The sequence below is a fragment of the Duganella sp. GW821-FHT07F09 genome, from assembly GCF_059418705.1.
In genome coordinates this window covers 1-57,671 of sequence record NZ_JBWKQJ010000017.1, presented here as the reverse complement: position 1 = coordinate 57,671, position 57,671 = coordinate 1, and the positions used below count along the sequence as shown (strand labels likewise).

The 57,671-nt window shown below is 59.9% G+C and carries 52 protein-coding genes and 2 pseudogenes (1 of these 54 running past the window's edge); 18 read left to right on the top strand and 36 right to left on the bottom strand.

What is annotated here, in order from left to right; translation table 11 throughout:
* From AC07P1_RS30795 to AC07P1_RS30710, 18 genes are all read right to left on the bottom strand, one after another.
* Window positions 1–1,604 carry the 5' portion of a hypothetical protein gene (locus AC07P1_RS30795; protein WP_494699404.1) on the bottom strand. 607 nt of this gene lie to the left of the window's left edge, so only the first 1,604 of its 2,211 coding nucleotides appear in the window; it begins with the start codon at window positions 1,602–1,604; its stop codon lies off the left edge, out of view.
* A 32-nt stretch (window positions 1,605–1,636) separates the two neighbouring features.
* Window positions 1,637–2,557 (bottom strand): DsbC family protein, encoded by a 921-nt coding sequence (locus AC07P1_RS30790; RefSeq protein ID WP_494699403.1) that lies wholly within the window; start codon window positions 2,555–2,557, stop codon window positions 1,637–1,639.
* Between the two features lie 3 nt (window positions 2,558–2,560).
* Window positions 2,561–3,679: a secretion/conjugation apparatus DotM-related subunit gene (locus AC07P1_RS30785; protein WP_494699402.1), complete on the bottom strand. Its 1,119-nt coding sequence runs from the start codon at window positions 3,677–3,679 to the stop codon at window positions 2,561–2,563.
* Window positions 3,680–3,693: 14 nt separating this feature from the next.
* Window positions 3,694–4,092, bottom strand: coding sequence for a lytic transglycosylase domain-containing protein (locus tag AC07P1_RS30780; RefSeq protein ID WP_494699401.1), 399 nt, complete (start codon window positions 4,090–4,092; stop codon window positions 3,694–3,696).
* Window positions 4,093–4,265: 173 nt separating this feature from the next.
* Entirely contained in the window at window positions 4,266–12,254 is a 7,989-nt protein-coding gene (locus AC07P1_RS30775; RefSeq protein ID WP_494699400.1) for a strawberry notch-like NTP hydrolase domain-containing protein, read from the bottom strand.
* Window positions 12,255–12,377: 123 nt separating this feature from the next.
* Window positions 12,378–12,656: a hypothetical protein gene (locus tag AC07P1_RS30770; RefSeq protein WP_494699399.1), complete on the bottom strand. Its 279-nt coding sequence runs from the start codon at window positions 12,654–12,656 to the stop codon at window positions 12,378–12,380.
* Between the two features lie 442 nt (window positions 12,657–13,098).
* Window positions 13,099–13,629 (bottom strand): hypothetical protein, encoded by a 531-nt coding sequence (locus AC07P1_RS30765; RefSeq protein WP_494699398.1) that lies wholly within the window; start codon window positions 13,627–13,629, stop codon window positions 13,099–13,101.
* 12 nt (window positions 13,630–13,641) lie between these two features.
* Entirely contained in the window at window positions 13,642–15,816 is a 2,175-nt protein-coding gene (locus AC07P1_RS30760; protein ID WP_494699397.1) for a DotA/TraY family protein, read from the bottom strand.
* Window positions 15,813–16,358 (bottom strand): hypothetical protein, encoded by a 546-nt coding sequence (locus AC07P1_RS30755; RefSeq protein WP_494699396.1) that lies wholly within the window; start codon window positions 16,356–16,358, stop codon window positions 15,813–15,815. The genes AC07P1_RS30760 and AC07P1_RS30755 overlap by 4 nt, the downstream gene beginning before the upstream one ends.
* 3 nt (window positions 16,359–16,361) lie before the next feature.
* Window positions 16,362–17,579, bottom strand: a complete 1,218-nt coding sequence (traW, locus tag AC07P1_RS30750) for a conjugal transfer protein TraW (RefSeq protein WP_494699395.1) — start codon at window positions 17,577–17,579, stop codon at window positions 16,362–16,364.
* Window positions 17,576–20,638: a putative type IV secretion/conjugal transfer ATPase gene (locus AC07P1_RS30745; RefSeq protein ID WP_494699394.1), complete on the bottom strand. Its 3,063-nt coding sequence runs from the start codon at window positions 20,636–20,638 to the stop codon at window positions 17,576–17,578. The genes traW and AC07P1_RS30745 overlap by 4 nt, the downstream gene beginning before the upstream one ends.
* Window positions 20,639–20,648: 10 nt before the next feature.
* Window positions 20,649–21,392 (bottom strand): HNH endonuclease, encoded by a 744-nt coding sequence (locus tag AC07P1_RS30740; protein ID WP_494699393.1) that lies wholly within the window; start codon window positions 21,390–21,392, stop codon window positions 20,649–20,651.
* Between the two features lie 48 nt (window positions 21,393–21,440).
* Complete coding sequence (locus AC07P1_RS30735) at window positions 21,441–21,908, bottom strand: DUF6750 family protein (RefSeq protein WP_494699392.1); 468 nt, start codon at window positions 21,906–21,908, stop codon at window positions 21,441–21,443.
* Window positions 21,909–21,925: 17 nt separating this feature from the next.
* Window positions 21,926–22,459: a conjugal transfer protein TraQ gene (gene traQ / locus AC07P1_RS30730; RefSeq protein WP_494699391.1), complete on the bottom strand. Its 534-nt coding sequence runs from the start codon at window positions 22,457–22,459 to the stop codon at window positions 21,926–21,928.
* A gap of 9 nt (window positions 22,460–22,468) precedes the next feature.
* Window positions 22,469–23,155, bottom strand: coding sequence for a hypothetical protein (locus AC07P1_RS30725; protein WP_494699390.1), 687 nt, complete (start codon window positions 23,153–23,155; stop codon window positions 22,469–22,471).
* A gap of 29 nt (window positions 23,156–23,184) precedes the next feature.
* Window positions 23,185–24,360, bottom strand: coding sequence for a conjugal transfer protein TraO (traO, locus tag AC07P1_RS30720; protein ID WP_494699389.1), 1,176 nt, complete (start codon window positions 24,358–24,360; stop codon window positions 23,185–23,187).
* A gap of 9 nt (window positions 24,361–24,369) precedes the next feature.
* Window positions 24,370–25,461, bottom strand: coding sequence for a DotH/IcmK family type IV secretion protein (locus AC07P1_RS30715; RefSeq protein ID WP_494699388.1), 1,092 nt, complete (start codon window positions 25,459–25,461; stop codon window positions 24,370–24,372).
* Between the two features lie 11 nt (window positions 25,462–25,472).
* Entirely contained in the window at window positions 25,473–26,207 is a 735-nt protein-coding gene (locus AC07P1_RS30710; RefSeq protein ID WP_494699387.1) for a DotI/IcmL/TraM family protein, read from the bottom strand.
* Between the two features lie 315 nt (window positions 26,208–26,522).
* Here AC07P1_RS30710 and AC07P1_RS30705 point away from each other — a divergent pair, with 315 nt between their 5' ends.
* Window positions 26,523–26,891, top strand: coding sequence for a hypothetical protein (locus tag AC07P1_RS30705; RefSeq protein ID WP_494699386.1), 369 nt, complete (start codon window positions 26,523–26,525; stop codon window positions 26,889–26,891).
* 132 nt (window positions 26,892–27,023) lie between these two features.
* Here the strand turns inward: AC07P1_RS30705 and AC07P1_RS30700 are convergent, their stop codons facing one another.
* From AC07P1_RS30700 to AC07P1_RS30670, 7 genes and pseudogenes are all read right to left on the bottom strand, one after another.
* Window positions 27,024–27,860, bottom strand: a complete 837-nt coding sequence (locus AC07P1_RS30700) for a DNA-binding protein (RefSeq protein WP_494699385.1) — start codon at window positions 27,858–27,860, stop codon at window positions 27,024–27,026.
* Window positions 27,861–28,522: 662 nt separating this feature from the next.
* A pseudogene (locus AC07P1_RS30695) lies at window positions 28,523–29,100 on the bottom strand (ATP-binding protein); the annotation flags it as partial.
* Between the two features lie 9 nt (window positions 29,101–29,109).
* Window positions 29,110–29,520 carry an IS3 family transposase gene (locus AC07P1_RS30690; protein ID WP_494699384.1) on the bottom strand — a complete coding sequence of 137 codons (411 nt, stop codon included), beginning with the start codon at window positions 29,518–29,520 and terminating at the stop codon, window positions 29,110–29,112.
* A 51-nt stretch (window positions 29,521–29,571) separates the two neighbouring features.
* Entirely contained in the window at window positions 29,572–29,703 is a 132-nt protein-coding gene (locus AC07P1_RS30685; protein WP_494699383.1) for a hypothetical protein, read from the bottom strand.
* Window positions 29,694–30,296, bottom strand: a complete 603-nt coding sequence (locus tag AC07P1_RS30680) for a 3-keto-disaccharide hydrolase (RefSeq protein WP_494699382.1) — start codon at window positions 30,294–30,296, stop codon at window positions 29,694–29,696. Before AC07P1_RS30680 ends, AC07P1_RS30685 begins: the two co-directional genes overlap by 10 nt.
* Window positions 30,297–30,432: 136 nt before the next feature.
* Window positions 30,433–30,801, bottom strand: coding sequence for a hypothetical protein (locus AC07P1_RS30675; RefSeq protein WP_494699381.1), 369 nt, complete (start codon window positions 30,799–30,801; stop codon window positions 30,433–30,435).
* On the bottom strand, window positions 30,801–31,103 hold the full coding sequence (locus AC07P1_RS30670; RefSeq protein ID WP_494699380.1) for a hypothetical protein: 303 nt from the start codon (window positions 31,101–31,103) through the stop codon (window positions 30,801–30,803). The genes AC07P1_RS30675 and AC07P1_RS30670 overlap by 1 nt, the downstream gene beginning before the upstream one ends.
* A gap of 99 nt (window positions 31,104–31,202) precedes the next feature.
* Here AC07P1_RS30670 and AC07P1_RS30665 point away from each other — a divergent pair, with 99 nt between their 5' ends.
* The 4 genes from AC07P1_RS30665 (at window position 31,203) to AC07P1_RS30650 (ending at window position 34,470) form a co-directional block, all read left to right on the top strand.
* Entirely contained in the window at window positions 31,203–31,466 is a 264-nt protein-coding gene (locus tag AC07P1_RS30665; protein ID WP_494699379.1) for a helix-turn-helix domain-containing protein, read from the top strand.
* Window positions 31,467–31,619: 153 nt separating this feature from the next.
* Window positions 31,620–33,005, top strand: a complete 1,386-nt coding sequence (locus AC07P1_RS30660) for an MFS transporter (RefSeq protein ID WP_494699378.1) — start codon at window positions 31,620–31,622, stop codon at window positions 33,003–33,005.
* 10 nt (window positions 33,006–33,015) lie between these two features.
* A complete protein-coding gene (locus AC07P1_RS30655) occupies window positions 33,016–33,867 on the top strand; it encodes an aldo/keto reductase (protein WP_494699377.1) in 852 nt (283 codons plus the stop codon).
* A 42-nt stretch (window positions 33,868–33,909) separates the two neighbouring features.
* Entirely contained in the window at window positions 33,910–34,470 is a 561-nt protein-coding gene (locus AC07P1_RS30650) for a flavodoxin (protein ID WP_494699376.1), read from the top strand.
* A gap of 50 nt (window positions 34,471–34,520) precedes the next feature.
* Here AC07P1_RS30650 and AC07P1_RS30645 read toward each other — a convergent pair whose 3' ends face one another.
* The 6 genes from AC07P1_RS30645 to AC07P1_RS30620 form a co-directional block, all read right to left on the bottom strand.
* A complete protein-coding gene (locus AC07P1_RS30645; protein ID WP_494699375.1) occupies window positions 34,521–35,417 on the bottom strand; it encodes a LysR family transcriptional regulator in 897 nt (298 codons plus the stop codon).
* Window positions 35,418–35,500: 83 nt separating this feature from the next.
* Window positions 35,501–36,892, bottom strand: a complete 1,392-nt coding sequence (locus tag AC07P1_RS30640; protein WP_494699443.1) for an efflux transporter outer membrane subunit — start codon at window positions 36,890–36,892, stop codon at window positions 35,501–35,503.
* A gap of 41 nt (window positions 36,893–36,933) precedes the next feature.
* On the bottom strand, window positions 36,934–38,079 hold the full coding sequence (locus AC07P1_RS30635; RefSeq protein ID WP_494699374.1) for an efflux RND transporter periplasmic adaptor subunit: 1,146 nt from the start codon (window positions 38,077–38,079) through the stop codon (window positions 36,934–36,936).
* Window positions 38,069–41,293 (bottom strand): efflux RND transporter permease subunit, encoded by a 3,225-nt coding sequence (locus tag AC07P1_RS30630; RefSeq protein WP_494699373.1) that lies wholly within the window; start codon window positions 41,291–41,293, stop codon window positions 38,069–38,071. The genes AC07P1_RS30635 and AC07P1_RS30630 overlap by 11 nt, the downstream gene beginning before the upstream one ends.
* Window positions 41,294–41,305: 12 nt before the next feature.
* Window positions 41,306–42,223, bottom strand: coding sequence for a LysR family transcriptional regulator (locus AC07P1_RS30625; protein ID WP_494699372.1), 918 nt, complete (start codon window positions 42,221–42,223; stop codon window positions 41,306–41,308).
* Between the two features lie 4 nt (window positions 42,224–42,227).
* Window positions 42,228–43,031 (bottom strand): SDR family oxidoreductase, encoded by an 804-nt coding sequence (locus tag AC07P1_RS30620; RefSeq protein ID WP_494699371.1) that lies wholly within the window; start codon window positions 43,029–43,031, stop codon window positions 42,228–42,230.
* A 633-nt stretch (window positions 43,032–43,664) separates the two neighbouring features.
* Here AC07P1_RS30620 and AC07P1_RS30615 point away from each other — a divergent pair.
* From AC07P1_RS30615 to AC07P1_RS30560, 12 genes and pseudogenes are all read left to right on the top strand, one after another.
* Window positions 43,665–44,156 (top strand): (R)-mandelonitrile lyase, encoded by a 492-nt coding sequence (locus AC07P1_RS30615; RefSeq protein ID WP_494699370.1) that lies wholly within the window; start codon window positions 43,665–43,667, stop codon window positions 44,154–44,156.
* Entirely contained in the window at window positions 44,134–44,922 is a 789-nt protein-coding gene (locus AC07P1_RS30610) for a carboxymuconolactone decarboxylase family protein (RefSeq protein WP_494699369.1), read from the top strand. The genes AC07P1_RS30615 and AC07P1_RS30610 overlap by 23 nt, the downstream gene beginning before the upstream one ends.
* 12 nt (window positions 44,923–44,934) lie before the next feature.
* Window positions 44,935–45,579, top strand: a complete 645-nt coding sequence (paoA, locus tag AC07P1_RS30605; protein WP_494699368.1) for an aldehyde dehydrogenase iron-sulfur subunit PaoA — start codon at window positions 44,935–44,937, stop codon at window positions 45,577–45,579.
* Complete coding sequence (locus tag AC07P1_RS30600; protein ID WP_494699367.1) at window positions 45,576–46,535, top strand: FAD binding domain-containing protein; 960 nt, start codon at window positions 45,576–45,578, stop codon at window positions 46,533–46,535. Before paoA ends, AC07P1_RS30600 begins: the two co-directional genes overlap by 4 nt.
* The gene (locus tag AC07P1_RS30595; protein ID WP_494699366.1) at window positions 46,532–46,975 is read left to right on the top strand and encodes a hypothetical protein; all 444 of its coding nucleotides are present in this window, start codon (window positions 46,532–46,534) and stop codon (window positions 46,973–46,975) included. The genes AC07P1_RS30600 and AC07P1_RS30595 overlap by 4 nt, the downstream gene beginning before the upstream one ends.
* Window positions 46,857–49,058: an aldehyde oxidoreductase molybdenum-binding subunit PaoC gene (gene paoC / locus AC07P1_RS30590; protein ID WP_494699365.1), complete on the top strand. Its 2,202-nt coding sequence runs from the start codon at window positions 46,857–46,859 to the stop codon at window positions 49,056–49,058. Before AC07P1_RS30595 ends, paoC begins: the two co-directional genes overlap by 119 nt.
* A gap of 352 nt (window positions 49,059–49,410) precedes the next feature.
* Entirely contained in the window at window positions 49,411–49,536 is a 126-nt protein-coding gene (locus AC07P1_RS30585; RefSeq protein ID WP_494699364.1) for a hypothetical protein, read from the top strand.
* An 11-nt stretch (window positions 49,537–49,547) separates the two neighbouring features.
* A complete protein-coding gene (locus tag AC07P1_RS30580; protein WP_494699363.1) occupies window positions 49,548–50,375 on the top strand; it encodes an SDR family oxidoreductase in 828 nt (275 codons plus the stop codon).
* 16 nt (window positions 50,376–50,391) lie between these two features.
* A pseudogene (locus AC07P1_RS30575) lies at window positions 50,392–51,117 on the top strand (alcohol dehydrogenase catalytic domain-containing protein).
* 30 nt (window positions 51,118–51,147) lie between these two features.
* Window positions 51,148–51,570, top strand: coding sequence for a (R)-mandelonitrile lyase (locus AC07P1_RS30570; protein WP_494699362.1), 423 nt, complete (start codon window positions 51,148–51,150; stop codon window positions 51,568–51,570).
* Window positions 51,571–51,611: 41 nt separating this feature from the next.
* Window positions 51,612–52,589, top strand: coding sequence for an aldo/keto reductase (locus AC07P1_RS30565; protein ID WP_494699361.1), 978 nt, complete (start codon window positions 51,612–51,614; stop codon window positions 52,587–52,589).
* An 82-nt stretch (window positions 52,590–52,671) separates the two neighbouring features.
* A complete protein-coding gene (locus AC07P1_RS30560; protein WP_494699442.1) occupies window positions 52,672–53,067 on the top strand; it encodes a nuclear transport factor 2 family protein in 396 nt (131 codons plus the stop codon).
* A 303-nt stretch (window positions 53,068–53,370) separates the two neighbouring features.
* Here AC07P1_RS30560 and tnpB read toward each other — a convergent pair whose 3' ends face one another.
* The 5 genes from tnpB to AC07P1_RS30535 all read right to left on the bottom strand — a co-directional run bounded on the left by tnpB (window position 53,371) and on the right by AC07P1_RS30535 (window position 56,462).
* Entirely contained in the window at window positions 53,371–53,550 is a 180-nt protein-coding gene (gene tnpB / locus AC07P1_RS30555; protein ID WP_494699360.1) for an IS66 family insertion sequence element accessory protein TnpB, read from the bottom strand.
* Window positions 53,551–53,742: 192 nt separating this feature from the next.
* A complete protein-coding gene (locus AC07P1_RS30550) occupies window positions 53,743–54,081 on the bottom strand; it encodes a hypothetical protein (RefSeq protein WP_494699359.1) in 339 nt (112 codons plus the stop codon).
* Window positions 54,081–54,245, bottom strand: coding sequence for a hypothetical protein (locus AC07P1_RS30545; protein WP_494699358.1), 165 nt, complete (start codon window positions 54,243–54,245; stop codon window positions 54,081–54,083). Before AC07P1_RS30545 ends, AC07P1_RS30550 begins: the two co-directional genes overlap by 1 nt.
* A gap of 56 nt (window positions 54,246–54,301) precedes the next feature.
* On the bottom strand, window positions 54,302–54,976 hold the full coding sequence (locus AC07P1_RS30540) for a hypothetical protein (RefSeq protein WP_494699357.1): 675 nt from the start codon (window positions 54,974–54,976) through the stop codon (window positions 54,302–54,304).
* A gap of 103 nt (window positions 54,977–55,079) precedes the next feature.
* Window positions 55,080–56,462: an aminotransferase gene (locus tag AC07P1_RS30535; protein ID WP_494699356.1), complete on the bottom strand. Its 1,383-nt coding sequence runs from the start codon at window positions 56,460–56,462 to the stop codon at window positions 55,080–55,082.
* 147 nt (window positions 56,463–56,609) lie between these two features.
* Here AC07P1_RS30535 and AC07P1_RS30530 point away from each other — a divergent pair, with 147 nt between their 5' ends.
* A complete protein-coding gene (locus AC07P1_RS30530; protein ID WP_494699441.1) occupies window positions 56,610–57,326 on the top strand; it encodes an SDR family oxidoreductase in 717 nt (238 codons plus the stop codon).
* Window positions 57,327–57,671 lie beyond the last annotated feature (345 nt).

Genomic DNA, 57,671 nt, shown 5'->3' with positions numbered 1-57,671 from the left:
TCACCACCCGCCTTGCGGAACAGATCGAAGGTATCCTCGGGGTCTTCGAGGGCAAGCGTCCATTTGATCTTTGTGTTCGCGATCAGTGAAGCAGCCTCCTGGCCGGCCTCGCTGCGTTTGAGCCCTTGCACGTCCTGAACCGACGAGATCATCATAAAATTGAGTTCGCGTGCTTGTGCGTACATGGTGGCGATGCCCTCCGCAAAGTATACCTGGATCTCGTCGTTGATGATCGGCGTCGGGCACGGAGCATTGGTCGCGTTCGCGTCGAGCACTTGTGCCCGCGTGCCCTCCAGCCAATGGCCCAGATTCTGGGCCATTGTCAGCCTCACCGAAGACAGGTAGAACTTGCCCAGCGACGATGCTTCGGATGGCGATTTCTCCATTGAGGGAATCATCACGATCAAGAACCGGTTGTTGAGAAGAACATCGGTGGCGTCCACATCCGGATATTTGTCCCGGAAGATAAAGCCGTAGGTATCGACCATCATCGACAGGACGCGCGAGAACTCGCCAGTGAGGTAGCCATGCTGGTTGAACACCTCCGGATCCCATTGCGCCGGGTCGTGGGCCTGGCTCGGATTGAAGCCGGGGAGGCCTGTCTCGAAGTATGCCTTTATCGGCAGGAATGCCAGTTCCGGTATCTTGCCCTCGCGGCCTTCAATATAGAACTGGACCAGATTTTGTAGAGCCAAGTAGTGGCGGATGGTGTCGATCGAGATGTCCAACTCACCCTTGGCCCGTTTGTAGCAGAGCGTGCGCAGCAGAGCATCGATCATGTTCAAGGAGCGCTGTTGCCACTTTTGTCCCTCGCCGACAGCCTTGTGAATGATCGAGGCCATTAGCTGCAGCAGGAAGTCGGCGGCCCCCTCGGCAAAACTATTGGTCGAATTCGACTGTGGCAGCACGGCCTGGCCGCGTATATGTCCGTTCTCCTGTTGAACCATCGCCTGAAAAGGGTCCTGGCCGCCAGTTAGATAGTTCAAGAGGAGAAAATCGTCCTCCCGGCCGCGGCGGCGCAGCAGGGACCACAGGCAGAACGGCACGTTGGCGCTCGCCTTGCCATCGGCATATACGCATCCCGAGCCCCAGCACGCGGCGTTGTAGGCGATACCCATCAACGTTTCGGATTTGCCGCCGCCTGTTGTCGCGGCCAGGAAGAGGTGCGTGCGCGCGTCCGAATTCGTCAGCCACAGTTCGCGGCCCTGCTCAGCGGGATACTGCGATCGCAGATAGCCGAGATAAAGTATCCCGCCTGCGGCCATCAACGTGCGTACCGAACGGGATTTCGTGATCAGCCCAAAGAGCCAGCTTTCTTCCCGCATCTCCTCCTGGTAGTCTGTCGGGTCCAGCCCACCGATATCCTTTGGCATACGCAAAGGTAGTGCATAACGCTGATCCTCAAACCCCATCGTCAGCATCATCATCGCAATTGTCCACGCTGGCCATAGAAAGGGCTGGTAGAGTTGCAGAATGATGAAGCAGACTAGAAATGCCTTGAAAATGGCGGGACGATAAAGGGCAGAAAAAAATTTGGCCGTCCCGCTGCGCGTGTCGCGCGTGAGCTTGGACTGATCCAGTTGGTGCTGTGGATTGATCGCCATCGCTAGCCTCCGCCATGGTATTTGCAGGAGCGCTACTTGTGGGCGTTCATCCAGCCCTGAATGGCCGCTGTGGTGTTGGGCGATGCATCTGGAAACTTGTCTCCCCTTGAATTGATGATCGTCGGTGTTCCTTCGAAGCGCATGGCGCGGAATATCTGGTCGTTGGCGGCCACCGCCGTTGCCCCCTCACTGCAATCCTCGCCGCCGGAACTCGCGCCCACGATTATCTTTTTCCACATTGCCGCGCGGGCGTCGCTGCTCGCGCACATCAATTTTTCGAGCCGGCGCGCCGACGTGCCGCCGCCGATGACGGATACAGGGAAGATGTGAATCGTGTAGTCCTTCCCGAGTTTGACCAGCTCGTTCTCAAGGCTGCGGCATGACGGGCACGACGGATCGGAGAACACATACAGCGTTCCCTTGGCGCCGCGCGAATAGGCGACGGAGAATTTTCCCGCTCTGACACCGTCGGCCAAGGCCTGGGCCAGTTCAGGTGCGTCAGGTGTTGGTGGCCGGGTGGAGGACGCGCGCGCCATCTGAGGCTGCGCGGCGATGGCGTCGGATATCAACGGCAGCGGCTGCTGGAGGCCGTTGCCCATCACGCGCGTAAGCGCGAGATTCAACACCAACAGGAACAAGATGCCGATCGCCGGCAACGCGCCCCACGCCAGCATGCCCTTGCAAGCCATGGTAAGCCGGCGGTGCCGCGAATGGCGTTGGACCATACGCTGCAGGTGCTGGTAGGCTGCGTTGGCGAGTGACTCGGAGGCAAAGCGCTCGATCAGAAACGACGAGGCGGCATTGTGGTAGCGGGCACTGATGGTGTTTGCTTCCTTCGTGAAGGTGACACCCTGATCGAGCCGCAGCGCGCTGACGCTTTGAAGTTCACCGGTGGCACCGTATTGAATGTAGAGCGACTGCTCGAATAGTCGAATCGTGTCGTTGGACTTCATGATCTATTTCTCCTTTGAGTGTTGAGTGGTCGTCAATCCGATCTTGATGAGGTATGCTTCGATGCCGTCGATCGCATCGTCGAGCTGTGGCGCGTCCAGGCGGTAGCCATTGTCCGCGGCGAAGTCCTCCCACAACGCCTGTGTGAACACCGCAGCTGATTCAATGAACGGCCCCTTGCGCCCAGTGGTGTTGAGCGCGTACCAGAGCTGGCGATCCAATCCCTTGAGCCAGCGAAAATGGGCAGAGGGAAGTTTTCCCGTCGCCAGCGCGGCCTTGTGCATCGAGTGGAGCAACGTACGCGGATACGGATGGCGCGTCAGCCATTCACGCGCCTCCGCATGCTGCGCATAGCGGGAGAACGCAGCGTCCGTCAACGACAGATTCGGGTAGCCGCGCTTCCCCTGCCAAGTGCCCTGATGGCAGGACCGGTTCAAGGCGTCAAGGAGTTGCTGCGCCTTTTCGATGTCCCGGCCGTCGGACAGCAGCCTGGCGCCGAATACGGCAAACATGCTTTTTTCTTGGGGCGTCATTTCACTAAGCGACGCGATCTTGGTGCCGAGGTCCTGCCGCAGCAGTACTCGGCAACGATCACGATCGAGAACACCATTGATCAGCAGGCTATGCTCGGCCACCCATTCCTCCGGATTCCTTGAACTGCGATGCTCTGGGGGATCCGTGTTGAGCAGGTCGCCGTAGTACAGACTTGGAATGACGGCAGGCGAATGCGTAGACATGATCCAAGGTAGTGTGTCGACCGTTATATGGCGGCGTGTCCGGTTGGCCGGGTGCCGGTGCGCGATCCGAAGCGCCCGCGCCGCGAGAAGAAGCGGGATGCAGACGAATACGTAGGCCGATAGATTCAGGAGGGACAGCAGTTGCTGCGCCGAGACAACTGCAGGCATCGCAGCCAGGGTGGCGGCGAGTTTCCTGCGGTCGTGGACCGCGTTAGGCATGAACGACCAGTCCACCAGACCTAACTGCAACCATGCCCATTTCAGGCCATAGTATGCGATGTCGGCATGATACTCGGACCAGAACAGCCAGAGGCCCCCCATCGTCAGGGCGGTCATGCCGAGATATACCAGGCCCATGTCGTCGTGCTTGATGTCCGATCTGTTCATTGCTGTGCCCGCTCTTAGAATTTCAATGAATTCCGGTAGACCGCAGCGATGTATGCTTGCTTGAATTCCGGTGTATGGGAATGGTAGTGACCGATGCCCTCCCAAAAGTCGCCATTGGCCCGGTTGATCTCGTAGCGCAGAATGTAGGCTCCGGCGCGCGCGGACCAGCACAAGTCGTTCGTCAGCATGGCAGGCGTGATTCCGAAGTCGCGCGCCAAGCGATGGGCCCAGACCGTATTGATCTGGAACGGCCCATGGTCCACGCTCCCATTCTTGTTCTTGCTTAGCGCGCCGGGTCGGCCTCCTTCAGTCAGCTGCACCGAAAGCAGAGCGCGCAGCGGTAGAGAATAGTCTTTGGCTGCGGCGACAATGCATGCCGGGGTTTGATATAGATCAATATAAGCGGGAAACATGAGGTGAGTCCGTACGCGTGTCGTATTGGTTTATATAATGGCCTGAATACAAAATATATGAAATCGCTTAATCGGCTCTGATGCACATCATGAGGCGACACTGGATTGGCGACCTACGCCGAATTGGGAGATGCCATGGATTTCTTGCGCCAGCTTGATGCCGTGCCCGCGTACTATGCGGTCGATGGAGATGGACGAAGTGTTCCCTTCATCGTGTCCCTGCTATTGCATGACCAAGGCGGGTGTCCACGACTGACGCCAGCCATCGAGGCGGCGATCAACTGTACGGTGGAGATTACTGAGCGAGAGGGACTTGTCACGGCAATCATTTGTGAGCGCGACACAAAAAACCAAGTAGCCTCGGTTGTCGGGCGGGCGATGACAATCGAAGGGGCGATCCTTCTGTTTCGGTGCCAGAATGCGGAAACAGCCGAGGCGTTAATGATGTGCATGGACGATATGTATTCTCTATCACTTGTCAGGAGAGCCGGCATTGCCGACCAAGGTGGGGAGGGCGCTTCACCGCCTCGTCCTGTTGTGGGCCGTGTGCTGCCGTGATGGAGCGGTCGGAAGCTTCGCCTTCTGCGCGCCATGAAGGAAGTGCATTTTCGAGCGGTGCCTCGCACGGAAAATGCGAGAAGAGGGGGGGCGCCGGCGGGCTTGCGCACAAAGGTGACGCTGTTCGGCGGACCGTTCCGTCCCGTCGCCGCCCACGTCACACTCGCGCTCCATATTGAAAATCCGTGTGTCCGCAGTATCGCGTCACTTTCTTCCAGCGCCACGAAGGCTGACTTCATTGTTAGAACACCTAGTCCATGCCTGTCGGCCAGCGCGGTGATCGATCTGATCGCTGAATGGTTGTCTGCTCGTGGTGCCCAGCGCACGATCGCGATATTGCCATTTGGGTGCAGGTAAAGTGTGCCGCCCTGCGTGTTCTCGATGCGGGCCAAGTTGGCACGGATTTCCGCGACGGCGTTCGGCAGGCTCATTATTGAGGGGACGGCTCGCCAGTTCTCCGTGTCCCGGTACGCGGGACGGACCTTGTTCAGGGAGTTTAGCCCGAACGTGCGCAAGCCAAACGGGGCCGACCGAGAATTGTTGCCGTGGTTCGCCGCTCCGACATGTTCGCTTCGTGTCGCGCGTCTTCTGGAGGAAGAGCGCATATCGGTGGCGACCGAGGCGGCATTCCGGGAGGATTGATCCGAACGACGTTCGCCGCACGCGAAGACTGCAGAGGATGGAGCTGCCGGCTCCAGCGCTTCCCGGGTTTGTTTTGTGACTGCGGTACGTGCGCGTCCCAGCAAGTCCACGGTTTCCGATTGTGACTTGCTCTCGAACCAATCCGCAAGTTGGTGCAGCCCGGCTCTGCGCAGTCCGCGCTGAATCATTAACATCAGCGATTGAAGTCCGTGTATGCGCAGACCGGCGCCAGCCATATCGCACAGAGCTTCCTCCGTGGCCAATTCGATGCCGTAGCCGGTTGCAGCCGCTTTTTGCCGGGCGGCCCGGTCGAGGCTCGGATTGATTCGGCGCAGGCGGGTCATTTCGTCGGCAAGGCTGTCGAGATCCAGTATCGCGCGCAAGCCCGCATGGCCAAGAGCTTCGTGCCCGACGACGAATTGAAAATCGGCGGAGTTTGAGATGTTGTCGGCGACAAGATAGATCGTATCGAAGCGAAATGCCCCCTGTGTCGTCGACGGGGCGGGGAATGGTAGATCGGCCGCCGATTGAACACAGACGATCGGAGGTGCACCGGACCATTCGGACCGGATCGAGCTTGCGGCGTTCCGGAGGGCCGTTAGGTTGAACCCGGTGCCGTGATCGCTGGTCCGTTTTTCCGCGCCGGCAGTCGGTTGTGCTGTTTGGCAGAACACGGGGCCGGATGTCGGCTCGTTTCTTTGCGTTTCAAAGATTTCGGCAACAGGTTTGGATTCGATGATGCGCGCGAGGACCGCTGCAGCCTGGCCACCGGTCGGAACGAACACGCGATCTAGCCATTGTATGCGTTCGCAGAATGCGCCTTGCTGTGTGAGCACGCGGCGCTCACTTTCGCTCATGGAAGTGGCTTTGATTTCGATCCGTGTTTCTTGACTGACGCGAACTGTCGCGATTTCCCACCCGTTTGCCAGCACGACCTTGGTCCCTTCGAGAATACGTGCGACGATGCGCTCTGCGGGAAGCTTTGAGAGGTCCGATCCGACACCCAGATTTTTCAAGGTTTGTGTGAGCAGCGCTGGTGTGACCGTACGGCCCAGCAGACGTTCACCATCGTCCGTTTGTGTGCGAATCACACGCGGCGAACCCGGGATTCGGTCCCATATAGGAAGTAGGGCGCCTGTGATCATGTGGACATGCTGCACGTGGGTCCTGGGAGCAGACGCTAGCTCGGCATTCCATTCGTCGCGCGCTGTCGACTCGGTCAGTCTGGTGTACGCGGGTACTTCACGTTCGACTTCCTTCTCCACCAATTCGGCCTTGATCCTTTCGACGATCCTGGCTAGCGCCGTTCTTCGTTCACTTGCGATGCCTGGCATTGTGGCGAGACGCTCAAGTGCCGCCATCCCGCCCCGCTCCAATTCCGCAGCGGCAGTGGCGCTATGTTCGGTGTGGCTTTTCCCGTTACGTGTCCAGCCCTCTTCGAAAGGAGGTCCGCCATACGCCTGAATCACTTGTCGGCGCTTGATCATGATCCGGCCAATCGCCCCTGCCGCCACCTGGTCTGCGTTCTCGACGTGGCGTGTCGGCCCGGTTGGCATGAACTGGCGGGCGCGCGTGACCACTGCCCCCTTTTCGTTGGTACCTTGGCCGGTGCGCTGAAGGGCGAAGACTTTATTGTTCTTTTCGTTGCGGAAGTAGCCGAGGAAGTCGTCAGACGCCTCGCCGCTCTTGCCGCAAATAGGCAATGAGTAGAATTGGGTCAGACGGGTTGGTTTATGTAGCGCCAGCTCGACATAGTGGGTTTCCGCTCCGGTTCGAGCATCGGCGTGGACCATTTCATCCCGTAGCTTCTGAATCGATTGCGCGCGTATTGTCTCCACGCCGTGATCGAAATCGCCGCGCTCCTTTGCGCTCTCAATCAATTGCTCCATTCTTTCGAAAAATTCGCCGAAGACGCGGTCTTGCTCCGCCGTCTTGAGAGAAAGGAGGCGGTTCAGGAATTGCGGGATAGACGGCAGCTTGCTTTCGTTGAGCGCACCAGTTCTTGCGTCGATCAAGCCGTTCAATCCCAGCGCGTGAGATGTTTGTCCGAAGTCGAGACGCGCGTGACCACCGTACATGTCGACGAAAAACATGCGGAGCGCGCGTCGTGCATAGTCAGATTCGAGATTGTCCGTGGCGTCGAAGAGGCCTTGCGAGCCGGTTTGACGCTGTCCCTTGGTCAGCGCTCCAAGCTGGTCGAGGCGTCGTGCTATCGATGAAATGAAGCGGCGTTGCGCTTCCAAATTGGTCGTCGGCAGAACATAGTGCGGCTGGCTGGCCTCGTTTGTTCGGTGCGTGCGCCCCATGCCTTGGATCGCCTTGTCGGCACGCCATCCAGGCTGGATAAGGAAATGGATGCGCTTGCGTTGGTTGGCTCGCGTCAGATCAGCGTGAAAGGAATAGCCTGTGCCTCCAGCGTCGGAAAAAACGAGGATGGGTTTTTTGTCGTCCATGAAGCCATCAGCATCGGCCATGGCTGTCGCGTGAGAGCGCTTTTGTTCAATTGATTTTAAGTCTCCATTGCCATCGCGTTCCAGGATGAAACGGCGACTGCGCCCCGTCACTTCGGCGACCATATCGGGACCGAAGGCATTGAGGATGGAGTCAATCGGATTGTCAGGAACGCGAATCGTAGCAAGGGAACTCACCAGGGCGTCGCGCCGCGCCTCCATGTCTCTGTTGGTCATTGGCCGTCCGGCGGCATCGAGGGCCGGCCGCGAGCGGACGTTCCCGTTTCCATCCTTGTATTCCTCATACTGTTGAACCGGGAATCCAGTCTTGACGTAGTCGATCAGGTTCTGGCGAGGAGTGAAGTCAAGTTCGTCAAGATCGGTGCCGGCCGCCGCCATGTCGGCCAACTGTCGCTCCTGGGCGGCCTCGTTGGTGTTTACGAGTTGCATTACGACGGCATGGCCACGCTCAATTTCTATGCGGGCCTGGGCGATCACAGTGGGCATCTGCATCGACGTGATGATCTGATTGAAGAATCGTTGGTGGGCTCCCCAGAACTGCGACAGTGCCGCGCTTTTGGCGGCGCCGTCCTTTCCCTGGCCTGTGTCCGACAATGCGTGGTCGACGTTTTGCAGCACGGTCTGCCAAGCCCCCGCCAATTCGTTGTAGATGTCGGTTTGAAGCGGCGTGAGGGTATGTTCGAGCCGCTCATAGGTAACGCCGTCGAACGACAGCGACCTGGCCAGGTAGACGCCCATCGCCTTCATGTCGCGGCTGACCAGCTCCATCGCCGCGACACCGCCGGCGCTGATTGAACCGATGAAGTCCGACACGGTGGCGAATGGCGTGCCCTCGCCCCACAGGCCGAGGCGGATGGCATAGGCCAGATTTGCCACTTCGGTCGCGCCGGTCGCGGAGACATAAACGACTCGGGCATTCGGCAGCGCATCCTGAAGCGCGATGCCGGCCAGTGCTTTGGCCGAGGGGAGCGTGACGCCGCGCGCGCCGCGGCGCGTGATCGAGTTTGCCATATTGTGACTCTCGTCGAGGGCGATGACGCCATCAAAGTCCTCTCCCAACCAGGCTAACAGTTGGTGCAATCTGGTCTTGGCAACCGTGGAAGTCGCTGCGGGGTTGGGATTTCGCGGGGTCGCGGTTAGTAGTGTGTACGACGCGAACAGGACGCCGTCGCGTGGTGGCAGGGCCTCGTTCGCCTTAATCCGGCCATGGGAAAAAATGGCGGAGGGGTCGCCACCGACGCCGGCGAAGTCGCGCCGCGCGTCTTTCAGCAGTCCGCTTTTTTCGGAAATCCAGACGGCCTTTCTGCGTCCCGACCGCAGGTTGTCGAGAATGATGCCGGCGATCGTGCGCCCCTTGCCCACCCCTGTGCCGTCGCCGATGAAAAAGCCGCGCCGCTGGCCGCCGGGTAGGCGCTGCTCATGGGCCTGCCCGGCGTAGACAACCGCCTCAAGCTGTGGAAGTGACAGCTGCCCCTTTTCGATGACAGACCGGGGAAGGCTAGGTATATAGTGCGGGACAGGAGGATCGGTCGCGGCCATGGCCGCCGATTGGACAAGTTTGCCTGGATGGCTGCGCGCACCGTCGATGGACAGACGCTGGGGCAGGTAGTGTTCGTAGATCGCGTCCGACAGTGCTTCATTGCTTCTCTCGGACGCGCGCTGGGAGATAGCGATTGGCGTGTCTTTTAAGCGCGCGTCGCCACCATGCTGCTGCACAGCGCCTCCAGTAGGAGTGTCGCCGCGTCTAGCGGGCAGGTCAGGTTCCGCAGGTGCGTCTCGGTCAGCACCGTCTCCCCGTGTCCCGTCCGCTCGGGATTGGTCAGGAGCGCGATCACCTTTGCCGGCTTGCGGCGGGCGAGCAGCCGGAGCATCGCCTCGACCTGTTCCTGATCCGGATGGTTGGGGCCGGACGGGACGATGGACAGCCCGTTCGAGAGGCCCCATCGCATCAGTGTCAGCAGCGGCATCTCGTGGTCGGTGCGCCAGTCCGGCGGCAGCCAGCGGTTCGCCGCCTGATTTAGGGGATGTGATTTGGCGTTGTTTCGACGCAGGGAGTGGGCGATCATGGCGTATCTCCTCAAGCAAAGGAAGCAGTTCCGCGACATCGTCCACCGCCGCCATGAGCACAGGCAGCCGCGTTGGGCCGGTCTTGTCGATCACGAGCAATTGGATGTCGAAGGTTGTGCCATATTTGGCGTAGTTTTTTCCGTCGATGCCGATGTTGGCGCGTACCGTGTAACTGGCCTTGGTCCAATCCCACCATTTGGCGCTGTTCGGTCGGCCCATTGCCATGCCACTGCCGACGATTGCCACGAGCCTCCCGCCCGGCGCAAGGCGCCGCAGCGCCTGTTCAACATGTTGCGCGCCTATCGTTGCCGGCCGAGCGTCCTGCATGCGCCCCGCCGTCGCGTTGAATGGCGGATTCATCACGATGACGGTGGGGCGGATCGAATCGGGCAGGGCATTGTGCAGTTGCTCCGCATTCTCCGTGAACAGGCGCTGCTTTGGGAATTGGGACTTGAGTATAGCGGCGCGTCTGGACGAAAGCTCATTGAGGATCACCTCCGCGCCGGCCAGCGTGCCGAACGTGGCGATCGCACCAGTGCCGGCCGAGGGTTCGAGCATCACGTCTTGATGTGTGATATTGGCCGCCCATGTGGCTACAAAGGCCAAGGGGGGAGGCGAGGAGAATTGCTGGTATTCTTCCGCTTCGGCGGTCCGATGCGTTTGGGGCGGGACGCGCCGGAGTATGTCAGCGAGTACGGCGAGCTTGCGGGCGGAGCTGGCCGCGCCGCCACCAGGCATGATCCGCGCCTCAAGAATCGTCCGGTGGATTCCTGCTTCCATCGCATCATACGCGTCCTTAGCTGTATAGCGGCCAGTTGCCTGCGTCCCTCCGAATGCCTGGTCGGCGACATCGAATAGTTCTCTCGCCGTGAACGCACGCGGCAGATCCCGACTCAGGCGTTGAGTTACCCAGCCGGCGACCAGATCAATCGCTTTCACATATTGCGCAGTCTGAGTGGCGTCTGGATGCACCGGGGCCGCGTTTTGATCGTCTTTTTGTACTTCGTGTTGCGCTCGATGCGCGTATCGCTCGGGATCGTCGTCAGCCTTGGGCAAAGGGCTCCGCAGAGCCGGATTCTGCACCGTCGGAGTGATGCGAGCATCGGCCTGTTCTGCTTTGGCATACTTGGGGATGGGCTGGATTGCGGACGCTTTGGCTACCTCTCCGCCTGGTGGCCGCGTACACCAGCGGGTGAAGTTATCCTCTAATTCGGTTGGTGTCGAACCTGAGATGCCTGCGGCGAGATAGAAGGCATCGCGCAGCGCGTCGGTACTGGCTTCGCAGGGCGCGATTTTCGCACCGTCTCGCAGCAAGGACAGCAGCCGGATGCGTTGCGGCGCATGAACCGGTCCGGCCAACAAGTGAATGCCGCCGGTGCCAAACAGGTCGCCAGATTCTGCGATGAATTGATTGAGGAGGATTCGTGCTTGCTCGACTTTATCCGGGACAGCGGATTCTTTGGTCGGGGCCGGGTTGACGCTCTGCGCTGGCGAGGGATCGATGGCGGCCGTGAGTTCGACCTGGGTGAACAGCTTATCGCTGATCCTGCCGTGCAGAAAGGCCAGTTGTTCCCTGATCGCCGCGTCGCGGTTGGGGTGCTGGCGGTAGCTTCCGTTTGGGAAAGGGCGGCACATGTAGCTCGCATGCCTTTCGGTATAAGCAGCGGCGCCTGCCCATTTGCCGTTCGGCGCCTGCGCGACTGTGATTTCGATATGGGCGTCAGCGACTGTCAGATTGACCGCGAATTCGATATGCGCAAAGCGCGGAGTGATCCAACCATCCTGGTTCGGCGATAGTGACGCTGGTTCAAATCCCCATTTGACTGCGGCAGCCACCACCATGCGGTTTTTATGCGTTTGAAAGTCGTCCTGTTCCGACGTTCCCCTTGTAGTATTTGTACGCCGTGCATCCATCGCCTTCGCAACGCGTTTCTGTGTTTGCGATCGATATGTTGCACTCGATGGAAGCGAAGCCAGTTCTGGCTGGCTTGCGGGTACCTTCTGCACGGCTTCCAAGGCGACCCAGCCTCCGTAGGTGTCCCTTGCGATAGTGTGGACCTTGATGCGCCGTTCAGCCCCAAGCTTCCGCTCGCAAATACTGGTAACGGTGTATATGCGTTCCGGATTTTCGGGGCGGATTACGTTGTCGCCAATTCGTAACCCCTTGCTGTTTTCGACCTCCGAGATCCGATGGTAGCGTTCTGGATTCGATGCCTGTTCGGTGAACTGTTCTCGCATCAGATCCGCAGCGACATCGGGTCCGGGTGCAAGCATAAGCAGGATATCGGCGTAGGCGCGCGATGCACGTTCCAGCTGACTGCTCCGCACGGTGTCTGGCGCCGGGGTTGGCTGGACATTCGGTGGCGGCTCGATTTTCAGGGTATTCGTGTCGTTCGGCTGGAGCGGTGCAGGGGCGTCGGGCATTTGCGAACCTCGCGTTAGATTTCCTTGTTTTGCATATAGGCCTGTATGTAGAATAGGGTAGGCGCGCCAAGGGTATTTGTTTTTTCGCAAACGGATGCGGATGCGTGAGGTTTAGTCGCGTCGCTAGATCGGGGTGCCGAGCGGGCCGAAGAGGACGAGTTCCAGATCGCCAGAAATGGCAATGTCGACTTCAAAGGCTCCGCTCAGGCCGTCGCGTGCCGGGACCATATTGACAAGCAATCGTGGGGCGTTTCCTTCTTTGATGGACTCGATGGCGCCAACGGCCAACGCGTTATGGAAGATCAGGCCCCGGACTTTCAGATGTGGTTGTCTGTTGATCTCGATCTGGTCTATCCCGAGGATGCGCACGTCGTCTGCGCCAGCAATCGTTCTATGGGGCATAAAATCCTCTGTTCATGATGGCGTGGTGACCGTAAAGAATCCAATGGCATCGACGTAATGGGGATCTGCGTCAGGGCGGGGGCGGGAAGCGCCGCGCCCGCACACGCGACGCTCTAGCCCCGGACTGTATTCTCGTATCCGCAGCCGTTGCTGAAGCGGCCGGTTTGGTTGTCGGCGATTGTTCCTGCTGGGCCTGATTCGATGATGCATCGCCGGGTTGAGACAACAGCCGGCCGTCGATCCTGCCAAGTGCCGTCGCAGTGTCAATTGCGAGCTTCCGCAAGGCACGCGGATCGCTGCCGTTTTCTAGTGTGGCCATCAACGCGATGTACGCATGTTCACCAAGGCTAGTCCTGTTCCGGGCCGCCATGATTTCTAAAATCTTCGTCCAGTGCCGAACCGCTGTTTCATGCATGGCTCCCTCCCAAGGCGACTCAATTCACTAGAATTGCATCGCGTAATTTAGCTTGGCGATGATCTCATCCTTCTTTTTACGAGGAATCTGGAATTTGATTGAAGGAAAATCGAAGCTATTGAACCGAATTGTCAAAAATGTGAAGTTGTGGCCTTCCTCGATATACCAGCCCTGATAGAATTCCATCGATTCGCATCTGGCAATGCCGGTCTTCATATCGACGATAACCATAACGTTGTCTGCGGGTGCCATTCCAAGATATTCGGTTGTGCCACAGCCATGAAGTTCAAAGCGAGGAGCGAATCCCTTCGGCGCGACGGCCCTAATTTTGGATGACAACGCGATGCGGCTCTTCTCCACCCAGACCTTAAGCAGGAGATAACCGCTGAGTAATCCAAACACGATTTTTGCCGCAATGGAAACACCAACCATTTTATCGATGCGCGTGTCTACAGCCACTTCCCAGAGTACGTAGACGAGGACCGGAACAAAGATCAACGCGGCCAAGAAATACAGCATTCCGAAGACCTGGACGATGTTGTGTACAACGTTTCGCATGATATCCTCCGTTCATTTTTTTATTCCTGAGCCTGGTCTCTCGGTTTTTCCTTTGTCTGCTCCTTGGCCTCGCCGTAAATGCTCCAGCTTGTGGGAAAGAACATTTACGTAGTTCTTGACCGCCTCGCCGGCATCGCGACCAAGCGATGACGAGGCTGTTCCTCCGACCCAATTGATTACTTGGTCTGGAACGATAAGAACCAGGTTGAAGCAGCTATGGATTAAGGTAAGGCTGACCGAGAAATAGACGTACAGGAAACCAAGCATGCTGACGAGACCGGTTACGGAGTCGAACTGGACGTTGGCAACTGCGATTCCATAAATTTGGTTCAGGAAAGTGCCTCCCACCACCATGCAAGCTCCTCCGCCAAAGAAGCCTACCACCATGAGGAAGGGACGCACTATGACATTTAGCACGAAGATGTAACCATGCGCCGATCGTGCACCCATGCCTTCGCCCTCGCCGTCGAGGTGGGTCATCGCCCAGAGCGGGGCGGCAATGATCGCTTCCAGGACGACGACGAGCCAGTTGATGATTGCGCCGAACCACACGATGAATGGAACAAGCGGGAGGTAGATCGAAAGCCCCGCGCCGATTAGGTACATCGGGATCACAATCATCAAAAAAAACGGGCTGAGTCCCTCAATCGTTCCTTTCGCAAGATTACCTGCTCCGGTAACAGCGTTCAGAACCAAGGCTGGGGCACTAATGCCCGTTGCGACCGAGGCGACCCCGTGAAGTGCAACATATCCGACTGTCGCGGTCTCGGCTGTGGCTAACGTATAGTCGCCCAGGTTCTTCATCTTGATCAAGGGGTTTGTTGTACCTCCACCGACCGCACTGAGATCCATGCTGGTCATGTAAGAGACGATTTTCTGGCCTGAGTTGGAGAACATCGAGCCGAGGAGCTTGTTCGTATCCGTGCTCGCCGTGCCCACAGACTGCCCCATCGCAAACGAATCAGGGGACGTCGCTTGCTGAGTCTTGTAGGCGCGCATGATCGCGTCGCGGACGCTGGCGATGCCCTGGTCGCCGGCGAAGCCCTCGCCGAATGTTTGTGCTTTCCCGGCCACGGCGTTGGATAATTTGCTGTTCGCGTGAGCGAAGGTCTGATACCAAGCGCCCAGAGTCCACCAGCCGCCATCCTTGATCTTGTCGCTTAGATTGCTTGCCAGTAAACCGATGTCGCCCGCGCGTGTGCCGGCTTCCTTGTTCACGTACTTTTCGTACTCTCTGGCGGCTCGATCAATGGAAAGGTTCGCGTCTGGTATGGTGACGATGTCGCCATTCATTTGTTTTAGCACGGCGTTGGTAAAGTCCAGTGAATCCTTCAGGATCGTTCCTTGCAGGGACATGAGCGCGGTCAGGTGTGCATTGTAGACTGTGCTCGTGTCGATGGTGCCTCCCAGCCAACTGGTCGACGCTGGGACTGGCGATAACTTGGATTGGTCGATCATTGCGCCGCCACATACCTTCGCGCCATTTGGGCGTTTCAGGATAAAACCATTGGCGGTTCCGAATTGCTGGACGAACTCATCGGGAAAATCGAAACCGCCGGCGCTGCCCGCCATCGCAAGACCGGCGTTGATGGAATGCATGCATAGGTTTTGCTCGAAGACCGTTCGGGCGAGAGTCACGGTACTGGGCATCGCGGGCTGGACGATCATGCCCGTTCCATCGCCAAAGGCGGCGATCGCGCCATCGGTGCCCAGGTTCGCGATCCCTACGCCCAACAGTGATGCCGCCCACAGCATTAGCAGCTGCGAGAGGGCCCAGCCGTTCGCCGTCGGTACAAGCGACGCCAAGCCCCATACCAGGCGGACAGGGCCCCATAGTGTGTGGTTCGAGCGTTCATAGATGGTGCCGTCATGCGCGATCTTGGTCAGGTTGCGGAACCAAATGTAGCACGCGAACATGGCTCCGATGACCAGAAGCGCGCCATTTGTCGTCTGGAACAGCACGGCGAGGATAGTGTCGCCGCCTCCCGTGCCGCCGCTGGCGAGCGGGTTATTGACTACGTCACCGAAGATCGAGACGAGCGCCTGGCGGCTCTTGTCGCCGGACCGCTTGGCGGCATCGCTTATCGTGCCAAGTGTCGTTCCATCGGCGGCCAAGGCAGGCAGCGCGGCCAATGTGAGTATCGCGATGAGTCCGGGTAGTTTAAATATCCTCGATCGTGTTTTCATGATTCGTCTCCCCGCTTGAATCCTAACTCCGGGTCGAGGACCTGCCAGTACCAGCCGTCGATCTCTCGCATAAAATCCCGCAGCCCACCATGCTCCTCTTTCGAGAGGCGCCGCATACGCAATTGCCATAGCCGTAGCTGCGCGGACAGGCTGGCCATGAAAAAGAGCGGCAGGCACGAAAGCAGGGTTGCTATGCCGAGCAGGTTGCCCTTTGCGATCGCGTAGCCGGCCATGATGATGAACGCTGCGCAGGTTCCTATCGCCAAGCGCTTCTGCCGCAGGAATCGTTTTTCCAGGGCGACGATGCTGGGTGCGTCGGCCGGCCGGTTTCTCATCATTTCGTCGAACGATCGCAACGAAGGCGGCCCCACGGATGCGTTGATTTTGTCTCCGCGCGCCAGCTCCCTAATGTACAGAATGTTTTCCTTGTGCTGCTGCTTTTGCGCATTCAGTTGTCGAACACTCCCCCGTATCGCGGGCCATGGCCAGAGAAGGTGAAGCGTAAGCCGACCCATGCTTCTGCCGATCTGTCTGAGGCCCATGATCTAGCCTCCTGTGTGACCGGGAATGGAACGGTATTTCTGGGCCAGGATCGATTCGAATTCCTGTCGGGCGGAGCTCGACAGAATCATCCCGTTGATCATGTTGCCTTTTTGAACTTCGTGCTTTAGTGACAGGAGCAGCCAGTTGCTCAGCGCCGCGACGCGAATTTGCTCCCGCAACAGGTTATCGCCGCTCATGCCCTGCAGGTCGGTCTGGTAGGCCAGGTTGGCGTAGCGCCTGCCTACCTCGAACGATTCAAATTCGCGGGTCGACATGGTTCCCGTAGCCTTCGCCTGGGTGGACGCGACCAGGCTGAAATAGGCGTTGGCCGAAGCGGCCAAGAGTGCCTCCTTGAGGAGCGCCTTTGTCACCGGGTTTGGCTGGCTGTCCGCGATGCGCTGCTCCTGCGGGTCGGCGGCGGCCGACTGAATGGCGTTGTATTGATTCATCAGGCCTATGTACTGAGTGCCGGCCATCGTGTCCGCCTCCGCCTTGCGCAACTGCGGACCTATCGAGCGGCGCACCGTATTTTGGACATACATGCGCGCGGCGTCGGTCTGATCTTGGTTGAATGTAAGGTCAGGATTTTTTTCGTTCGGACCGGCGCCTATCAGGATGCTGTCAAAGCGCTTGTCCGCCCCGGGCATGTTGGTGGCGACGGCGGGGCAGCTCTGCGAGCCGCCATAGGCCGCGTGGTCGTCATAGTCGCAATACTTCGAGTGGATCCTTGCCGCGCGCGCGGCGTCAATTCCCTGCGTGACAGGTGGTGTATTCAGCGCCTGGGCGACGCTGGCGTTGGTCACTGCGGCCCCGCCACCAGCTCGAATCGCGCTTTTGGCCGTACGGGCGAAATCAGAGATTTGGGTCGCTGATCCAGAACCGGACTCGGCACAAATGCTGGCCGGAATATCGTAGCGCTGGCGGGCGTCCTCGAACCTGCGGCTGGTTTCGTGGGCAATGGCGAATTCGCGCTCGACCTTGGAGGTCGCTTCGATTGTGCTTGCGACCTTTTGGCCGTTCTGGTTAATCGCTTGCCCGATGTTGTTGAGCAGCAGGTTCATGCTGGAATTGAGCGAGACCACCGATGCATTGACCAGGTTGACGGCGGCCAGCACGGCTGCGTCGAGCACGGGAAAGCCGGTCGCCGACGCCGGTGCGGCCTCGAACATTCCCACGACAAGGAGCGCTACGGCGCTGGCTTTTAATCTAATTCCGTTCATAGGAGCTCCCATTGTTTTTGCTGTTGTTTGGCATGTGCCAGCATGAGCTTGTCGGCGAGTCGTTCCACCACGCTGGTATTGTCAAGAGCAATAGAATCAGCGCGCATTTTCTCGATCGTTTCCATCGCGGTGCCTAGCGGGAAATGCTGTGCCAGCAGCTTGCGGGCGGCGTATGGGCCGATGCGCTTATAGAGGCGCGTACGCAGGGCGACGTCTTCAAGGGTGGTTGAATATGCCCATAGCTCGATCGGCCCGACGGTATTTGTCAGCAACTGCACGATGAATCCCACCTTGGTCTTGAAGAGTGCAAGGAAATTTACGCCGTCCGGCCCCGGCCCCCGGCATTCAAGCTGTAGTTGCCGGATCGCTTCTTCGGAAACCTGGAAGCGCTCGCGCAAGATGTCCTCATCTGCCTTGTTCCCCCCTCGCATGACATAGACCGAAGTAGCGGCATTAAGCAACTCGTCGGGATGGTCGGATAGGTATTGCGACGACAGCACTATGCGGATTCCCCATTTTCGACCCTCGCGGCCGTCCTTGATCCACATGCCGACCAAGGCCGCCTGTCCGTTCGCGTTGTGGGTCTCGTCGTAGGACATGATCTTGATCTCGTCCTGCACGTCCGCTATGCGTTTAAGGTGATATTCGCGGTAGAGGTCCGGAATCACCGGCAGCAGTACCTCGTCGCGCAGGAAATAGTTCTTGGCGGCGAGCTGGCGCGCGAACATGTACATGATGGCCGTCCTCAGGCATCCCTCGGGGCTGCGGCTACCGATCACGTCGTTCAGGTCAATCGACAGGACACGTGTCTGGCTGTCCATTTCGAAACGGGTCCGCCCACTGAACATGGCGTAACTGTTGCCGGCGACAGTCAAACAGCGGTACATGTAGATAAGTACGAGCTCCCCGTTGCCGTTGATTTTCGCATCGCCGAACAGGTGCTTGATCGATTCGTCGTGAAGGAATGCCACAAAATCGGAAAGCACTGGAACTGCCTGGCGCTGTGCTATCGATGCCTCCTTGATGTGGCCAGCGGCAAATAGCATGTCCGTGACTTCGTACCAGGTCGCGTCCGACCACCATGCCTCGTCATGCGCGTTGCGCAAGCCGGTTGCGTCGAGCATCTGATCGATTTCAGTGATCACATGCGGTTCGTACAGATTGGCACCTTTGCCGGCACGGGTCTTGTATGCGATGGCGATAAGCATCTCGGCCACGCGGGCGCAATCGGATGGCGCTTGGCGTTTCTCGGGATCGGTGCATAGCAGGGTCAGGAAGTCGACCAGGAACTCCTTTTCGCGCAAGGTCGGCTTGCGTGCGCCGAGCTGGGTGTCGAATGGGTTGACGGCGAAGTCCGCGGAGTTCTGAAGGCGCAGGTAGGCCGCTTCTGATTTTCGGTGCTGGGGCAGCGAATCCTGAAGCTGCTGGATTGTGCCGGACGACGACGGTCCGACCTCGACATTGGTCATCAGGGGCAGGCGGACGTTGCCGGCGTTATGGATGGCGGCGTTGCTCATGGAATTGAGCAGACCGGATTTTCCTGAGCCTGGCGTCCCGGTGAGCAATTCGATCCATGTATCCTGCAAACGGTTGCCAAGCTGAATCGGATAGATCTTGCCATCGGGCGTGCGCACGGGCAGATTGCCATGGCGACCCCATGGCGTCGCCGGACGCTGCAGCGGCAACATCGTCAAGGCGTCTGGAAGCGGAGGTACCAGTCGGTTGGCGACGTTCTTGGTGGTGAACGCGGGAATCGTTGATGCCCACGCGGCGATCGGATCGCCGTGCACCGACGTGGCTTGACAGTTCCCCCATGCCTGAATTGCCTTTTCAAGGACCGCCAGCCGGCGGCGGGTCTCAGTTTCGTCGCGAGACCACGTGGACACGGTCACCTTAAACGAGCAGATCGGATCCTCCTTGCTGCGTTCGGTTAGGTCGACAAAGGATTGGCGGATCTGCTGATTGCTGGGCAGCAGGCCCACAAACGCCACCAGCACTTGGCGTGCACGAAGTTCGTTCAGACCACCAGGGCTCAGGTCGTAGCGGATCCGCCAAGCGATTTCCCGATCCACGGTCTCTAGCAGGGATTTGAAGGGGAGGGGATCCTGTGGGCCAAGCTCCATCGAAAGATTGCCATGCCAAAGTTCATCTGTCTTGATCAACTCGCCCTTGGTGATGAGATCGTTCGTGCAGATCTGGTAGCCGATTCGTGGAGGGACGAGGTCGGACGCATCATGTTTGTCTTCGCGTCCGTGCGCGGAGAATTTGTCACCCGGAAGAACTGGACGGTATTTTTGCGAAGTCCGCTCGCGGTTGACCATTATGCGTACCGCTTTGATGGCCTCGTGCGCAGTCATCTGACTGAGCATCACGCCAGGGCGTCCGTTGGCGCCGCATCGTTCGAGGTCGCTTTTGACCCGGTCGATCATCGTGTCGTGCCGATACTTGAGCGCCATCAGGATCGAGGCTGGATTTTGACCGTATTCGATACGCGGCAGTTTATGTTCCCTCGCTTCATTGGCCCGCTTGTTCAGCTCGCGCTTGATCTCGTCCTTGTTCATGACGTGCATGTGTGTGTACACGACAAGTAAATTCTGTTCCCATGCAACCAACGGCGCGTTGCGCATGACGCGATCAAGAATAATATCCTCGGAGGTGATGCCTAGGCGGCGGGCGGCGCTGATCTGCGGCTCGGCGAGGCGCATTAATTCGTCTAGCGCCCGTTCCGGATCGCGCTCAAATGCGAACGTCAGGGAATGGCCATGTCGACGCATGTAGCCGTTTTGTTTGACACGTAGATTCTCGATCATCGCGGAGAATTCATCTTCTGAGACAATTTGGTAAGTCCCCTGCACATCGAATACGGACAGCAGACCGTTGCTGTTGGATACCAGCGTATAGGGGTCTTTCCAGTTGGGATGGCGCTTTATATCATCGGTCGTCAGTCCGATTGCGGTCGCCAGTTCGCAGTAACCCGCCAAGTCCCGGCCGATCATGTACTTGGCAAAGTAGGCGAGTACGTCTTCTACCGCTCCCACCGTGTTTTCTAGAAAACTCATTGTGAAATCCTCACAGTGGCGCGTTCATGATGCCGTGGTAGACGCTCGCCCAGCCGCTGGCGGGATAGCGGGAGTAGGCATCGCTCATCCAACTGGTTGCAGCGCCGATGCACAGGCGCGGGTTTAAGGCGACGCCAAGGCCATCGAAGACGATTTCGCGAAAGTCGCGTTCATTCGCGGGCTGGCGGATTAACGCATCGGAGAATACGGCGGGATCGTATGTCCCCCAGGCGCGTTCTGCATAGTCGCGATGAGAGGCAAGCCAGTTGAGTAGTTTCGTGGCATCGTTGCGGACGTCGGCGTCGTCCGATTGCAGCGCGACCATGATGGTGCGCTGCAGATGATTTATGTCCTGCGGGCTCAGACCGGGTAGATATACTATGGCCGCGTCTCCTGTACCCAGTTCGCCCAGATGTTGCCATCTGTGGCAAAGGAAATCGACGGTGCGCAGATTTTCCATCCGCACATCGTTGTGGTTGTCGTTGAGATTGTGCACTTCGTTAGCGCGCGAAGGGACGCCGCAGAAGTAGCAGCGATAGTTATCCCTTGCGAGGACCGATTGCTTCAATTCTGGCGTAGTGAACGTTGTTGTCGTGGGTTCGCATGCATTACCCGATCGATCACCCCAAACGCGGCTCTTGGTTGAAAACGTCAGAGACGGCAAAGGCGGTAGCTCGAAATTGGCGCCAAGAACGTCGCTAACCGTTTCGGCCACCTGGCGAGTGCTGTCCAAGTTGTCAGATAGGTTCTTCATGGTGTTGCTGGGGCAGGTTAGCACCCACCCCCTCCTAGCAAGTGTGTATTAGTTCGGTACGACACCATGATCAGTAGCCGACACGCCGACCGTTTCACCGGCTTTGATCATCATGAATCCCGTTGCGCCGAGCGCAGCCCCGGCGAGAATAGGAATGAAGATCTGGCTTCCCTTTATGTGGCTTTGCTCGCCCTCCTTACCCTTGCGCCACCAGTTGTAGCCGCCAGTCCCGGACACGGCGAAGCCGGCGGCGGCGAACAACTTGCCGAGGCTTTCTTTGATCGAGGTCCCTTGGGTTGCAGCGGTATCTACCATGCCGGCGATACCGTCGCCAGGGGCGGCGTGCGCGGATGTCGCCAGTAACAGGCCGCAGCCCGTGATCACCGCACTGGCTAACATCAGGTTGCGCTGGCGGGGAGTGTGGGCGTATGTACCTGCTTTCGCCAGCAGCGCGAGATGAGCGGAGTAGCAGCGCATGCCAATCCAATCCCATACCGAATTTATTTGCGCCTTCATTTTCAGTTCCTCCATGGTTACCAAAACAAGTGAAAAGATTGCCGAAACCGTTCAATGGTCTCGGCGATCTGCACAATGAGCACGCCGCCTGTCATATGGGTCAGCGCGCGCCAGACAACATCGTCCGCGCCTTGGGAGGACTGGCCTTCCACTGACGCTTTCTTGAGGAGGAGGAGTCCCCTGAAGAAATAGAAGCCGCCGGCGACACTGGCGATCGACAGGGCGGCGTTGATTGCATCGGCAAATTTTCCGAAATCGGTCGGCGTGGCGTAAGCTACCGGGCCGTAAGTGATCGTTCCCGCGGCAAGGGAATTCCAGGCCTTGTTAATGAAGATGGATAGGTTCAACATCAGGCCCGCAATGATGATGATCGGTAAAATATCCCCGGCCGTCACCGGACTTTGACCCGGCAAGCGAGAGGCCCGTGCCATCCGCAATAGTGCGGTGCCGACGTATACTGTTCCTACAAGCGCGCCAAGCACCCAAAGGAATTTCCACATGGCTTCCGGGAAGTCCTTTGCGAACGTGATAATCATGTCGGCGAGATCCATGATTCACCCTTAGCGAATGACGCCTTGAGATGTCATGACGCGACGCTCACGCGCGTCGATGCTGACGATCGCGATTCCCTTGACCGTATCGCCGGCTTGGACGACATAGGTGCGCTCTTCATCCTGTATCCAGGCCTGCCCTGTGTAGACGGTATTGAGCGAGAATTTTGTGGTTGCAGGCCCGATGGTTGCCGCCGTGAGTTGGGCGCGCTGGGAAACTGTATGAGCGCGGCGTGGCAACGATTTGGATCGGGGCTTTGTTGCCGGCGGCTCGGGAGGCAGTGGCCGGGCGAATGGGGGCGATGGGGGATAATCGTCGACCGATTTCTGTTGCATCGGCAGTGCCGCTGGTTCTGCTGGCGTCGGGACAATCGACGGCACGGGCGAGGAGATGGACGGGAGGGCGTCAGGAGTTGCGGACAACATTAGGCGGGATGCAGATTGTGTTGTAGTGGCACCCTCTGAAAACACGTAGGGCCATCCAATCCAAACCATGGCGGCGGCCGTGGCGGCTAGGCCGAAATGTATCGGCTTGGCTCTTTTAGCGAGTTCCGATAGGCGAGGCTGAGACAGCGATGGCTCGTTCGGCAGGCTGCCTGCTTGCTTGTCAACTGCTTCGGTCCTCACGATGCCCTCCATGTCGAAGATGTCGGGCGTCAGTTGAGGGGACGCATGAGGTTGCGAATTGGTGGTCATGACGAATCTCGCTTTCAAATGGAGATTGCTTAGGGTGACTTGTTTGGCGACGCGAGAGTATCTGCGGCCTGTCCAGTTGCTTCGGAGGAGCTGAATACGGGTTCCAAGAACATAATTCCAATGGTCTCTTTACGGGCGACGATTATCTGTTTTGTAGGAGTCTGCGCGGCTTCTTGGGTAAGCACCTGGCCGGCTTGCTGGGCCGCCCCGCCGAGGATCGTGCCCACGACCGCCTTGCCGCTTGGCGGGCCATTCTGAGACCGTACAACCGTGCCGAAGGGTGTCACGACCGTTTGCGTGTCAGCCTGTTCAAATAGTTGTCCGGCACGACCTAGCCCCAAGGCCAATGCGGGAATGATGATGCGGGAAAAGTAACGATGGTTGACGTCACCCGACAGCGCGCTGCGCAGCGAATCCTTGTCGAGGGCCTTCGCGTTGATCTTGTATGTGTGACCCTTCCATTTCATGGAAGTGAACGTCATGTCCACGGTATTGTTGATCCTCTTGTAACCCATAGCAAACACCGTGGCGCCCTCGTAGTCGCCGCTGGGGATGAAGGCCGAGATGATGGAGTTTTCATCGGTGTCGATCTCCGTTTCCAGTATCGCGGGGATTGGCACGAAGTCGTCGACCAGCTTCTGTGGTATGGCGACGCCAGCAGGCGTGCGCGCTCCGCCAGTGTTCTGTGCGGCCACCACCGGGCGCGTGGCTTCGCCGGCATCGCCGACACGACCGTCCGTGTGCGATGTCGCGGTCCAATTTACCATTAGCGCCTGGGCTTGATTGTTGATGAGTTCACGGTGTTTCTGGTCGACCTGCGGCGCGCGTGCCGCAACCTGTTGCGGGGAAGAGGCTGGTGGTGTCGGCTGTGCCGTCGGCAACTGGTTCTGCGTCCGCTGTGCCGCCGACGCTCCGTGCTCTGGAACAGCGCTGCTGCGTGAGGACATTACGGAAAGGTAGGTGTCCCCCTTTTCCTCCGCAGTTACGGCGTTTTTTTTATTGTAGTGATTCAGGACATCGCTGTAGTGCTCGCTTTCCGCTGCCGGGGTGCCATGGCTTTGCTGGATCGCCACAGCGCTCGATTGTTTGGCAGCGGCAGCTTCCCGATAGGTCGCGAATATATAGCCGATCGCGAGCAGCGCAACAGCGGCGCCGACCAAGAGAACTTTGCTTTGTCGACCGATGTCGGCCTGTATGGTACTCATCGGGCACTCCTAGTCGATGTCCAGTTGGAACGTGACCGACCGTCCGAGGTCGGAGAGCGTGATAAAGGGCGTGGGCGATAGCCGGTAGACGCGCGTCCCGTCACCCGACGCGATGGTCTGGTCGAAGGCTGTCTGGATGTCGTGCGTCGTCCGAACATACAACGTGCCTTCGAACTGCCATACGCGGGTTCGGGCCGGTATTTCTCCTTGCGGTGTCAACAGTTTGGCTTCCTTTGGCGGCAATCCGTCGAGGAACTGCTGCATGGTGGTGTCATACAGCGCGATCTTGTCGGGGCCGACCAGCGGCGCTTGCGCGTTGGGCCCGCGCCCAGGCACACGCAGGTCGAGCCGATAGTCAACGGTGCGGCTCTTTGTCTTCGAGTCTGGTTCTCCGCTGACCAACTTAATAACGATCGGCGTGGCGAAGCCTTGAAGCATCACGACCAAATTGCCGTCCTCGTAAGCGGACAGGGCTGAGATTACGACGGTCGCGGTCCCTTTAAGCCATTCTGGATCGAAGGACCGGTTATCGGAAACGCGCGGTGCAGCCGCGAGAGGCCATGGGGCGCCGGTTGCATCCACAAACAACAGCGTCGAGACTTCTCCAGGCATCGTGCGCACAATTGGAAGCGCTCCGCCTGGCGACAAATCAAGCGAGATGCTGCCTATGTGGGGAACCGCGCGAACAGGTTTGAACGCTTTTGCCTGACGAGTTTGTTCCAGTTGCTTGCGCAACTGGATGATTTCGGATGGGGTAAAGGGCGTGACAAGAGATTCGGCCTGGCTAAGATTGGTCGGCGGAGTCAAAGGGGGCAGCGGTGCAACGCCGTTCTGTGACGCCGGCGCTTGCTGGCCGCCGTTGTAGCTGGCCGGCGCCAAACCCGACTGCTGGGTCGACTGCGCCTGTTGTGCTTGCGGCGGCGCTGGAAACCCGCTGTCCTGTGTCGCACGAACCCATTGCGCCGTCGCAGGAGTCTCTTGCGTACGCGGCTGAGCGGGCACCGGCGACGCTGGAGTTGGCGCGGATGGCCAGTTAGCTGGCGCCTGTGCCGCTGCTACACCGGTGGCGAAGCTCAGGAAAAACAGTAATTGGCTTTTCATGAAGTCTCCAATCAGAGCGGTTTGGTGATAATCTGACCAACGCCGATTCCCTCGATGGAGTCGAGAGTCGATACGCGCTCAATGCGAACCGTCGCTAGGAAGCGCTGGACAGGAAGCTCGGATGTCTGGCCCGCAAGCTTGACCTCGATGGGTAGTTCCACAAACCAGACATAGTGACCGTCCTCAACGCCTTCCTTGGTCAGTACGCCGGTGCTGGATGAGATCGACATATTCATACGACGCTCGCGGACTGAATCGAGGACACCTGACGCCTTGAGCGAATCAAGAAAAGATTTAAAGCCTGCCTTGGTGTAGCTGGAACGCGTATCTTCCAGTTGCTGGCGAAAGTTCAGGAAATCTAGCGTGAACGAACGATTCATTGTGTCCTTCGCATATTGGATGACGTCGGCGGTCTTGCGGTAAGGTCGCGACAGGGGAATCAACGGAAAGAGGCGGCCGTTGTCAGTCGCGAAGTATTCGCGCTCGGGATGAGTCGCACACCATCCCAAATAGAGATTGCCGGCCAGAGACAGCAACAGCCCGATAAGAACCAGGAAGCTCAGTTTGACCAACGCGCCGGCGATTGCCTGGATGTGTTTGCGTTCGCTGGCTGCTTGCACGGCTGGCTCCACCGCATCATTGGTGCGATGCAGGTGCAGCAGAAGAGCTTCCAAGTCGCGCTGGGGAATACCCATCGGATCCGGTAGGTCTGGGTCACGCTCTGGAAGGTTCGGGATGGTCTGCATGGCTTCCTCTTAATTTTGTGGAGCGGCCTTAATACAAATCAGTTTAGTGGTTCGTCTACCGTAGCGATTGAGCGGCGTCAAAGAGGAGTGCACTTCACAGCAAGGGGACGCTGTTCAATTTTGTGATTTCCATCAAGTGAAAATGGCAAATCAACAATTTATTGATATTGGTTAAATCGCAATGTATGGTTGTAACTTATTGTTGTGTTGTTAATTTTTAGCCTCTCATGAGCACCTTGTGCCGTATCAATCGACCGCGAAATAGTCCGGCGTGTCTTTTTGCCGGTGCCGCGGAAAACTAGGGAGAAATCAATCATGGAAACGAAAGCGCAATGCGCGATACATCAGGCGATTGTCCGTTTGACAGCCGAGATCCAGAGAATCCGGCAGGCCCAGAGTCTGATAGCTAGGGCGGACCGAGCGTTGAAGGACGACCGCGACGATGTATTGCGCAAAATGGGATTTGGTAGCGAGCACATCAAGGAGCTGAAGCAGTCCGTCGCACTATCGAAGAGTTCCGCGTTCCCAAAGTTCGTCAGGCGCAACAACGCCGCGACGGTCGGCTACCTGAGACGTGAGGTAGCAACTTTGCAGCGCCACCTGTGCACCTGCTCGGCATGCATCGCAAATGCTGAAAACGAGTCGCCGCTATGTGCCAACTCAGGCGAGTCCGGGGCCGTTTAATACCTACCAATAGGCCATGAGAGAAGGTGGGGATCGGCTCGAATCATGGTTCCGATATGCTTACACAGGCGGAGTTTGCATTTGTTGCTGCGGCTGATTAATGCGCGGCCCACCGATTTGCCGGCACGTTATTCAGTTAACCGCTTCTCCGTCTGGCTTCTTGCGTGAGCGAGTCCGTTGTGCCCCAGGCATCTGCTGCTCGGCCAGCCCGTCGAGCTTGCCACGCAGTGCTGCCGCTTCCTCTCGTGCCTTCGCTAGCTCAGATCGCGTCGTCGTCACTTGTAACTCCATGCTCTGCCTCTCTCTGGCTAGGTTCGCATGCAGATCGGCGATCTCGCCTTTGTGAGCGAGGCGCATTGCATTCAATTCTCCGGTGGTCAACGTCAGCGATGCATGCGCTTGATCAAGTCCCGTGCGAAGGTCGTCGGCGCGTCTCTCGATTTCAATGATCCGCGCCTCCGCATGCATAGCTGCGGTTTTGGCAATGTCGGTTTCATGGACAGCACTGTCCCGGTGCTTTTGCGTTTCCTTGGCATCGACTCGAATGCGTTCAATTTCTGCGCGGAGTCGTATTACTTCGACCTGTGTCGCCTCCTGTTCAGTAGCTTGCGTCTCGTAGGCGCTTGCCATCTGCTCGCGGAGCGCTTCCGCTTCGGTCCGTTCCACATCCCACGCTGTCTGGGCGGCACGCAGCGTTTCGTTTGCCAGTGCAACTGCTTCGGACCAAAGTGTAACGAGCGCTGCGGCGCTCGATTGTTGTAGGGTGCTCGGCACCTGCACGGTCATCGGCACAATTTGCGTTGACTGTGAGCGGCGCCACGCTCTCATGCCGACGCTCGCGTCGTTCATGTTCACCTTCGCGAACTTGCGCACAGCGTCGACCGTGGGAAACGCCTGCTGACCGGCCTCTTGGTATAACGCATCGGCGGCGCTGAAGATGCGATTTTGAATGCTGGGTGAGATTTCCATTCTGTCGCTCCTGGTTGGACTAAGGACAAGAATATCAATACAAAAGTGATGACCATTGAGGTATGTCTAATGGGCGGGTAATAATAGGAATAATGGCATCTTCTTATTCCTATTTATCCAAGCGGATTCACCAACACGGCCTCCCCTGCGTGACCAGGCGCGAGGCGTCGTTGAACGGCTACACTGGATAACCTCGCGCAGTCTCCCCATCGTCCGTCACGAGCTGGCCGTGCTTGACGTCTGCGCGAGATCGCGCCGGCCGACCCGACCGCGTAGCTGTGCTAGCCGTTCATGCGAGCAATGCGTTGGCCTGTCATTAGGCGGTGTTTGGGCGAGGACGTGAGCGACCAGATCGACATCTGCCGGTAACTGCGCGGGTATGAGCACGTGCGGTTTAAATGCGCTTTGCGCCACTGCGGCGACGATTTTTAAGGGGCGGCTTGGTAGGTGTCGCTGTAAAGGCGCATATAGGCGCCGTCGGCCGCGATCGGCGCGATGGGCCGGTCCAGCAGCAGCGCGCTCAGCTGGTCGGTATATTCGCGTGACTCACGCTTGCTGACGAAAGTCGCGCCGTTGCCGAACGGTCACGATGGGTATTGAGGTGGACTGGCGCTCAATACGAAACGGTTGTTGATTCTTAGGGTTTGTTCTTTCGTTGAGTCGAACTCCACGAAGGGGCGGTTGGCGGTCACGACAGTGCTATGGCCCTGGTAGCGCCGGCTGATCAACTCGAACAGCAGGTCGGCGTGGCGGTTAGAGAATAGGTAGCCGACCTCGTCAATTGCCAGGATGTCAGGCTGGGCATAGCGCCGCAGGCGCCGACGCAGCGTTGAATCGCTGTCGAGCGGCCAGCTCGCTAAGCATCTGGCTGGCCGACGCGAACAGCACCGTATGCCCCTTCACCAGGACCGGATGCGCCACGTTCATGGCCAGCGTCGATTTGCCCACGCCGTTGGGGCCGAGGAGTACGACATTGCTGGCGTCCTTCATGAAGGATAACGACATCAGTTCCTCGATGGCCGCGCGCTCGATGCGTTTGGGCCAGGTCCAGTCAAAGTCCGCCAACGCCCTGAACTTGCCAAGGTGGGCGTCGCGCAAGCGGCGCGCCTGCGAGCGGCGGGCGCTCGTCCTCCTTCCATTGGATCAGTGGTGCAACCCAATCGGCCGTGCCCACTTCGTCCCAGTGTCCGAGCAGCCCGTTCAGGCGCAGCTCCAGCGCGGACGCGCATTTGCTTAAGATTGTTCTTGCTCATCGTCGTTCGCTCCCTGGCTCAGTTGGTCGTGCCTGTCGAGCCGGTGCGGCGGCACCGGCGTGTCCTTGCGTCGCACATGCTCCGGTAGCACCAGGGCCACCGGATGTCCGAGACATAGGCCATGTTCGGCGCTGCCGGATTGGACCGGCGAGCCAGCACGTTGGCTGTGATGGCAGATCGTGCTTGCTGCCGGTAGTGTGGTCGAATTTACGCTTCCAGACCGGTTTTAAGCTCGCTTGGCGCATCAAGCGCCGAATCTTGAAGCGCCCGATCGTGACGCCACGATTTGCCAGCTCTATGAGCATACGGCGGCTCCCCGAATTCTCCTGGTCGATCCATGTCTGCTCGCCATCAAATGACGGCGAGCGATGCCGCGAGAAATCGCTTGGCGCACCGTGTTTCGTCATTTGATCGTCATCGGAATCTCCATGTGGAAAAGTTAACAGAACAGGGCGAAGTTAACAAGAAAAATTGTGGGTAATCACAAGGACCATTTTGCCGTTTACCAGTTGGCGCGAGTTCGTCATGCGCAGCACCTCGTGACCATTGACGATGCGGAGCAGCGTTTTGCCGTCGGCGATCACTTCCATCGTGTTCCACTCGCAGCTGGGCTTTTCGAATTGTCCTTCTTCAGGATGCGCGCCTTGATATCGGTGCGCAGCGGCAGGGACGGCCCGTAGCGGTAGAACTTCCAGTCACCCTGGTTTGCATCGCCGGCATACGCCTCGACCGCCACGCCGTCGAGGCTGTGGTCGTCGGCGCAATCACCTTCCTGCAATTGGAACTCGTGGCTGCGCATCCAGTGCCCGTCCTGCGCGCCTTCCTCGTCGACCGCATAGTACAGCAGGCCGCTATCGCGCATGTCGTTCTCGTGCGGCGGCCACTTCTTGACGCCCCATTTGAACTCGAATTTCAGGTGGAAGTTTTCGTATTCGTCCAGCGTGGAGACGCTACCCCATTCCTCGCCCGAGACGCGCAGCATGCCGTCGATCACGGAAAACACCCGGCGCTGGTCGTTGTCCACCCCGCGCACCGAGGTCGGCGTCTTCATGCCCTCGGCGGTCGGCTGCATGCTGACGTAGGTGCTCCAGCCGCCCAGATCCTTGCCGTTGAAGAGCGATTTCCGCGGACCGGCTTTGGCGGCCGACGCCGCGCAACTCAGCGCGAACAGGGCGCCGAGCAAGGCCGTTTTGGTGAACAGATTCTTAATATCGTTTCGTCTCCTTTTTGGGAAAAAAACGAATCTACCACGCATCGCCGGGGATGGGGTCGAAAGATCCGGTATTGCCGATTCTGTTATAAAAATCTCCGAAGTTTTGTCACCGCCGGCCGCCCGCATACATGTCGGCGTATTGCAGACCGAAGTACAGGATGAAGGTGTAGCAGGCGGCCGGTATGAAGAATGAGCATTGTAGGCCGATCGCGTCAGCCAGCGCGCCTTGCGTGAGCGGCATCAGCGCGCCGCTCACGATCGCCATGCATAGCAGGCCGGAACCTTGGCCCGTCATCGGACCGAGCTGGTTGAGCGCCATGCCGAAGATGGTCGGGAACATAAGGGAGTTGAACAGGTCCACCCCAATGAGCGCCCACATCGCCAGCGCGCCGTGGCTGAAGATCGCCGTCACCACCAGCGCGACCACTGCGGCTGAGTTGATGGCCAGCGCCTTGCCCGGGCTGACTGTGCGCATCACCGCGAAACCGATGAGGCGGCCCACCATCGCGCCGCCCCAGTAATAGCTGACATAGTGGGCGGCATCGGCATCGGCATCGGCGGCGCCAGCGACGCGACCTGCGGCTCGCCAACGAGATTGATCAGGAAGCTGCCGATGCAGACCTCGCCGCCCACATACAGGAAAGTGCCGATTGTACCCGGCATTAGGTGGTGCTGCCGAAACACCTCGCTCCAGCCGATCACCGCTCCGGTGGCCGCGTCGCCCTCGGGGGCGTTGATCTTCGGCAGCCTGGCCAGCGCGAACAGCACCGCCAGCACCCGCAAGGCGCCGGCCCGCGCTAGTGTAGTACTTGCGAAATAATTGAACTATTTGCAAATTGCTTTTATTGGATCATTCCTTTCGGTCCGAGGTGAATGATGCTGGAAGCACTGCCAATCAAACTGAGCGATGAACAACGCCACGAACTGGAGTGCAGGGTTCGTTCGCAGACAATCGATGCGCGTGCCGCGAGGCGGGCGCGCAGCATCCTTCTTGCCGTTGACGGCACCGGTAATCACGAAATTGCACGGCGCCTGGAGATCAGTCGCAACCAGGTAATTGCTTGGCGCAGCCGATTCGTTCAGGAAGGATTTGGGCGATCGAAACCGACCGGCCGCGCAGCGGGCGCAAAGCCTGGATAGATCTTGCGGTACTGACAGGGGTGTACTAAGTACAGGTATTAAAAAACATAATTGATGAGTTGTGCTTATAAGCACATCCCGATATGGCCTACTTATCGTACGAATCGGATTAGCCTACAGTGTCTCCTTGAGTCACTGTCTGAGAATCTTCGTATGTCTACATCCTCCGCAACGCCGCACAAGACGGCCATCCTTGCCATCATCCTGGTCAGCTACGTGATGATTGTGCTCGACACGTCCATTGTGCTCACCGGTTTACCTAGCATTCATCGCGATCTAGGCTTCACGGATAACGGCTTGGCTTGGGTCCAAAGCGCTTACACGCTCACTTTTGGCGGCTTCCTGTTACTGGCAGCGCGCGCTGGCGACATCGTGGGTCGGCGTCGCATGCTGGTGCTGGGTTTAGCGGTGTTCACGCTGGCCTCGCTCGTGATCGGTATGGCGTCCTCTCCGGGCTGGATGGTAGGCGCGCGCGCAGTGCAGGGGCTTGGTGCCGCCATCCTGGCGCCGTCCACGCTGGCGCTGCTGCAAACCACGTTTGCCGAAGGCGCCGAGCGAACACGCGCCGTGTCGTATTACAGCGCCGTGGCGGGAATTGCCGCCAGCGTAGGACTGGTGCTAGGCGGAGTGCTTGCAGAGTGGCTGTCGTGGCGCGTGGGCTTCTTTATCAACCTGCCGATCGGCATCGCCATGGTCTCGGCGGCGCTACGCTATATCCACGAGAGCCCGCGCAGCAACGGCCACTTCGACGCCATCGGCGCGCTCACGTCCACCACCGGCATGAGCGCGCTGGTGTACGGCCTGATCCACTCGGCCAGCGCTGGCTGGCTCGATTCAACCACCCAAGGCGCGGTGGCGGGCGGGGTACTGCTGCTGGTCGCGTTCATCTTCAACGAACATTACGCGGCGCAGCCGATCATGCCGCTACGCTTGTTTGCGGTGCCGGCGCGCGCGGCGGCCTATGGTGCCCGCGTGCTGTTTTTGGGCGCTATGATCGGTTTTTTCTTTTTTACCACCCAGTACCTGCAAACGGTGCTCGGTTACCGGCCGGCGATCACCGGTCTGGCATTCCTGCCTATGACAACCGTCAATTTTGTGGTGGCGCTGCAAGTGCCGCGTTTTACCGCCCGGTTCGGCAACGGCCGTCTGCTGGCCGCCGGCCTTGCGATTTGCGCGGTCGGCATGGCGTGGTTGAGTCAGGTATCGGCCAGCCACAACTACGTGCTGTCGGTGGCGCTGCCGATGGTATTGATCGGCATTGGCCAGGGATTGACATTGAGCCCATTGACTGCGGCCGGGATTGTGGGCGTGCCGGCCCAGGATGCCGGCGCGGCGTCGGGTGTGGTGAACGTGGCCCATCAGCTGGGAAATTCGCTGGGGCTTGCGGCGCTAGTGGCCGTCGCGGCTTATGGAGCGGATGCCGCCACCGGTACGACGTTGTTGCTGCACCGTGTAGATACCGCATTGACCTGTTCCGCCGGCTTGCTGGTGCTAGCGTTGTTGCTGGTAATGACTTTTATTTTCCAACGTAAATATTAAGGAGTAAATCATGGATTATGTGATCCTCAATAATGGCGTTAAGATGCCTCTGCTGGGCTATGGCGTGTTCCAGATCCCCGATCCGGTCGAATGCGAGCGCAGCGTGATCGACGCCATCGACTCCGGCTACCGCCTGCTCGATACCGCCACGTCATACATGAACGAAGCGGCGGTGGGGCAGGGCGTGCGACACAGCGGCGTGGCCCGCGACGAGCTGTTCATCACCAGCAAGCTGTGGGTGCAGGACACCGGCTACTACAACACCAAGGCCGCCATCGACAAATCGCTACAGCGCCTGCAACTCGATTACCTCGACCTGTATCTGATCCACCAACCGTATGGGGACGTGCATGGCTCATGGCGCGCGATGGAAGAGGCCTATCGCGCCGGCAAGCTGCGCGCGATCGGCGTCAGTAATTTCCAGCCCGACCGCTTGATGGACCTGATCGCCTTCAACGATGTGACTCCTGCGGTCAACCAAATCGAGGTCAATCCCTTTCACCAGCAGCATGAGAGCGTGGACTTCATGCGGGAAAACGGCGTGCAGGCCGAGGCGTGGGCCCCGTTCGCGGAAGGCCGCAACAAGCTGTTCCACAATCCGGTGCTGGCGGATATAGCTATTCGGCATGGCAAGTCCATCGGCCAGGTGATCCTGCGCTGGCTGGTGCAGCGCCAAGTAGTCGCATTGGCTAAGAGCACGCGCCGCGAACGCATGGCTGAGAACCTCGATGTATTCGATTTTCAGCTCGACAGCGAAGACGTGTCCCGCATCGGCACGCTGGAGACGGCCACCAGCAGCTTCTTCTCGCACCGCGATCCGGCCATTGTCAAATGGATGAGCGAACGCAAGCTCGATATCTGAGGGGATAACATGACCATCGACAATTCATCGCGCCGTATGTTGATGACGGCCATAGCGGCATTGCCTATGGGCGAGGCCGTCGCCGCCATCGCTGCCTATGCCGATGGCGCGACCGCCAAAAGTCGGCCGCGCACGCTGGTGGCGTTCCTATCGCGCTCGGGCAACACACGGGTGCTGGCGGGTGTGATCCACCGTGCCGAGCCTTCGGACCTGTACGAGATCCGCACCGGGCGGGCCTATCCCGACGACTATTTCGACACGGTGGAGCAGGCCCGCCAGGAGCGCGACAAGGGCTACCTGCCGGCGCTGTGCGACGGGCCGCCCAATACGGCGCAGTACGATAAGGTGTACCTCGGTTTTCCAGTCTGGGGCGAAACATTGCCGCCGCCGGTGCGCAGCTTCCTCTCGCAGATCCACCTGCAGGGCAAGATCGTGGTGCCGTTCATCACCCACGGCGGCTACGGTGTGGGGAAAAGCGCGGCCGACCTGGCCAAATGCGCTAAAGGGGCTGTGCTGAAACCGCCGCTGGTGATGGAGGCGGACCAGGAGCGGCGCACCACCACCGAGGTGTTGCAGTGGCTGGGGAGGCCGGTCCCGCGCTAGTCCAGGTGGCAAGACCTTTATCCCAACAAGCGGGAGGCGAGCTTGGCGCCTCAGGCCGATTGGTACCGTACGGCCTCAAGAAACAAGGCGAAAGCGGCCGAGGGATGGCGTCGGCTTGGATAGTAGAGCCGGTAGCCCGGATAGGCCGGGCACCAATCATCGAGCGCCCGCACCAACCGTCCGGAAGCCAGGTGCGCGGCGACCTGATCTTCCGGCACATACGCCAAGCCCAGGCCATCAAGGGCGGACAGGACACGCATGGCCAGGTTGTTGACCACCATTTGTCCATCTACCTTGACCTTCACTTCACGACCATCCTTTGCAAATTCCCAGGTAAAGATCGAGCCGTGCGTGGGCAAGCGCATGTTGATGCAATTATGGCGAGTCAGGTCGGCTGGGCTTTGCGGCGCTGGATGGCGCGCAAAATACGCGGGCGAGCCCACCACGGCCCAGCGCAAGTCGGGACCGATACGCACCGCGATCATGTCCTTGTCCACTTGGTCGCCTAGGCGCACCCCTGCGTCGAAACGCTCGGCAACGATGTCCGCCATGCGGTTCTCCGCGTGGATTTCCACATGGATGTCTGGATAAGTTGGCAGCAGCTTGTTCAATGCCGGCTGCAACACACTCAGCGCGGCGTGCTCACCGGCGCTTACCCGAATCGTGCCGGCTGGCAACAGACGACGTTCGCTGAGTGCTGCCAGTTCGGCCTCGATTTCCTCGCAGCGCGGGGCGACGGTTGTCATGATTTGCCGCCCCGCTTCGGTGGGAGAGACGCTGCGCGTTGTGCGGACCAACAGCGGTATCCCAAGGCGCTGCTCAAGGCTGCGCACGGTCTGGCTCAGTGCGGATTGCGATACACCGAGCTTGGCTGCGGCGCGCGTGAAGCTGCCTTCGCGCGCGACAGCGATGAACGCAAGGATGTCATTGAAGTTGGTTAGCGCCATGTTGTGATTGACCAGACGGTGCGATGAGAAGTAGCGGTAGCGGTTACTCTACCATGAGGGTGATCGCGGCTAGCGTTTCACGCTCATCCGGGTTCGCTCCACCCGCCCCCCAAGGCGCCTACCAGCTGCACCGCCGCCTGTCGCTGGCGGGCGGTCATCGTCACTTCGCTGCGACGGGCCTGCAGATAGGCCGTTTGCGCGGTGATGACCTCCAGATAGTTGGCCGCACCTTGTTGGTAACGTTGATCTGCCAGTGTCAGCGCACGCTGCGCAGCCCTGGCCGCCAGCGCGTCGGATTGGGCGGCTTGGCCGTAGCGTTTCAAAAGAGCAAGCTGGTCTTCCACCTGCTGGAAAGCCGCCAGCACCGCGCCACGGTAACGTTGGCCAGCCTCGCCCAAAGCTGCCTCCTCGCCGGCGATCTGCGCGTTACGTTTTCCGCCATCGAAAACGGTCATCGCCAGCGCCGGACCCAACGCCCAATAAAGATTAGGCATGCTGGCAAACCTGCTCAAGTCGCTGGTCTGGAAGCCGCCTGTGGCACCCAGCGTGAGTGACGGAAAGAAGGCTGTACGCGCGATACCAACCCTGTGTCCGGCGGCCGCTACCCTTAGTCGCGCCGCGGCAATGTCGGGCCGTCGTACCAGCAATTGCGACGGCACGCCAGCCGGCACTTGCGGGGTGACACCGGATGTCAGGTCGACCGTCAACTGGAAAGTGGACGCATTGGCTCCCACCAGCGCCGCCATAGCATGCGACAGCACGGAGCGTTGCGCGACCAGTTGCTGCAGCTGAGAACGGCTCGTTTCCAGTTGGCTTTCGGCTCGAGCCCGATCCAGTCCCGAGGCGACGCCGCCAGCGTGCCTACGGGCAATCAGGTCCTCCTCGCGTTGGTACGCCTTTTCCGTGTCCCGCAACACGGCAATTTCGGCATCTATACCGCGGACTGCAAAGAATGTATCGGCCAGTCGCGTCTGTAGCGACAACCGCGCGGCGTCTAGATCGGCACTGGCAGCGCGTTCGAGCGCCTCACCCGCGCTCACCTGCTGCCGTACGCGTCCCCACAGGTCGATCTCGTAATCGAACTCAATGCCCAAGGTCGCGCTGTTGTAGATGCTTGGCGATGTGGCACCGCGTAAAGGCCGCAGGTCGGACTGGCGGTCGCGTTGGACGTTAAGCGCCGCACCCACGGTGGGTGCCTGCGCTGCACGTAAGATGTCTGTGGCGGCACGCGCGCCCTGATAGCGCGCTAGTGCGCTAGCAAGGTCTGGACTGTTGTCGAGCAATTGCTGTTGTAATCCGTCCAGAACGACATCCCGGAACTGACGCCACCAGGCGCGGTCTTGCAATGGCACGGCGATGGCCGTGTTTTCGTCCGCTTCTGCAAAGGCGCTGGCTGGCGCCGCCAGGGACGGCGGTGTCACAGGCATTTGGCCACAGCCTATGAGGGCGAGCGCTAAGCCTGCTGGCCAAACCATCGCGCCCAGCTGGAGGAAAAGCGGCAAGCGGCGCGGCGGCTTCACAGAGCACCCTTACGTTCGCCGGCGATGCGCACAGTGTCGTCAGTGGTGATCCCATCTGGGGGATTGCCGATTACGCGGTCGGTGCCGGCGATGCCGCTTGCCAGCTCGATCACGTTGCCAAGATCGCGTGCGATCGTCACTTGTTTAAGCTGGACCCGGTCCCCGGCACCAACCACGGCCACCTGCGTACCACGTCGATTGATGATCACTGCGCTTGGTGTGACGCTGAGGGCACCGGCGGATGCCGGCGTGCCGAAGCGCACGCTTGCATAGCCTCCGGGCAGCAATTCCGCGCTGTCATTGCGCACAGTTAGTTGTACAAGCATGGTGCCCGACGCTGCGTTGATCGCTTTTGCCAGCGATTGTACGGTGGCGGTATACGTCTTGCCCGGACGTTCAGGCACAACCAGTTGCGCGCTGCTGCCAACCGCAATGCCGGCCACTTGGCGCTGTGGCACGTTGACATACACACGCAAGCGGCGGATATCGGACACCACGAACAGCTCGCGCCCAGCGTCACCGCCAACATTGATCAACGCTCCCACGTCGGTATTGCGCGCGGTGACCACGCCGTCGAAGGGCGCCACTAGCCGCGTGTAGCGCTGTAGCGCCTGCACCCGCTCAACGTTTGCCTGCAGCGCTTTGGCCACGGACTGCTTGGCAGCGAGGTCGCCGGCCTTTTCATCGGCCTCTTGCCGCGATACCGCGTCCGCTTCCAAAAGCCCTTGCCACCGGGCAGCCGTGCTCCCGGCCAGCGTCAGGTTGCTGCGTGCGGTGGCCAGCTCGGCCTTGGCTTGCAGCAATTGTTGGTCGAGGTCGGGTGTTTCCACTTCGGCCAGTACCTGACCCACCTTGACAGTGCCGCCAATATCGACACGCCAGCTCTTGAGATATCCACTGATGCGTGAGTAGATAGGGGCGCGTGCCCATGGCTCCACCCGGGCAGGCAACTGCAGCGGCGCGCCGTCCAGCTTGCCCGGCATCTGGACAGACACGATCGGCATGTTATCGGTCTTACTCGCTTTTAGTTGCCCAGCCTGTGTGCGACGGCCAAGCAATCCTGCTGTTACCAGCGCGGCGGCCAGCACCACTAGGCCGACGCCTAGCAGCTTGTGGGAACGTTGTTGAGGCTTAGTTGGCATGATAGATGGCTCCGGTAATAGGTTGTGGCGACGACGGTGTCGGCGATGGTGGCAATGGCGATGGTGCGGGGCGCTGTTTGCGGTCGTGGACAAGGCTGAACACCACGGGCACGAACAGCAACGTGGCGACGGTGGCGAAAATCAAGCCGCCGATCACGGCGCGACCCAGCGGTGCGTTTTGTTCGCCGCCTTCACCCATGCCCAGTGCCATCGGCAACATGCCGATGATCATCGACAGCGCTGTCATCAGTACCGGTCGGAACCGCACGAAGCCCGCTTCCAGCGCGGCGGCGCTAGCGTCGCCAAGCTCGGCTAGGCGCTCTCGTGCAAAGGAAATGACAAGCACGCTATTGGCCGTGGCCACACCCATGCACATGATGGCTCCGGTCAATGCCGGTACCGACAGGGTGGTGTTGGTGGCAAACAACATCCAGACGATGCCGGCCAATGCCGCAGGTAGCGCCGAAATAATCACCGCAGGATCGATCCACGACTGGAAATTCACCACGATCAGCAGGTAGATCAGCACCACCGCGCCCAGCAGGCCAAACAGCAGGCCCGAGAATGCCCTTTCCATGGTCTTGACCTGGCCCAGCATCTGTATTGTCGAGCCCTTCGGCACCTCGGCAGCGGTTTCGGTAAGTACCTTGTTGATGTCTGCGGCCACCGCGCCCAGATCGCGATCCTGTGTCGTTGCGTAGATCTGGACCATTTGCTGTACATCGTATTGGCTGATTAGTGCAGGACTGGAGCTGCGTTGAAAGCTTGCGATACTGCCCAACGTCGTGTCAGAAGCCGTCACACCGTTACCCACCGGCAGGTTGGACAGCGCCGCGAGGGAGTCGAGTTGTGTCTGCGGCGTCTGCATGACGATCGGATAGCTCACGCCGTTGGTGGGGTTGAGCCAGAACGTGGGCGCCACTTGGCTGCTGCCGGCCAAGTTGACCACCATGCTGTTCGTAATGTCGCGCGTGGTGAGCCCCAGCAACTGGGCCTGGGTGCGATCGAGCTCGACCTTAAACACGGGGGCCTTGTCTGATTGCTGAATACGAGCGTCCGCCACGCCGGGAACGGCACGGATGCGCTTAAGCAGTGCCTGGCCATAGGCATAGTTGCCTTCGACATTGTTGCCTCGGATCTGCACATCGATCGGTGCCGGCGCCCCGAAGTTCAGGATCTGGCTGACGATGTCTGCCGGGGGGAATGAGAACGTGGTGTCCGGGAACTGCTTGGGAAGTTCTGCGCGCAGTTGGCGGATGTATTCGGCCGTGGGCGCATGGCCCTCGCGCAGCGCGATCTGGAAGTCCCCGTCCTGCGATCCCATCACTCCCGTGTTGTTGTAGGTGAGGTTAATGGAGCTGGGCGGCAAGCCTATATTGTCCACCAGCGTGGTAATTTCTTCGGCCGGGATGATGCGGCGGATCGCTTTTTCAATCTGGGAAAAACGCACCGCCGTTTCTTCCACCCGCGTTCCCACCGGGACACGCGCATGCATTAGCACTTGGCCCGAGTCGACTGAGGGAAAAAAATTACTGCCGATGAAAGGCAGGAACCCGAACGACAGGATCACCACGGCCATGAAGCCGATCAAGAAAGTCTTGCGTTGCGCCACGGCTGCTTCCAATACACCTTTGTAGCCAGCGCGCAGACGTTCGAAGCGCGCTTCGAAACCGCGCTGGAAACGGGCTAGAGGGTGGGACGACAGCACCGAGCCATCGCCATGCACTGCGTGGGCTTTCAACAGATAGTTGGCCATGGTGGGTACCAGCGTACGCGACAAGATAAACGAGCAGATCATCGCGAAAATTACGGCCTCGGCCATTGGCACGAACAGGAAGCGCGATACGCCTTCGAGGAAGAACATCGGAATGAAGACGATGCATATGCACAGAAGCGACACGAACGCGGGACCGACAATCTGCCTTGCGCCGTCGAGGATACTATCCTCCACGCCCTTGCCCTGTTCCAGGTGCCAGTTTATGTTTTCGATGGTCACGGTCGCGTCATCGACCAGAATGCCTACGGCCAGCGCCAGGCCGCCCAGCGTCATCAGGTTGAGCGTTTCGCCGATCGCCGACAGCGCGATGATGGAACCCAGTATGGACAGTGGTATTGAGACCGCGATGATGATGGTGGAGCGCCAACTGCCAAGGAACAGCAGGATCATGATGCTAGTGAGCACGGCAGCTATCGCGCCTTCGAGCGCAACGCCCTTGATGGCGGCACGTACGAATACCGACTGGTCGTTAATTGGCGTGACTTTCAGCGCCTCGGGCCACCCGGCCTTGAGTGTATCGAGCTTGGCACGGACGCCGTCCACAATCGCCAGCGTGGATGCGCTCCCGTTCTTCAGTACCGACATCAGCACCGAACGCCCGCCGTCCACGTGCACGATATTGGTCTGCGGCGCGTTGCCGTCGTGGACTTCTGCCACGTCGCGCAGATAGATGGTGATGCCGCCCACTACTTTTACCGGCAGACGTTCGAGGTCGGCGATGGCCGACGGCGCACTGTTCAGTTGAAGCGTGTACTCGAGGTTGTCGATTTTTTGCGTACCGACCGGCACCAGCACGTTTTGCGAAGCCAATGCAGTCGCGATATCCTGTGCCGACAAACCGCGCGCCTGCAATGCGGCCGGGTTAACGTCGATCTGCACTTGCCGTTGTTTGCCGCCGTAAGGCAGGGGAATAGCCGCGCCGGCGACCGTCACCAGCGGCGTGCGCACCGTGTTCAGACCCAAGTCATACAGGTTCTGTTCCGATAGTCCAGCCCCTGACAGCGCCAGTTGAAGGATCGGTACGGTGGCGGCGTTATAGTTGAGAATCAGGGGCGGGGTGGTACCGGCCGGCATCTGGCGCAGCACCACCTGCGACACCGCCGTCACCTGGGCGTTTGCGGTGGCCACCGAGACGCCGGGCTGGAAAAAGATCTTGACCACGCTGATGCCGGGATAGGTGTTGGCCTCGATATGTTCGATGTCGTTGACGGCCGTGGTCAACACGCGCTGAAATAGCGTGGAAATACGCCCGGCCATCTGGTCCGGCGGCAGGCCCGTGTACTGCCAAGCCACGGCGATCACCGGCATGCGGATCTCGGGAAAGATATCGGTGGGGGTGCGGGTGGCCGCCAAAGGACCGACGATGAGTAGTAGGAAGGCCATCACGACGAACGTGTAGGGGCGTCGCAACGCGGTGCTGACAATGCTAATGAACACTTGGAACTCCCTTTATTGATTGGATAGTGCTACGACGGGCTCGGCGGAAAAACGCAATGCTTCTACGAGCAACGACAGCGCCGACGATGGCTTTCGGTTTGGGTAGTAGGCGTGGTAGCCGGGAAAGGAAGCACACCAGTCATCCAATACGCGCGTCAAGTTGCCCTCGGCCAAGTGCTCGGCCACCATGTCTTCGGGTAAGAATGCCAGGCCGAACCCCGCAAGTGCGGCGCGCAAGCGTGGCACGCTACTGTTGAATGTCAGTTGGCCGTCCACTCGGATGCTGAGCGATTGCTGGTCCTTCGAGAACTGCCATGCATAGATACTGTCGTACGTCGGAAGGCGGAGGTTGATGCAGTCATGGTCAGCGAGATCCTGTGGTACCTGCGGGACAGGGTGCCGGGAAAAATACCCTGGCGCACCGACCACCGCCATTTTCAGGTCAGGGCCGATGCGCACTGCAACCATATCCTTGGCCACTTGTTCACCTAGGCGAATGCCCATGTCGAAGCGGTCGGCGACGATGTCGCCCATGCCGTAATCGACGATGATTTCGACTTTGATGTCCGGATAGGCAATTAGGAATTTGCTGAGTTTCGGCCACAATACGCTGTTGGCCGCATGTTCTGCGGTGGTGATACGCACCGTACCTGCCGGGCGCTCCCGTCGATCGCCTAACAGCGCCATTTCCACTTCAATCTCGTCGAAGCGCGGCCCCACACTGAGCAGCAGGCGTTCGCCTGCCTCGGTCGGTGCAACGCTGCGGGTAGTGCGCGTAAGCAAGCTCACGCCCAGTCGATTTTCCAGCAGACGGATAGTGTGGCTCAGTGCGGATTGCGAAACCCCCATCTGAGCAGCTGCGCGAGTAAAGCTCCCCATGCGCGCCACAGCCACGAACGCTACCAGATCATTGAAGTTAGGACGGGACATGGCATCAGGCGCGCAGTGCTAACGCTCGCTCGCGCGCAGTCTGTAATGTCGCCAATACCTCGGATGGTTCGTCGTCGAGTGGCATGTTCGGGAGGTCCTGCACCGCGTCCAACGCATCGACAGCATCCGCCTTCAATGGCAACAGAATCGTGTCCAGGTCGCGCTGGGCGTCACCTTGCTCCGCCACCAATTCAAACGTTTTGCTCAGGGCGGCTTCGGACTCCAGGCTGTGCACCAGCACACGAGCGATTTGCAACCTTGCCACCGCGCCATCACTCGCGTCACCGGCGTGACGCCGGTCGCCTTGTAGCATCACCAGCCTGTGTTGGTCCTCATTGTTGTAATCAAACCATCCAGGACGGACAATGGTGTACGGCAGGCCGCTGGCGCGCACCAAACGCTCGGACCGGCGTTTCCAATCGTGGACTTGGGTGGACCGATTGTAGTCGCCGTCGCGGTTGGTCACCCCAATGGAAGTCATCAAAACTATGCGTACGGAAAGACCTCTTAGTGCCAGCAATACATTGCGCACGCCCTCGTAATCGACTTGTTTGGCACCGGTTTTGCCAAGGCCATCCGACCCAAGAGTAAAGACTATCGCATCGATGCCTTTTATGGCAATGGCGAGGCTGGCCGGATCGGTCACGTCGCCACCCACCGTTTCCACCGCCGCGGCGAAGCGGGCCTGCGTCGGGCTGCGGGTGAGGGCTCGTACGGTGTGGCCACGGCGCACCGATTCGGCGACCGCGAATCGTCCGATGCTGCCAGTGGCGCCGACAAACAATACTGTCAAAGCACGATGTTTCACGTTCAGCTCCCTGGGTCATTTTCAATGCGTCGAATGTAACATCGCACTCCCAGCGGATAAACGGTGAAATACGGTATGGCCCTATAAGCTTGACTCATGAATGTGCGGCCTCTGAATCGGCTCATTGGAGTTTTTTCTCATAGGCGCTTGCCGCATTTAGAGACTAATCTCCTGGCAAGAAATTCCTTACAATGTCGAGCAAACTAGCGCACTGCCGGCTGGAGCCCATCCGGTAAAGGAGCAACCATGGAACTGAAACGTGTGGGATCGTAACTCTCGGGGAGGGGGGGGCGGCTGGACCCGGTGCGATGGCGGTCCCATCACCGAGATCCGCGCCGGTCACGTGATCTGATACCCACCCAGCCACAAGCATTGGCATGGCGCCTCGCCTAAGACGTCGATGACGCATCTCGCCATTCAGGAAGCGCTGGATGGCGTCAACGTCGTTTGGCTGAAGTTGGTCATGGACGAGCAATATTCGGTTGGTCTGTCTGTCGATGGTGGCGCTCACAGCTGCTGATTGATGAGCTATGCTAATAAGCCCATGCGATTTTTCGCTCTAGCAGCACGATAGCGCACCGGCTACATTGAGCTTTTGCAAGCCGTCAGTGCTCGATTGGAAGGAAATCACGCATGCTTACACGTCTCTGGCGCACGCTTCCCCTCGCGGTGGTACTGCTTCCCGGCTTGGCTCAGGCACAGCAAGCAGCTGCTCTGGCGCCGGTACAGCGCATAACAAGGTCGGGCGCCGTGGCCGCTTTCGCCGGCCCGACCGAGAATTTTACGGGCCGGGTGCGGGTCGATCCGCTCACAGCTGCCAACGAGTCGATTAATGCGTCTACCGCCTACGTGACGTTCGAGCCAGGCGCGCGGTCGGCCTGGCATACGCATCCGCAGGGCCAATACCTCGTTGTGACCGCCGGTGCCGGCCTCACCCAGGAATGGGGGAAATCGCTGCAGCAGCTGAGCGCCGGCGACGTGGTGTGGTGCCCGCCGGGCGTCAAACACTGGCACGGCGCCGCGCCCACCACCGCGCTCACCCATATCGCGATCACCGGCAGCCAAGGGGGCAAGAGCGTCCACTGGGAGGAAAGGGTGAGTGATGAACAATACCAGTCCCGCTGATACTTCAACTTCAGCTAAAGCCAGCGCGGCCCTTTTGTCCACGGTGTTGGCCGCGTTGCTGACACTTGCCCCCGAAGCGCACGCTGGCGCCGCGCAACCAGAGAAAGCTTCCATGCAAACCAACATCGCCACATCCCAGCTTTCGGCCAAGCAGCACGCAATCGGTCCGATTGCCGCCTTTGCCTCCGCCGGCGACTTGGTGCGTCTGGCCAGCGCGCTCGACAGCGGCCTCGACGCCGGCCTATCCGTGGGCGACTGCAAGGAAATCCTGGTGCAGATGTATGCCTACGCCGGTTTCCCGCGCAGCCTAAATGCGCTGGGTGTGCTGATGAAAACCGTCGACGCGCGCAAGCAGCGCGGCATCAACGACCCACAGGGCGACGGTCCCGGTCCGATTCCCGTTGGAGACGAGCTGCTGGCTGTGGGCACCGCCAACCAAACCAAGCTGACAGGCGCGCCGGTCAAGAGCCCTATCTTCGACTTTGCGCCCGCCATCGACCAGTATCTGAAAACTCATTTGTTCGGCGATATTTTTGCCCGCACAAACCTCGACTGGCAAAGCCGCGAACTGGCCACTGTGGCCGCACTGGCCGCCCTGAACGGCGTGGAGCCGCAACTGCTGTCGCACGTGCGCGTAAGCCTGCATCAAGGGCTCACGCACCAGCAACTACGACAGTTTGCCGATGTGCTGGCCGAACGTGTAGGCCTTGAGGCCGCTCAGCGTGCACGTAGCGCGCTCGATCAACAATCACCTGCCAACCAATAAAGGGAGCGACGCATGGACAATTTCAGTGAACTCAAACTCACCCGGCGAGATGTACTGAAAGTTGGCGCCGCTTCCGCCACCGCCGCCGTGGTACCGTCGCTGGCCGGCGCCAAATCGCCCGCAGCCGCTACGGCTTCGCCACCGGTGCTGGCCAAGATAGTACTGACTATCAATGGACAGCGCCACCAGTTGGAGGTGGACATCCGCACCTCCTTGCTCGACGTGCTGCGCGAAAACCTGCATCTGACCGGCACCAAGAAGGGCTGCGACCATGGCCAGTGCGGCGCCTGCACCATCATGCTCGACGGCAGTCGCATCAATTCCTGCCTGACGTTGGCCGTGATGCACGATGGCGCCGCGATCACCACGATCGAGGGCCTCGGCACGCCCGACAAGCTGCACCCGATGCAGGCCGCGTTCGTCAAACACGATGGCTTCCAGTGCGGCTACTGTACCCCTGGCCAGATCTGCTCCGCCGTGGCCGTGCTCGATGAAATCAAGCAGGGCATTCCGAGCCACGTCAGCGACAGCCTGATCAATCGTCCGCTAATGTCGGCCGACGAAATCCGCGAACGCATGAGCGGCAATATTTGTCGCTGCGGCGCGTATTCCAACATCCTCGACGCTATCATCGAAGTAGCCGGAGCTGCGGCATGAAGGCCTTTACCTACCAGCGCGCAGCAACCCCGGCGGCGGCGGCCGAAGCGTGCGCCCGCACCCCAGGCGCCCGCTTCATCGCCGGTGGCACCAACCTGCTCGACCTGATGAAGCTGGAAATAGAAATCCCTGCCCACCTGATCGACGTCAACGGCATAGGCTTCGACAAGATCGAAGCCACGGAAGAGGGTGGCTTGCGCATCGGCGCGCTAGTGCGTAACACCCATTTGGCGGCCGATGCCCGCGTACGGAGAGATTACGGTGTGCTGTCGCGCGCGCTGTTGTCTGGCGCGTCCGGCCAGTTACGCAACAAGGCCACCACCGCCGGCAACCTATTGCAACGCACGCGCTGCGCGTATTTTTACGACACTAACCAGCCATGCAACAAGCGCATCCCGGGGAGCGGCTGTTCGGCCATTGGTGGGGTAAACCGCCAGCACGCGGTGATCGGCGCCAGCGGCGCCTGCATCGCCACCCATCCGAGCGACATGGCCGTGGCCATGCGCCTGCTGGACGTCACCGTGGAAACCGTGCGCTCAAGCGGCGCCCGACGCGTTATTCCGATTGCCGACTTCCATCGACTGCCGGGCGACACGCCGCATCTCGATACGGTGCTAGAACCCGGAGAGCTGATAACAGCGGTGGTACTGCCACCCCCCTTGGGCGGCCTGCACATCTACCGCAAAGTGCGCGACCGCGCTTCGTATGCATTCGCGCTGGTGTCGGTGGCGGCGGTGATTCAACCGGACGGCACTGGTCGCGTCGCCCTGGGCGGCGTGGCGCATAAGCCATGGCGCGTCGAGGCGGCTGAGGCCCGGCTGCCGCAGGGCGCCAAGGCGATGGCCGGCGCCTTGCTGGAGGGCGCCGAACCGACCGAGCAGAACGCGTTCAAGGTCAAACTGGTCGAGCGCACTTTAAGCGCGGTATTGGCTGCCGCGAAAAAGGGCGGCGCATGAAATTTACCACCCCTGCCGCCGCCAACCCGATCGATCAACTGAAGGTGATCGGCAAGCCGCTCGACCACCGCGCAGGCTATTTCGTCAACCACGATCTTACCGGTTACGAGGTCCCGGTACATGCCGACATCCCCCGTCAGGAGGTGATTTTCCTGGACGAAACTGACCCGATGTCTTCCCCGGTGAAGGCTAAGGGCGTGGGCGAACTGGGGCCGTGCGGCGCGGGCGCGGCAATGGCCAACGCTATCTACAACGCCGCGGGCGCGACTATCCGATCACGCTCGATAAACTGCTGTCCCAACTTCCAAGGCAAGGCTAACGATGAAATTCGACACCCCTGCAATACGCAATCCGATCGACCGTTTAAAAGTGGTCGGCAAAGCCACCACGCGCATCGACGGTCCCCTCAAAACAACCGGTATGGCGCCTTACGCCTATGAGCACCGTGACGCGGCTAAAGGTGCTGCGTACGGTTACGTGTTGGGTGCCAGCATTGCCAAGGGTCGCATCGTGGCCATCGATCTAGCCGCAGCCCGCGCGGCGCCCGGTGTGCTGGCGATTATCACAGCCGAGGACGCGGGCAGGCTGGACGTTGGCGGCTTTTACGTGTCCCGTGCGTTGGCAGGCCCCGAGGTGGCGCACTATCACCAGGCGGTGGCGCTCGTGGTCGCGGAAACGTTCGAACAGGCGCGTGCGGCCGCCGCTCTGGTGCGGGCGCGCTATACCGTCACGGCGGGTGCCTTTGACCTCCACACGGAAAAGGACAAGCTGCCCAAGGTTAAGCTCGACCCTAAATTGTCGTCGTCTGTCGGTGACTTCGACGGCGCCTTCGCGCGTGCGGAAGTCACGCTCGACGCTATGTACACCACGCCAGACCAGTCACATGCAATGTTGGAACCGCATGCGACAATCGCCGCGTGGAACGGCGATAAACTCACCCTGCACACGGCGATCCAGCTGGTAGGCTGGGGCGTGCGAGACATAGCCAAGATCCTCGGCATCCCCAAGGAAAATGTACGTATCGTAGCGCCGTACATCGGCGGCGGCTTCGGCGGCAAGGGTTCCGTCCTCAGCGACGCGGTGCTGGCTGCGCTGGCGGCCAAGCGCGTTGGACGGCCGGTGAAGGTGACGTTGCAGCGCCCCCTCATGTTCAACAACACCACGCACCGGGCGGCCACGATCCAGCGCATTCGCTTGGGAGCCACCCGTGCGGGCAAGCTGACGGCGATTGGCCACGAAAGTTGGTCCGGCAATCTCGGTGACCGGCCAGAGACGTCCACCGCGCCTACTCGCCTGCTGTATGCGGGTGCGAACCGCATGACGCGGTTGCAAGTAGCGCACCTGGACCTGCCCGAAGCGAGCGCAATGCGTGCACCGGGCGAAATGCCAGGCATGATGGCGCTGGAAATCGCCATGGACGAACTGGCAGAGAAGGTGGGCGTGGACCCTGTAGCCTTGCGGGTAATGAACGACACCCAGGTCGATCCGGAGTCGCCTGGCAAGCCCTACTCGCAGCGGCAACTGGTGGCGTGCCTGGAACGCGGAGCCGAGCAATTCGGCTGGAACCGGCGGAGCTCCAAGCCGGCCACCCGGCGCGAAGGTCGCTGGCTGATCGGCTTGGGCATGGCCTCCGCTATTCGGGGCGCGCCGGTGATCAAATCGGCTGCACGGGTTCGCTTAAGTAAGGACGGCAGGCTGACAGTGGAAACCGACATGACCGATATCGGCACGGGCACTTACACCATCTTGGCGCAAACGGCAGCGGAAATGCTGGGCGTGGAGCTGGACAAGGTGGACGTGCTTCTGGGTGATTCGCGCTTCCCGCAGGGCGCAGGTTCGGGCGGCCAGTTTGGGGCGGCGTCATCGACGGCAGGGGTGTACGCGGCGTGCGTCAAATTGCGCGAGCAGGTAACGGCTCGCCTGGGCTTATCCGACGTCGACGTCGAATTTTCCAACGGCCGCGTGCGCGCCGGCGGCAACAGCCGTCCGCTGAAAGACGCGGTGGAGATGGGCGAGCTGACGGGCGAGGATGCGATGGAGTACGGAGACCTATCCAAAAAATACGCTCAACAGACCTTTGGCGCGCATTTCGTGGAAGTGGCGGTGGACGCCGATACAGGCGAAATTCGCATCCGTCGCATGCTGGCAGTGTGCGCTGCCGGGCGCATCCTTAACCCCATGGCGGCGCGCAGCCAGGTCATCGGTTCGATGACCATGGGCGCCGGCGCGGCGTTGATTGAGGACCTCGTGGTGGACAAGCGCGCCGGCTTTTTTGTCAATCACGACCTGGCCGGCTACGAGGTGCCGGTTCACGCCGACATCCCCCACCAGGAAGTGGTGTTTCTCGACGAAGTGGACGCTACGGCCGGGCCGCTCAAGGCTAAGGGAGTAGGGGAGCTGGGGATCACCGGTGTGCCTGCGGCGATTGCCAACGCCGTATATAACGCCACGGGCGTGCGCGTGCGCGATTACCCAATCACGCTTGATAAGTTGTTGATGCAACTGCCACACTTACCCAGCTAGCAAGCAGATGGGATGCAGCGCGCATTTAGACGGTCGAGGAGTGAATTCACGCGAATACCAAGGGCGTGAGCGAATGGAACGGTCAGCGATGAACAAAATCAATTGCGTTAAACCGCCGCGTGCCGGTCGCCTGCTGATTGCGCTGGGCCTCGTTCTGATGCAGGCGCCATCGCTGACCTCCGCAACAGAACTAATCAAGGAGCAAGCTTCGATACGTACGTAGCAAACCTTGCCCCGGTCGTCAGGCGATTGGGGCTGTCGCCGCTTTTGCTGCCAATGGCCATATCGAAAAACTAAAAGTCGCGCTTCGCTACGGCCTGGACGCGTTGATGCGGTGCAGTCGCATGTGCGCGTGAGCATGAATGTAGGCATCGGCGAGCAGCAGTTGCGGCAATTCATAAAGGTGCTGGAGACGCAAGTGGACGCCGTCACGGCGCAGCGCGCGCAGGCAGCGCTTGAAAAATCATTGATCAAATAAGGAGCTTCACCATGACTGACGTTATCGTTGTTATCGGACCTGGCTCGATCGGCCAGGCCATTGCCAGGCGGATTGGCGCCGGCAAGAAACTGCTGCTGGCGGATTTACGCGAGGAAAACGCCATCGCCGCTGCCAAGACATTGAGCGAGGCGGGATTCGACGTGCAAACCACCACGGTCGACATCGTTTCGCGCGCCTCGGTCAGCGCGCTGGTAGCTTTGGCCACGTCGCTGGGAGCCGTCAAGGGGTTGGTGCATGCGGCGGGCGTCTCGCCCACGCAGGCGACGCCGGAGACCATCCTCAAAGTGGACCTGTATGGTACGGCGGTGATCCTGGAAGAGTTCGGCAGCGTGATCGCGCCGGGCGGCGCCGCTGTGGTAATCGCCTCGCAATCCGGCCACCGCTTGCCGGGCTTGTCGACCGAGCAGAACGAAGCGTTGGCGACCATGCCGGCCGAAGCCCTGCTGACGCTGCCGATGCTGCAGCCGGAACAGGTCAAGGATTCTTTGCACGCCTATCAGATCTCCAAGCGCTGCAACTCGCTGCGCGTCATGGCCGAGGCTGTTCGCTGGGGCAAGCGGGGCGCGCGCGTCAACACAATCAGCCCCGGCATCATCATCACGCCGCTGGCCAAAGACGAACTTTCCGGTCCGCGCGGCGATGGCTACCGCCGGATGATCGATGCGTCGGCCGCTGGCCGCGCCGGCACACCCGACGAAGTAGGCAACGTGGCCGCGCTGCTGATGGGGGCCGACGGCGCCTTCGTCACCGGCAGCGATTTTCTCATGGATGGCGGCGTGACCGCCGCTTACTGGTACGGCGATTTAAAGCCGCAATGAACATAAAGGAACAACGATGAAAACCACCGGCTACGCGGCTACGACCCTTAGAAACCGTTGGCGCCATACGAGTTTGAGCGGAGCGCATTGCGCGCCAACGATGTGGCGATGGAGATACTCTATTGCGGTGTTTGCCATTCGGATCGGCACACCGCCCGCAACGCCTGAGGGGGGCGCTATTCCCCCATCGTGCCGGGCCACGAGATCATCGGCCGGGTGCTCGAAGTGGGCGCTGATGTGTCGCGCCACAAGGTCGGCGATCATGTCGCGGTTAGTTGCATGGTGGATAGTTGCCAGCATTGTGACCAGTGCCATCGCGGCGAGGAGCAGCTTTACCGCGAAGGCTATACTCGCACCTACGCCAGCAAGGACCGCATCAGTGGCGAGAACACCCAAGGCGGCTATTCCAAACATCTGGTGGTGCGCGAGGAGTTTTGCCTGCGCATGCCGAAAGGGCTCGATTTGTCGAAGGCGCCGCCGTTGCTGTGCGCGGGGAGGGGGCGCGGTACAGAGCACCTTGCCGCTGTGGCTGGGACGCCGTCGCGTCGCCGGTTCGCCTATCGGCGGCATCCGCGAAACTCTGGAAATGGTGGATTTCTGTGCGCGCAAGAATATCCTGCCGGACTGCGAAACGATCAACATGGACAAGATCAACGAGGCCTACGAGCGCATGGAGCGCGCCGATGTCCGTTACCGTTTTGTGATCGACATGGCGTCGCTGCGGGTGCCTGGCGTGCTTTAACTCTCCGATATGTAAATCGAAAGGATTTCCATGGAACTCAAGCGTGTAGGCAGCATGCCTTCAACCAAGGGGCCGGAGGCGTGTTTTACCGGCCAAGTGCGAATCGAAATGTTGAGCACGCCGCCGGCGCCGGCACGCACCTCTTGCGGTAGCGTGACCTTTGAGCCGGGTGCGCGATCGGTTTGGCATACCCATCCTCTGGGCCAGACTCTGATTGTCACGGCCGGCTGCGGCTGGACCCAATGCGAAGGCGAAGCCAAAGTTGAAATTCGCGCTGGCGACGTGATCTGGTGCCCGCCCGGCCACAAGCACTGGCATGGCGCCACGGCGACCACCGCGATGACGCATATCGCGGTGACGGAAGCGCTCGACGGCGTGGCCGTGATTTGGATGGAAAAAGTCACGGAGGACGATTATTTAGGTCCTTTGGGCGAGCATAAACACACGCATTAAGCGTGGCAAAGTACACAAACTCAACATTATGGGAGTAACTGATGCAACAGCGTGAACTTGGAAGAAGCGGCTTGAAGGTTTCCATGATCGGCCTCGGCTGCATGGGACTTAGCTATGGTTATGGTCCGGCCGCCGATCGTGAGGCCGCAATCAAGTTGATCCGTACAGCCGCCGAGAAGGGAGTGACTTTCTTCGATACGGCGGAGGCATATGCCTCAAACGAAGAGGTCGTGGGCGAGGCACTGGCGCCATTTCGTGATCAGGTTTTGATCGCGACTAAATTTGGCTTCCGCAATGGCGACGTGAACGAAGGCCTTGACAGCCGTCCCGAACGTATTCGTCAGGTGGCGGAGGCGTCGCTCAAGCATTTGAAGACGGATTGCATCGACCTATTCTACCAACACAGGACCGATCCGAACGTGCCGATCGAAGACGTCGCTGGCACCGTGGGGGAATTAATCCGTGAAGGAAAGGTCAAATATTTTGGTCTGTCGGAAGCCGGCGCAGACACGATCCGCCGCGCCCATGCGGTCCAACCAGTAGCGGCTCTGCAAAGCGAATACTCGATGTGGTGGCGCGAGCCGGAAGCGGAAATTTTTCCGTTGCTTGAAGAGCTGGGCATCGGCTTCGTCCCGTTCAGCCCTCTGGGCAAAGGTTTCCTGACCGGCGCGATTAACGCGTCTACTCAATTCGACCCAACTGATTTTCGTAATACAGTGCCGCGCTTCACCCCGGATGCGCGCGAGACGAACCAGGTATTGGTCGAACTGCTTGGGCATATCGCCGGCGCGAGGGGCACAACTCCGGCTCAGGTTGCATTGTCTTGGCTGCTTGCCAAGAGACCTTGGATAGTTCCGATTCCCGGCACGACGAAGCTGCATCGGCTCGAAGAAAATCTCGGCGCCGCCTCGCTTCAACTAACGACGGACGAGATGGCGGCTCTGGCCCAGGCTTTGTCGACGATTACTGTGCATGGCGCCCGGTATTCAGCTGATCGGCAAAAATTGTTTGGCAAGTAATGCCATCTGCATTTAACGGAGCGCGTGGACCGGACATGGCAGATAAGGAACAGGAGTCGAACCATGCGGCAGTCGTGAGGTAATTCAAAACTACCATCGCGCCATTATCGAGGCTGACCCGGCCAAGCTCGCCGGCCTCGTCGATCGTCAGTTCTCGCTTACGCACATCACAGGCTACGTCCAACCGCGAGACGAATGGTTTCACGTCATCCGCACTGGCCAGTTCGATTACCACCAGATCGACATCGATGAAGTGGCAGTGCTCCTCGATGTAGACATCGCCAATGTGACGGGCAGCGGAACCTTCAATGCCCCCATCAACGGCACTCACGCGCCTGGGCGCACTCAACGAGATGCAACGGTGGGCAAAGGATGTCTGTCAGGTAGGCTCGGTCAGTGGCGACATAGTGCAAGTCCGTCTCGGCCGTCGCGCTGGTTAGTCCGTTTAAACGGGCGGCGGCTATACAGTCGTTCATGACGCCTTCGTAACTGGGGCCCGAAGACACCACTTGGCGGGTTACCTTTGGAAATGCCGCGAAAGTTCTCGGCCCCGTCGTTTTCGTAAACCGCGATCACCGCCTCCGGCGTGGCAACGTCCTGCTCTGCTTCATTGAACAGGCATCCTTGGACGCCGTATTTCTCGCTCGACGGCGCGAAACGGATGCATGACCGCGACTTTACCAAAACAAATTCCGTTTCTGGGTGTACGTTATCGGCATGTTTGGGAAAATATTTTCAGCATAGTGCGCGCCGCCATCGGCTAATGGGCCACCGCGTTCTGTTAGCGCGGGCCGTCGATCAGCCAGCGCAACTGGCGCGCCGTAACCACCAGCGCCTGCGTGTCCGCATCGTCCCGCAGCCAGTGGAACTTGCCCTGTTCCAGCCGGCGGCAATGCAACCAGAAGCCGTTGATGTCCCAATGTAAGATCTTGAGCCGGTCGCGTTCCCGGTTGCAAAACACGAGCCAGTGCGGGGTCGACCGGATCGAGCCCTAGCGTCTCTGCCACCACCGGCGCCAGACCGTTGATCGATTTGCGCATATCGTGGTGGCTGGTGGCTGGTGGCTGGCGGCTAGGTATGGCATGGCCGGGGCATCTGCGGCAGCAAAGCTTGGGTCTTGCCCAAGAAGGGTGAAGACGGAAAGATGCGTACCCTACCTGGAGGTAGGATCGGAAAAGAATAGGCCGAGTTTTAGTTTTGCCTCAAGGATTTCCGCTTCACGGCGGGCAGCGATGGATCGCTGTACGCGTTCAGCATGATGGTTCCCGCCGCTGGCAGCGAGATACGGATCGCTTCGCTTGATGGCGCCGCCAAGCTGCTGGGCAAGCCGATAAGTTCGCTCACCTTGCTCGGACACGCCGGCGCGCCCTTGCGCTGGAAGCAGGAAAATGACTCCCTCGTCATCACTTCCCCAGGGAATTCCGTTCGCCACCGCGGCTGGCTTTTTTAGCATCAGGTAGGGATGGGAATCGGGCATGCCGAGGGGAATCATCAACGGCTCGTCGATACAACTTGGAGAGCCTTGCGCAGCGCGGCGCGCGTCTTCTGGTCGGTGCGGCCAGCATCGAGTGCCGCGTGCAACTGGCAGGCGAACCTGAAGCCGAGTTTATCCGTCACTTGCTTGACGAACGATTGAGCGGCTGGGGATTTAGGCATGGTGGTTTCTCCTTAAGGGGGGCAATCGTAATGTTGGCGCGGATTGGCGACACGGCTCAATGCAGCATGCACTGGCGCGGCCCGTCAAGTGGCGCGAATTGCCAGGCGCCGGATTCCGGGACGAAGAGGGCGTATTCTCCAGTGGCGCCGACGCTGGTCCACGCTTGGCGGTATTGCTTCAATGCGACGATATGGGCTTTGCCGAGCGCTTCGGCGGCGCACCGGGCCAGCGCCAAGTCGGACCAGCGCTCAAGTGAATGGACTTGCTCGGGATAGTTGTTCCCGCCGATACGTTCCCACCATTCATGTATGAAGGACAGCACTTCGGCGTTGATATGCAGTTGCGAGATGCCGTGCAGGGAGTGGTGCATGTCGAATTGGATCGGCAATAGCGGCGTGATCAGAGTTTGGTCTTCATCGAGCAGCAAGTCTTGGGTGTCGGAAGCAACGAAGCCAAGCGCCAGCATGAGCCGGCGCTCCGATTCTGGCATCGGCGCCATCACACGCGCCAAGTCGAGGCGTTCCAGCCGCTCGCGGCGCCAGCCATGCATACCCGCTATCGCCAGCCGTTGGCAGTAGATCTCGGCGTCGAGCGCCGACGCAAAAGTGAGGACCCCGCCCTGGCCGTGCAAGTCGATATGGAAGGTTTGGTTACGCAGGCCCGTTTCGGGATCCAGGGACACGGCATGCACCAGGCCCCATAGCGGAAATGTCGAGTCGGTCTGTTGCAAAATGGATCTCCCGGGGGTTTTTTATGCGGTGTCCATCATGAGTGTCGGACGCGGGGAGACGGTTCCATGACCCTTGGGCGGTCGGGAAGATATCCCTCGGCCATCACATTTTCAGCGCCCTGGCGGTATCGTCGAGCGCGGAGCCCAGCTTGTCGATAAGCTCATCGATCTGCTCGAATGTGGTCACCAGTGGGGGGGCGATGATGACCCGCGCGTTCGTGGTACGCACGATTAAGCCGTGTTCCTGGGCCCTGCGCATGCAGTACAAGCCGACCGCATTTTCGTTGGCAAAGCGCTGTTTGGTTTCCTTGGACGGCGCCAACTGCAGCGCCGCGACGGCGCCCGCGCCCTGGATCTCGGCGACCAGCACATGCTCAGAGAATGCCTCCCGCAGGCGCTGTTGCAGGTAGGGGCCAAGGATGCGGTTGACGTGATCAACCACGCCGCCTTCGTCCAGCAATCGCAATGTCGCCACCGCCACCGCTGCCGCCACCGGATGGCCCTGGTAAGTCAGCCCGTGGGCGAACAGGCCGCCGCATTCGGCAAGCGTGTCGGCGATGCGGGTCGACAGCACCAGGCCACCCATCGGCACGTAACCCGAGGTCAGGCCCTTGGCGATGGTCAGTACGTCCGGCTCGAAGCCGAAATATTCATGGGCGAACCAGTGCCCGGTGCGGCCGAAGCCACCGATGACCTCGTCGGCGCACAGCAGCACATCGTATTTGTCGCAAATCCGTTGTATCTCCGGCCAGTAGCTCGACGGTGGAAAAATCATCCCGCCAGCGCCCTGGAACGGCTCGGCCACGAAGGCGCCGACCTTGTCGGCCCCTAGTGCCAGAATCTTCTTTTCCAGCTCGCCCGCGGCGCGCAGGCCGAATTCCTGTTCCGTCAACGGGCCCTGATAGCCGAACCAGTACGGTTCGGCGATGTGGTGGACATCCGCCAGCATGGTGTCACCCAGCTCGTGCATCACTTTCATGCCGCCCAGCGAAGCGCTGCCGACCGTGGCGCCGTGGTAGCCGTTATGGCGTCCGATCAGCACCCTTTTCTCCGGTCGGCCGGCCAACTGCCAATAGCGGCGCACCAGCTTGACCAGGATGTCGTTGGCTTCCGAGCCGGAATTGGTATAGAGGATACGGCCGTAGCGTGGCGGCAGCAGCTCGAACAGCTTGGCGGACAGCTCCGAGACGGCGGGATGGGCGGTGTTGAAGAATTGGCTGCAATAGGAGAGCGCTTCCATTTGGGCCGCGGCGGCCGCCACCAATTCAGGCCGGCCGTAGCCGAGGGCCGTGCACCATAGACCCGATAGGCCGTCGAGGAAACGTTTGCCGCTGTCGTCCCAGACATGCACGCCTTTCCCGCGCACGATGACGCGGGCATCCTCCGGCTTGAGGAACTTATGGTCTTCGAACGGCAACAAATGTCGCGCGAGGTGGATTTGCCGGTAATCTTTTTGCGCCAGTGCGTGGCCTACGATATCGTTCATGGGCTTTCCTTTTTTGAGGCGGCTGTCGTTGATGATGAGGCGGCGGCCGGTTGCCGGAGCCGCCAGCAGGAGTACTTCCCGGTAAGTGGCATGGATGCCGGCGTGGTTCCATGGCGGCGCGGCCGCCGTTTCAGAGAAAGGATTGAGATGAAAGCAATTGTGAGCGGCCACAGCCGTGGTTTGGGGGCGGCCATCGCCGCCGAGCTGCTGAAGCGTGACATCCCCGTCATGGGCCTGGCGCGAGAGCGCAACGACGCCCTGCAATCCGGGTTTCCCGGTTTATTGACGCAGCACCAGATCAACCTGGCGGACAACGCCGCGTTGCTCCGATGGTTGGCGGGGACGGCGTTGCTGGATTTCTTCGCCACGGACGACAGCGTCCTGCTGATCAACAACGCCGGCACCGTTCATCCCGTCGGCGCGCTCGGTCAATTGGCGGCGACCGCCATTGCCGATGCAGTCGCGCTGAATGTCGGCGCGCCGTTGCTGCTGGCGTCGGCGGTCGCGGCACATGGTTGCCGCCAACGACGTATCCTCCATCTGTCCAGTGGCGCCGGCCGCGACGCCTATCCCGGCTGGGCCATCTATGGCGCCACCAAGGCGGCGTTGGATCATCATGCCCGCGCCGCCGCCCAGGACCGAAGCGCCGGCTTGTACATTTGCAGCATGGCGCCGGGCGTGATCGACACGGACATGCAGGCCGAACTGCGCGCCGTCGCCCCGGAACGCTTTCCGTTGCGCGAAAACTTCCATTACATGCATCGCCGCGGCCAGTTGTCTACGCCGGCGTCCTGCGCGGCGCAACTGGTCGATTTTGTCTTGGCGCCGGGCTTTGGCGCCGCGCCGACGGCGTCGCTGGGTTGAAACGCGGCTCCCGCCAAGCGGCGGTCCGGCGGCGCGGCATGGGATGACGGCGCAGCGTGGCGGATGGGAGGCGCCCAGCATGAAATTTCTTCTTGTGGTGTATCGTTTAGCGATATATAGTCTTGTCTGCTGATACGGCATGCAAGAGACGTCAAGCGATGGCAAGTATGAACGGCGCTCATCTGGAGGCGGTGACGCTGGCCGGATGACTGTTCAAGCGATACGATCTACTTTGAAAGTGTTTGCGACGAAAATGAAAAAACGATGAGCGGAGCGTGGCGATGGTTGAGATGCTGGTGAGGCGTGCGCTGCAAAGCGTGCTGGTGGTGTTTGTGATGTCGATCC

Coding starts and splice junctions, on each gene's coding strand:
- AC07P1_RS30790 (WP_494699403.1), bottom strand. CDS start 2,557: ATGAAGTCCAACGACACGATTCGACTATTCGAGCAGTCGCTCTACATT.
- AC07P1_RS30785 (WP_494699402.1), bottom strand. CDS start 3,679: ATGAACAGATCGGACATCAAGCACGACGACATGGGCCTGGTATATCTC.
- AC07P1_RS30780 (WP_494699401.1), bottom strand. CDS start 4,092: ATGTTTCCCGCTTATATTGATCTATATCAAACCCCGGCATGCATTGTC.
- AC07P1_RS30775 (WP_494699400.1), bottom strand. CDS start 12,254: ATGCCCGACGCCCCTGCACCGCTCCAGCCGAACGACACGAATACCCTG.
- AC07P1_RS30770 (WP_494699399.1), bottom strand. CDS start 12,656: ATGCCCCATAGAACGATTGCTGGCGCAGACGACGTGCGCATCCTCGGG.
- AC07P1_RS30765 (WP_494699398.1), bottom strand. CDS start 13,629: ATGCGAAACGTTGTACACAACATCGTCCAGGTCTTCGGAATGCTGTAT.
- AC07P1_RS30760 (WP_494699397.1), bottom strand. CDS start 15,816: ATGAAAACACGATCGAGGATATTTAAACTACCCGGACTCATCGCGATA.
- AC07P1_RS30755 (WP_494699396.1), bottom strand. CDS start 16,358: ATGGGCCTCAGACAGATCGGCAGAAGCATGGGTCGGCTTACGCTTCAC.
- traW (WP_494699395.1), bottom strand. CDS start 17,579: ATGAACGGAATTAGATTAAAAGCCAGCGCCGTAGCGCTCCTTGTCGTG.
- AC07P1_RS30745 (WP_494699394.1), bottom strand. CDS start 20,638: ATGAGTTTTCTAGAAAACACGGTGGGAGCGGTAGAAGACGTACTCGCC.
- AC07P1_RS30740 (WP_494699393.1), bottom strand. CDS start 21,392: ATGAAGAACCTATCTGACAACTTGGACAGCACTCGCCAGGTGGCCGAA.
- AC07P1_RS30735 (WP_494699392.1), bottom strand. CDS start 21,908: ATGAAGGCGCAAATAAATTCGGTATGGGATTGGATTGGCATGCGCTGC.
- traQ (WP_494699391.1), bottom strand. CDS start 22,459: ATGGATCTCGCCGACATGATTATCACGTTCGCAAAGGACTTCCCGGAA.
- AC07P1_RS30725 (WP_494699390.1), bottom strand. CDS start 23,155: ATGACCACCAATTCGCAACCTCATGCGTCCCCTCAACTGACGCCCGAC.
- traO (WP_494699389.1), bottom strand. CDS start 24,360: ATGAGTACCATACAGGCCGACATCGGTCGACAAAGCAAAGTTCTCTTG.
- AC07P1_RS30715 (WP_494699388.1), bottom strand. CDS start 25,461: ATGAAAAGCCAATTACTGTTTTTCCTGAGCTTCGCCACCGGTGTAGCA.
- AC07P1_RS30710 (WP_494699387.1), bottom strand. CDS start 26,207: ATGCAGACCATCCCGAACCTTCCAGAGCGTGACCCAGACCTACCGGAT.
- AC07P1_RS30705 (WP_494699386.1), top strand. CDS start 26,523: ATGGAAACGAAAGCGCAATGCGCGATACATCAGGCGATTGTCCGTTTG.
- AC07P1_RS30700 (WP_494699385.1), bottom strand. CDS start 27,860: ATGGAAATCTCACCCAGCATTCAAAATCGCATCTTCAGCGCCGCCGAT.
- AC07P1_RS30690 (WP_494699384.1), bottom strand. CDS start 29,520: ATGACGAAACACGGTGCGCCAAGCGATTTCTCGCGGCATCGCTCGCCG.
- AC07P1_RS30685 (WP_494699383.1), bottom strand. CDS start 29,703: ATGGAAGTGATCGCCGACGGCAAAACGCTGCTCCGCATCGTCAATGGT.
- AC07P1_RS30675 (WP_494699381.1), bottom strand. CDS start 30,801: ATGCGCACAGTCAGCCCGGGCAAGGCGCTGGCCATCAACTCAGCCGCA.
- AC07P1_RS30665 (WP_494699379.1), top strand. CDS start 31,203: ATGCTGGAAGCACTGCCAATCAAACTGAGCGATGAACAACGCCACGAA.
- AC07P1_RS30660 (WP_494699378.1), top strand. CDS start 31,620: ATGTCTACATCCTCCGCAACGCCGCACAAGACGGCCATCCTTGCCATC.
- AC07P1_RS30655 (WP_494699377.1), top strand. CDS start 33,016: ATGGATTATGTGATCCTCAATAATGGCGTTAAGATGCCTCTGCTGGGC.
- AC07P1_RS30650 (WP_494699376.1), top strand. CDS start 33,910: ATGACGGCCATAGCGGCATTGCCTATGGGCGAGGCCGTCGCCGCCATC.
- AC07P1_RS30645 (WP_494699375.1), bottom strand. CDS start 35,417: ATGGCGCTAACCAACTTCAATGACATCCTTGCGTTCATCGCTGTCGCG.
- AC07P1_RS30640 (WP_494699443.1), bottom strand. CDS start 36,892: ATGGTTTGGCCAGCAGGCTTAGCGCTCGCCCTCATAGGCTGTGGCCAA.
- AC07P1_RS30635 (WP_494699374.1), bottom strand. CDS start 38,079: ATGCCAACTAAGCCTCAACAACGTTCCCACAAGCTGCTAGGCGTCGGC.
- AC07P1_RS30625 (WP_494699372.1), bottom strand. CDS start 42,223: ATGTCCCGTCCTAACTTCAATGATCTGGTAGCGTTCGTGGCTGTGGCG.
- AC07P1_RS30615 (WP_494699370.1), top strand. CDS start 43,665: ATGCTTACACGTCTCTGGCGCACGCTTCCCCTCGCGGTGGTACTGCTT.
- AC07P1_RS30610 (WP_494699369.1), top strand. CDS start 44,134: ATGAACAATACCAGTCCCGCTGATACTTCAACTTCAGCTAAAGCCAGC.
- paoA (WP_494699368.1), top strand. CDS start 44,935: ATGGACAATTTCAGTGAACTCAAACTCACCCGGCGAGATGTACTGAAA.
- AC07P1_RS30600 (WP_494699367.1), top strand. CDS start 45,576: ATGAAGGCCTTTACCTACCAGCGCGCAGCAACCCCGGCGGCGGCGGCC.
- AC07P1_RS30595 (WP_494699366.1), top strand. CDS start 46,532: ATGAAATTTACCACCCCTGCCGCCGCCAACCCGATCGATCAACTGAAG.
- paoC (WP_494699365.1), top strand. CDS start 46,857: ATGAAATTCGACACCCCTGCAATACGCAATCCGATCGACCGTTTAAAA.
- AC07P1_RS30580 (WP_494699363.1), top strand. CDS start 49,548: ATGACTGACGTTATCGTTGTTATCGGACCTGGCTCGATCGGCCAGGCC.
- AC07P1_RS30570 (WP_494699362.1), top strand. CDS start 51,148: ATGGAACTCAAGCGTGTAGGCAGCATGCCTTCAACCAAGGGGCCGGAG.
- AC07P1_RS30565 (WP_494699361.1), top strand. CDS start 51,612: ATGCAACAGCGTGAACTTGGAAGAAGCGGCTTGAAGGTTTCCATGATC.
- AC07P1_RS30550 (WP_494699359.1), bottom strand. CDS start 54,081: ATGATTCCCCTCGGCATGCCCGATTCCCATCCCTACCTGATGCTAAAA.
- AC07P1_RS30545 (WP_494699358.1), bottom strand. CDS start 54,245: ATGCCTAAATCCCCAGCCGCTCAATCGTTCGTCAAGCAAGTGACGGAT.
- AC07P1_RS30535 (WP_494699356.1), bottom strand. CDS start 56,462: ATGAACGATATCGTAGGCCACGCACTGGCGCAAAAAGATTACCGGCAA.
- AC07P1_RS30530 (WP_494699441.1), top strand. CDS start 56,610: ATGAAAGCAATTGTGAGCGGCCACAGCCGTGGTTTGGGGGCGGCCATC.